General features: G+C 34.5%; 57 protein-coding genes (2 of these 57 running past the window's edge). 19 read left to right on the top strand and 38 right to left on the bottom strand.

Annotated features, from left to right (window positions below; translation table 11 throughout):
* Positions 1 to 272: the end of an FKBP-type peptidyl-prolyl cis-trans isomerase gene (locus ACKX2A_RS14465; RefSeq protein ID WP_415325456.1), read on the top strand. 412 nt of this gene lie to the left of the window's left edge; 272 of the gene's 684 nt are visible here — the last part of the coding sequence; the start codon falls outside the window, past its left edge; its stop codon occupies positions 270 to 272.
* A gap of 81 nt (positions 273 to 353) precedes the next feature.
* Here the strand turns inward: ACKX2A_RS14465 and ACKX2A_RS14460 are convergent, their stop codons facing one another.
* The 10 genes from ACKX2A_RS14460 to ACKX2A_RS14415 all read right to left on the bottom strand — a co-directional run bounded on the left by ACKX2A_RS14460 (position 354) and on the right by ACKX2A_RS14415 (position 7,833).
* Positions 354 to 866, bottom strand: coding sequence for a hypothetical protein (locus ACKX2A_RS14460; RefSeq protein ID WP_415325455.1), 513 nt, complete (start codon positions 864 to 866; stop codon positions 354 to 356).
* 52 nt (positions 867 to 918) lie between these two features.
* Positions 919 to 1,461, bottom strand: a complete 543-nt coding sequence (locus ACKX2A_RS14455) for a hypothetical protein (protein ID WP_415325454.1) — start codon at positions 1,459 to 1,461, stop codon at positions 919 to 921.
* Positions 1,462 to 1,589: 128 nt separating this feature from the next.
* On the bottom strand, positions 1,590 to 2,966 hold the full coding sequence (locus ACKX2A_RS14450; RefSeq protein WP_415325453.1) for a DUF4153 domain-containing protein: 1,377 nt from the start codon (positions 2,964 to 2,966) through the stop codon (positions 1,590 to 1,592).
* A gap of 320 nt (positions 2,967 to 3,286) precedes the next feature.
* Positions 3,287 to 3,772 carry a Coq4 family protein gene (locus ACKX2A_RS14445; RefSeq protein ID WP_415325452.1) on the bottom strand — a complete coding sequence of 162 codons (486 nt, stop codon included), beginning with the start codon at positions 3,770 to 3,772 and terminating at the stop codon, positions 3,287 to 3,289.
* 302 nt (positions 3,773 to 4,074) lie between these two features.
* Entirely contained in the window at positions 4,075 to 4,914 is an 840-nt protein-coding gene (locus ACKX2A_RS14440) for a metallophosphoesterase (RefSeq protein ID WP_415325451.1), read from the bottom strand.
* Positions 4,915 to 4,945: 31 nt separating this feature from the next.
* Positions 4,946 to 5,236: a hypothetical protein gene (locus tag ACKX2A_RS14435; protein WP_415325450.1), complete on the bottom strand. Its 291-nt coding sequence runs from the start codon at positions 5,234 to 5,236 to the stop codon at positions 4,946 to 4,948.
* A 66-nt stretch (positions 5,237 to 5,302) separates the two neighbouring features.
* Positions 5,303 to 5,593, bottom strand: a complete 291-nt coding sequence (locus ACKX2A_RS14430; protein WP_415325449.1) for a winged helix-turn-helix domain-containing protein — start codon at positions 5,591 to 5,593, stop codon at positions 5,303 to 5,305.
* A gap of 8 nt (positions 5,594 to 5,601) precedes the next feature.
* Positions 5,602 to 6,213: a hypothetical protein gene (locus ACKX2A_RS14425; protein ID WP_415325448.1), complete on the bottom strand. Its 612-nt coding sequence runs from the start codon at positions 6,211 to 6,213 to the stop codon at positions 5,602 to 5,604.
* A 1-nt stretch (position 6,214) separates the two neighbouring features.
* A complete protein-coding gene (locus tag ACKX2A_RS14420) occupies positions 6,215 to 6,832 on the bottom strand; it encodes a hypothetical protein (protein ID WP_415325447.1) in 618 nt (205 codons plus the stop codon).
* 236 nt (positions 6,833 to 7,068) lie between these two features.
* On the bottom strand, positions 7,069 to 7,833 hold the full coding sequence (locus ACKX2A_RS14415) for an enoyl-CoA hydratase/isomerase family protein (protein ID WP_415325446.1): 765 nt from the start codon (positions 7,831 to 7,833) through the stop codon (positions 7,069 to 7,071).
* A gap of 272 nt (positions 7,834 to 8,105) precedes the next feature.
* Between ACKX2A_RS14415 and ACKX2A_RS14410 the strand changes: the two genes are divergently transcribed.
* From ACKX2A_RS14410 to ACKX2A_RS14395, 4 genes are all read left to right on the top strand, one after another.
* The gene (locus tag ACKX2A_RS14410; RefSeq protein WP_415325445.1) at positions 8,106 to 8,654 is read left to right on the top strand and encodes a phage tail protein; all 549 of its coding nucleotides are present in this window, start codon (positions 8,106 to 8,108) and stop codon (positions 8,652 to 8,654) included.
* 45 nt (positions 8,655 to 8,699) lie between these two features.
* Positions 8,700 to 9,242, top strand: coding sequence for a phage tail protein (locus tag ACKX2A_RS14405; protein WP_415325444.1), 543 nt, complete (start codon positions 8,700 to 8,702; stop codon positions 9,240 to 9,242).
* A 32-nt stretch (positions 9,243 to 9,274) separates the two neighbouring features.
* A complete protein-coding gene (locus ACKX2A_RS14400; protein ID WP_415325443.1) occupies positions 9,275 to 10,102 on the top strand; it encodes a T9SS type A sorting domain-containing protein in 828 nt (275 codons plus the stop codon).
* Between the two features lie 180 nt (positions 10,103 to 10,282).
* Complete coding sequence (locus ACKX2A_RS14395) at positions 10,283 to 11,203, top strand: phosphatidylinositol-specific phospholipase C (protein ID WP_415325442.1); 921 nt, start codon at positions 10,283 to 10,285, stop codon at positions 11,201 to 11,203.
* A gap of 54 nt (positions 11,204 to 11,257) precedes the next feature.
* On the opposite strand, the gene ACKX2A_RS14390 is transcribed toward ACKX2A_RS14395, so the two are convergent.
* The 20 genes from ACKX2A_RS14390 to ACKX2A_RS14295 all read right to left on the bottom strand — a co-directional run bounded on the left by ACKX2A_RS14390 (position 11,258) and on the right by ACKX2A_RS14295 (position 28,743).
* Positions 11,258 to 11,944, bottom strand: a complete 687-nt coding sequence (locus ACKX2A_RS14390; protein ID WP_415325441.1) for an SMUG2 DNA glycosylase family protein — start codon at positions 11,942 to 11,944, stop codon at positions 11,258 to 11,260.
* A gap of 104 nt (positions 11,945 to 12,048) precedes the next feature.
* On the bottom strand, positions 12,049 to 12,540 hold the full coding sequence (locus ACKX2A_RS14385; RefSeq protein WP_415325440.1) for a hypothetical protein: 492 nt from the start codon (positions 12,538 to 12,540) through the stop codon (positions 12,049 to 12,051).
* 20 nt (positions 12,541 to 12,560) lie between these two features.
* Positions 12,561 to 12,926 carry a hypothetical protein gene (locus tag ACKX2A_RS14380; protein ID WP_415325439.1) on the bottom strand — a complete coding sequence of 122 codons (366 nt, stop codon included), beginning with the start codon at positions 12,924 to 12,926 and terminating at the stop codon, positions 12,561 to 12,563.
* Positions 12,927 to 13,038: 112 nt separating this feature from the next.
* Positions 13,039 to 15,534 (bottom strand): phenylacetic acid degradation bifunctional protein PaaZ, encoded by a 2,496-nt coding sequence (paaZ, locus tag ACKX2A_RS14375; protein ID WP_415325438.1) that lies wholly within the window; start codon positions 15,532 to 15,534, stop codon positions 13,039 to 13,041.
* 8 nt (positions 15,535 to 15,542) lie between these two features.
* Positions 15,543 to 15,818, bottom strand: coding sequence for a hypothetical protein (locus ACKX2A_RS14370; RefSeq protein ID WP_415325437.1), 276 nt, complete (start codon positions 15,816 to 15,818; stop codon positions 15,543 to 15,545).
* 11 nt (positions 15,819 to 15,829) lie between these two features.
* The gene (locus ACKX2A_RS14365) at positions 15,830 to 16,657 is read right to left on the bottom strand and encodes an alpha/beta hydrolase (protein WP_415325436.1); all 828 of its coding nucleotides are present in this window, start codon (positions 16,655 to 16,657) and stop codon (positions 15,830 to 15,832) included.
* Between the two features lie 20 nt (positions 16,658 to 16,677).
* A complete protein-coding gene (locus ACKX2A_RS14360) occupies positions 16,678 to 17,271 on the bottom strand; it encodes a transferase hexapeptide repeat family protein (RefSeq protein WP_240579839.1) in 594 nt (197 codons plus the stop codon).
* Positions 17,272 to 17,481: 210 nt separating this feature from the next.
* Positions 17,482 to 18,687 (bottom strand): 3-oxoadipyl-CoA thiolase, encoded by a 1,206-nt coding sequence (pcaF, locus tag ACKX2A_RS14355; RefSeq protein ID WP_415325435.1) that lies wholly within the window; start codon positions 18,685 to 18,687, stop codon positions 17,482 to 17,484.
* A 90-nt stretch (positions 18,688 to 18,777) separates the two neighbouring features.
* Positions 18,778 to 19,191 carry a PaaI family thioesterase gene (locus ACKX2A_RS14350; RefSeq protein ID WP_415325434.1) on the bottom strand — a complete coding sequence of 138 codons (414 nt, stop codon included), beginning with the start codon at positions 19,189 to 19,191 and terminating at the stop codon, positions 18,778 to 18,780.
* Positions 19,192 to 19,471: 280 nt separating this feature from the next.
* A complete protein-coding gene (locus ACKX2A_RS14345; protein ID WP_415325433.1) occupies positions 19,472 to 19,807 on the bottom strand; it encodes a hypothetical protein in 336 nt (111 codons plus the stop codon).
* A gap of 79 nt (positions 19,808 to 19,886) precedes the next feature.
* Entirely contained in the window at positions 19,887 to 21,020 is a 1,134-nt protein-coding gene (locus ACKX2A_RS14340; protein ID WP_415325432.1) for a 3-hydroxyacyl-CoA dehydrogenase NAD-binding domain-containing protein, read from the bottom strand.
* 81 nt (positions 21,021 to 21,101) lie between these two features.
* On the bottom strand, positions 21,102 to 21,902 hold the full coding sequence (locus ACKX2A_RS14335) for an enoyl-CoA hydratase-related protein (RefSeq protein ID WP_415325431.1): 801 nt from the start codon (positions 21,900 to 21,902) through the stop codon (positions 21,102 to 21,104).
* 135 nt (positions 21,903 to 22,037) lie between these two features.
* On the bottom strand, positions 22,038 to 22,535 hold the full coding sequence (gene paaD, locus ACKX2A_RS14330; RefSeq protein WP_415325430.1) for a 1,2-phenylacetyl-CoA epoxidase subunit PaaD: 498 nt from the start codon (positions 22,533 to 22,535) through the stop codon (positions 22,038 to 22,040).
* Between the two features lie 96 nt (positions 22,536 to 22,631).
* Positions 22,632 to 23,177: a hypothetical protein gene (locus ACKX2A_RS14325; protein ID WP_415325429.1), complete on the bottom strand. Its 546-nt coding sequence runs from the start codon at positions 23,175 to 23,177 to the stop codon at positions 22,632 to 22,634.
* 10 nt (positions 23,178 to 23,187) lie between these two features.
* Positions 23,188 to 23,937, bottom strand: a complete 750-nt coding sequence (paaC, locus tag ACKX2A_RS14320; protein ID WP_415325428.1) for a 1,2-phenylacetyl-CoA epoxidase subunit PaaC — start codon at positions 23,935 to 23,937, stop codon at positions 23,188 to 23,190.
* Between the two features lie 69 nt (positions 23,938 to 24,006).
* Entirely contained in the window at positions 24,007 to 24,288 is a 282-nt protein-coding gene (gene paaB / locus ACKX2A_RS14315) for a 1,2-phenylacetyl-CoA epoxidase subunit PaaB (RefSeq protein WP_039364405.1), read from the bottom strand.
* A 176-nt stretch (positions 24,289 to 24,464) separates the two neighbouring features.
* Positions 24,465 to 25,403 (bottom strand): 1,2-phenylacetyl-CoA epoxidase subunit PaaA, encoded by a 939-nt coding sequence (paaA, locus tag ACKX2A_RS14310; protein ID WP_415325427.1) that lies wholly within the window; start codon positions 25,401 to 25,403, stop codon positions 24,465 to 24,467.
* 98 nt (positions 25,404 to 25,501) lie between these two features.
* Positions 25,502 to 26,587 (bottom strand): 2Fe-2S iron-sulfur cluster-binding protein, encoded by a 1,086-nt coding sequence (locus ACKX2A_RS14305; RefSeq protein WP_415325426.1) that lies wholly within the window; start codon positions 26,585 to 26,587, stop codon positions 25,502 to 25,504.
* Positions 26,588 to 27,904 (bottom strand): phenylacetate--CoA ligase family protein, encoded by a 1,317-nt coding sequence (locus ACKX2A_RS14300; protein ID WP_415325425.1) that lies wholly within the window; start codon positions 27,902 to 27,904, stop codon positions 26,588 to 26,590. It lies immediately after the preceding gene.
* A 257-nt stretch (positions 27,905 to 28,161) separates the two neighbouring features.
* Positions 28,162 to 28,743, bottom strand: coding sequence for a TetR/AcrR family transcriptional regulator (locus tag ACKX2A_RS14295; protein ID WP_415325424.1), 582 nt, complete (start codon positions 28,741 to 28,743; stop codon positions 28,162 to 28,164).
* Between the two features lie 498 nt (positions 28,744 to 29,241).
* Between ACKX2A_RS14295 and clpB the strand changes: the two genes are divergently transcribed.
* Complete coding sequence (gene clpB / locus ACKX2A_RS14290; RefSeq protein WP_415325423.1) at positions 29,242 to 31,836, top strand: ATP-dependent chaperone ClpB; 2,595 nt, start codon at positions 29,242 to 29,244, stop codon at positions 31,834 to 31,836.
* Between the two features lie 132 nt (positions 31,837 to 31,968).
* Here clpB and ACKX2A_RS14285 read toward each other — a convergent pair whose 3' ends face one another.
* A complete protein-coding gene (locus ACKX2A_RS14285; protein WP_415325422.1) occupies positions 31,969 to 32,673 on the bottom strand; it encodes an FKBP-type peptidyl-prolyl cis-trans isomerase in 705 nt (234 codons plus the stop codon).
* A gap of 190 nt (positions 32,674 to 32,863) precedes the next feature.
* Here ACKX2A_RS14285 and ACKX2A_RS14280 point away from each other — a divergent pair, with 190 nt between their 5' ends.
* From ACKX2A_RS14280 to ACKX2A_RS14270, 3 genes are all read left to right on the top strand, one after another.
* Complete coding sequence (locus ACKX2A_RS14280; RefSeq protein WP_415325421.1) at positions 32,864 to 33,409, top strand: hypothetical protein; 546 nt, start codon at positions 32,864 to 32,866, stop codon at positions 33,407 to 33,409.
* Positions 33,410 to 34,065: 656 nt separating this feature from the next.
* Entirely contained in the window at positions 34,066 to 34,851 is a 786-nt protein-coding gene (locus ACKX2A_RS14275) for a sensor histidine kinase (protein ID WP_415325420.1), read from the top strand.
* Positions 34,848 to 35,489, top strand: a complete 642-nt coding sequence (locus ACKX2A_RS14270) for a response regulator (protein WP_415325419.1) — start codon at positions 34,848 to 34,850, stop codon at positions 35,487 to 35,489. The genes ACKX2A_RS14275 and ACKX2A_RS14270 overlap by 4 nt, the downstream gene beginning before the upstream one ends.
* Before the next feature lie 92 nt (positions 35,490 to 35,581).
* Here ACKX2A_RS14270 and ACKX2A_RS14265 read toward each other — a convergent pair whose 3' ends face one another.
* The 5 genes from ACKX2A_RS14265 to ACKX2A_RS14245 all read right to left on the bottom strand — a co-directional run bounded on the left by ACKX2A_RS14265 (position 35,582) and on the right by ACKX2A_RS14245 (position 42,602).
* Positions 35,582 to 37,444, bottom strand: coding sequence for a M1 family metallopeptidase (locus ACKX2A_RS14265; protein WP_415325418.1), 1,863 nt, complete (start codon positions 37,442 to 37,444; stop codon positions 35,582 to 35,584).
* 159 nt (positions 37,445 to 37,603) lie between these two features.
* Positions 37,604 to 38,437: an endonuclease/exonuclease/phosphatase family protein gene (locus tag ACKX2A_RS14260; protein WP_415325417.1), complete on the bottom strand. Its 834-nt coding sequence runs from the start codon at positions 38,435 to 38,437 to the stop codon at positions 37,604 to 37,606.
* 164 nt (positions 38,438 to 38,601) lie between these two features.
* The gene (locus ACKX2A_RS14255) at positions 38,602 to 40,800 is read right to left on the bottom strand and encodes a M1 family metallopeptidase (RefSeq protein WP_415325416.1); all 2,199 of its coding nucleotides are present in this window, start codon (positions 40,798 to 40,800) and stop codon (positions 38,602 to 38,604) included.
* A gap of 187 nt (positions 40,801 to 40,987) precedes the next feature.
* Complete coding sequence (locus ACKX2A_RS14250; protein WP_415325415.1) at positions 40,988 to 41,869, bottom strand: SDR family oxidoreductase; 882 nt, start codon at positions 41,867 to 41,869, stop codon at positions 40,988 to 40,990.
* A gap of 322 nt (positions 41,870 to 42,191) precedes the next feature.
* Complete coding sequence (locus ACKX2A_RS14245; protein ID WP_415325414.1) at positions 42,192 to 42,602, bottom strand: DUF1573 domain-containing protein; 411 nt, start codon at positions 42,600 to 42,602, stop codon at positions 42,192 to 42,194.
* A gap of 159 nt (positions 42,603 to 42,761) precedes the next feature.
* On the opposite strand from ACKX2A_RS14245, the gene ACKX2A_RS14240 reads away from it, so the two are divergent.
* The 5 genes from ACKX2A_RS14240 (at position 42,762) to ACKX2A_RS14220 (ending at position 49,681) form a co-directional block, all read left to right on the top strand.
* Positions 42,762 to 44,006, top strand: a complete 1,245-nt coding sequence (locus tag ACKX2A_RS14240; protein ID WP_415325413.1) for a sensor histidine kinase — start codon at positions 42,762 to 42,764, stop codon at positions 44,004 to 44,006.
* Between the two features lie 17 nt (positions 44,007 to 44,023).
* On the top strand, positions 44,024 to 44,704 hold the full coding sequence (locus tag ACKX2A_RS14235; RefSeq protein ID WP_415325412.1) for a response regulator transcription factor: 681 nt from the start codon (positions 44,024 to 44,026) through the stop codon (positions 44,702 to 44,704).
* 259 nt (positions 44,705 to 44,963) lie between these two features.
* A complete protein-coding gene (locus tag ACKX2A_RS14230) occupies positions 44,964 to 47,261 on the top strand; it encodes a GH92 family glycosyl hydrolase (RefSeq protein ID WP_415325411.1) in 2,298 nt (765 codons plus the stop codon).
* Positions 47,262 to 47,621: 360 nt separating this feature from the next.
* Positions 47,622 to 48,629 carry an aldo/keto reductase gene (locus ACKX2A_RS14225; protein WP_415325410.1) on the top strand — a complete coding sequence of 336 codons (1,008 nt, stop codon included), beginning with the start codon at positions 47,622 to 47,624 and terminating at the stop codon, positions 48,627 to 48,629.
* 155 nt (positions 48,630 to 48,784) lie between these two features.
* The gene (locus tag ACKX2A_RS14220; RefSeq protein ID WP_415325409.1) at positions 48,785 to 49,681 is read left to right on the top strand and encodes a helix-turn-helix domain-containing protein; all 897 of its coding nucleotides are present in this window, start codon (positions 48,785 to 48,787) and stop codon (positions 49,679 to 49,681) included.
* Positions 49,682 to 49,903: 222 nt separating this feature from the next.
* On the opposite strand, the gene ACKX2A_RS14215 is transcribed toward ACKX2A_RS14220, so the two are convergent.
* The gene (locus tag ACKX2A_RS14215; protein ID WP_415325408.1) at positions 49,904 to 50,278 is read right to left on the bottom strand and encodes a winged helix-turn-helix transcriptional regulator; all 375 of its coding nucleotides are present in this window, start codon (positions 50,276 to 50,278) and stop codon (positions 49,904 to 49,906) included.
* A gap of 111 nt (positions 50,279 to 50,389) precedes the next feature.
* Between ACKX2A_RS14215 and ACKX2A_RS14210 the strand changes: the two genes are divergently transcribed.
* Positions 50,390 to 50,992, top strand: coding sequence for an FMN-dependent NADH-azoreductase (locus tag ACKX2A_RS14210; protein ID WP_415325407.1), 603 nt, complete (start codon positions 50,390 to 50,392; stop codon positions 50,990 to 50,992).
* Positions 50,993 to 51,250: 258 nt separating this feature from the next.
* On the opposite strand, the gene ACKX2A_RS14205 is transcribed toward ACKX2A_RS14210, so the two are convergent.
* Entirely contained in the window at positions 51,251 to 52,588 is a 1,338-nt protein-coding gene (locus ACKX2A_RS14205) for a dihydroorotase (RefSeq protein ID WP_415325406.1), read from the bottom strand.
* 161 nt (positions 52,589 to 52,749) lie between these two features.
* Between ACKX2A_RS14205 and ACKX2A_RS14200 the strand changes: the two genes are divergently transcribed.
* From ACKX2A_RS14200 to ACKX2A_RS14185, 4 genes are all read left to right on the top strand, one after another.
* Positions 52,750 to 54,177: an oligosaccharide flippase family protein gene (locus tag ACKX2A_RS14200; protein ID WP_415325405.1), complete on the top strand. Its 1,428-nt coding sequence runs from the start codon at positions 52,750 to 52,752 to the stop codon at positions 54,175 to 54,177.
* Between the two features lie 144 nt (positions 54,178 to 54,321).
* Positions 54,322 to 55,338 (top strand): sugar phosphate nucleotidyltransferase, encoded by a 1,017-nt coding sequence (locus ACKX2A_RS14195; protein WP_415325404.1) that lies wholly within the window; start codon positions 54,322 to 54,324, stop codon positions 55,336 to 55,338.
* 116 nt (positions 55,339 to 55,454) lie between these two features.
* Positions 55,455 to 56,306 (top strand): DUF4292 domain-containing protein, encoded by an 852-nt coding sequence (locus ACKX2A_RS14190; protein WP_415325403.1) that lies wholly within the window; start codon positions 55,455 to 55,457, stop codon positions 56,304 to 56,306.
* Positions 56,303 to 57,671, top strand: partial view of a peptidoglycan DD-metalloendopeptidase family protein gene (locus ACKX2A_RS14185; RefSeq protein ID WP_415325402.1) — the 5' portion only. The gene runs 197 nt beyond the window's last position; 1,369 of the gene's 1,566 nt are visible here — the first part of the coding sequence; its start codon is at positions 56,303 to 56,305; the stop codon falls past the right edge of the window. The genes ACKX2A_RS14190 and ACKX2A_RS14185 overlap by 4 nt, the downstream gene beginning before the upstream one ends.

The following is a 57,671-nucleotide window of genomic DNA, read 5'->3' as shown; positions in this document are numbered from 1 at the left end:
CCGCATCGAGCACAGCCAATGTAACGTATACAGGAAAACTGATGGACGGAACTGTTTTCGATACCACAGACAATCGCGGCGGACAACCGATTGAGCTGAATCTTTCCGGCGTTATCAAAGGTTGGACAGAAGGTATCCAGTTGATGACAAAGGGTGCAAAATACAGATTCTACATTCCGTCTGATTTGGCATACGGAGACAACGGAGCAGGTGGTGTAATTCCTCCGGGAGCAACACTTATTTTCGATGTTGAATTGGTTGATTTTAAATAAATTTTGAAATTTCAATTAAAAATAAAAACGTCTTTCAAAATTTTTTGAAAGACGTTTTGTTATAATAAACTTTTATAAAAATTAATTTGCAGGTACACTATTGAAATTTAGAGCAATTCTAAGATTCATGTCAGAACTTGTTTGATTTTTTAGTTCGTAAACCGTTCTTACCGTAACTCCTGTACTTTTTACCACTTCATCCAAAAATCCTGAATTTTCTAAATCAAGATTTAGACTGGAAGCATCTGTGGAAATATTTGATCTTGAAGCCACCAGTTTTTCACTCGTTCCGCTTGATGAAATATAAACTTTGATGGATTTAAAAGCGCTCAAATTTCCGCCGGAAGGAGAAACTACCGAAACTTTCGCATCTGAAATTCTTACATCTTTAATTTTCGCATCATTGTTTCCTCCAAACCACGTCTGCACATTGGAAGCCGTAGCTGTAGATGAAACCTCTTTATCTGCAGGAACACCCGTGGAAACTAACACATTGGCTGTATAAGGAAATGTATTCTGAACCAACGACTGCACTGTTCCACAACTTACTAAAGCAACCGAAGCCACTGCCGCTGTCAAAAATATATTTTTCATAATGATAAATTTTAAAGATTAGTTTGCAGAAATTATACCAAATTGATTAAAATTATTCAATACTCACTGTAAAGCTTCCTTTTGTATTTCCGGAAGCCATATTACTCTTTCCGATAATAAGCCAAACTTCACCTTTATCCTTCACCTCGTAAGTAATTTCTCTTCCGAAAGGTCCGTCGTAATCACCATTTGGTAATTTTATCTGATTGAATCTAATGTTGAAATCTTTTTCTTTGGTAGAAATTTTTGCTTTCAGATTCGGTTTTTCAAAATCTGTTATTTTTAAAATTAATTCTTGTCCATCTTTTGTAAATTCCTCTCCCAAAGTCAATGGAAATTGCTCTGCATCTATTGTTCGGATAATTTGTCCGTCTTTCACATTTCTCATTACACCAGTTCGTAAAACTTCTTTGGTTACCGGAGCATTATTAACAATCGAATCCTTCTTTCTCAAAGCAGCAGAATCGATCTTCTCTGCAGAGGTGGACTGTTCTGAAACCACCATCGAATCTTTATCAGATGTTTCCGAAACACTAGGTTCTTTTTTACATGCAACAATGATAAGTGGGATTAATAACAATAAGGATTTTTTCATAACAGTTATTTTAAATTGATAAATATACTTTGAAGCTAAAATTGTTCCATTGCTTCTTTTTCAAACTTAAAATAATATTAGATTTTTGTTTTTACTTTAAAGTTATTTTTTTGCATAGTTTGAAATATTTACTTTATACTTTGATAGTAAAGAACTTTGGAAAGGAACTTCTCATCTTTCTGAAACTTCACTCTTTCTAAATTTAAAATTTCTGCTTTTAATTTTTGATCGTTCTTTTCTTCGGCATATTTTACTAATTGCTTTTCACTAAAATTGATTCCTGTTTTATGATAATTTATAGCAAAATCTTTGCGTTTCATGTTTTCGGAAGTGATAATTCCGCCCCAATTGATGTAGCTGCAAATCAGGATCGTTCCGTAAACATACCAAGCCATAGTGTTGAAAAGGAAAACATTTCTTTTTTTCAGCTGAATTTTAATGAAAGTCATAATCAGTCCGATGAATGCAAGAATCAGGAATGCATAAACACCCAATCTTTTGTACGTATAGCCATAATTGATAATGTATTCTGTATTTTTTATCATTGCAGAAATAACAAGTACAGCATTCATAAAAATCCAGATTTTAACTAAAATTTTCATTAAACCAGCTTTAGGATCAAAATTGAAATTAGATTTAAAATAAAACATGATCACCAAAATGGCCATTAAAATCGACACAATTACAGCATTTACCCGTTCGTGCGTTTCCTCAGAAAGCTGAGTCGGCGTTTTTGTGGCTTCATAAAATTGTTCATAATTATAGGTAATAATGAAAAATATCAACAAAATATTCAATGCAAAGAAAGAAATTACACCGCTCATTCTTTCCGCATGCAAATCCAAAAACGAATACGTCGATTTCTGGATTTTATCTTTCTCCTGAAACTCGTTATTTAAAAAATGATTTTTCTTGTAAATGAATCTATCAATCGCATAATTCCAATAATTGAAGGCAATAAAAAATCCGAGAACGATCATCGCTAAGAGTTGCCAAAAATTAATATCAAATTTGATATTGGTGAAAAGATTAGCAAAATGATCGCTCCCTGCCGAATAAATTCCAAAGAAAACCGAAATCAGGATTAAAGGAATCAAAACAAAAGCGAAAGTTTTCTGCCATAATCCGGAAATATTTCGTTTTGGAAGCCAATCATCAAAACTAAAAAATCTGAAAATGGCAGTAACGAAATTAATTGCAAAAACCGGAATTAGAAAAAGAATTTTCATCCTTCTGTTTCTGGATTTAAAAGACAGCAACAAAAGTGAGCTTGAAATCGCTAAAAATGATGGCATATCCCCGTACCAGGCAAAAGCAATACTAGAGAGAATACTCGTTCCAAAAAGGAAAAGAAAAGTTGTTGTCCTGTTTTTCTGAGGTGTTCTGAAAAACGTAAGGATAGCATAGACAACCCCGATAATTCCAAGATTCAAACCCACATTTTGGTCGTAAAAAAAGATAACAAATAGGATCGTTGTGAGAAATATATAATGATGTGTTTTCATGTTTTTTTATTTAAAATTAAAACCCAAGACGGTTAATAACAGCCAAAAAATAGACGAAACTTATGGGAAGATTCAACAAAATAAGAACAGCAGAATTTCCATTGGATTTGTTATCGGAAATATTTGATATGAAAAAAATTAATTCATGAAAAAATATAATTGTGTTGATTACTGCTGCAACTAAAACATAGTAAAATCCGATGATTAATAAAGTTTCACTTTTTGTAAGTAAAAAACTTAGAAGAAATAATGTTCCAGCAGCAAACGAAAAATAAAACGTGATTTTTCCTTGTAAGCTAAAGTTTATATTTTTCATAAAATCAATATAAAATCGGTGTATTATTCTGTTGAACAAAATCTTTTAAATGATCAAAATTCTGCCATAGCAATGCCTCGAAATCCCAATTATAAAAAGTTCTCATTTCCCTTCCTTTTCGAAAAGCTTTGATATACATTTTTAGATATTCAGGAAAAACGATGGTTCCTAAAAGCAATACACCTAAAAGATAAGCGCTTCTTTTTCCGTTTCCAAAAAGGAGATACTGCATTGCAATTTCGTCCTGCATTCCTGTTCCAAAATCTGTGATCAAATGATAAACATCGTGATTTTCCATTTTTGGAATCATCCTGAATTTATGTACTTTATAAAATTCGCCTAATTGTCTTCCCAAAGAATCTTCGTTAAATTTCAATAATTGTTTTTCATTGAATTGCCATTTTCTTTTCTTCTTTTTAAAATAAGTTCTGTAAAGTTTTTGTGATTTTCCATACATGAAAAGTAAAAATTGAACACGTATTTTTTTCATAGTTTATTATTTTAATCGTTAATTAGAGATCCATATGAAAATGAAACTGGAATATTTATAAGAAGTATTAAGGTGGATTTAAGACATATCAAAAATTTTGATTGATGAAAAAGTCCGTAAAAAATCAAAAAGAAAAATGCAATTAAATTTAATAATGCAAACAGACATAAAATCAATCCGTTAAAAATGATTAATTCTACAACATGTCCTAAGTATGAACCAAAAAACAGAATGCTTCCTCCTATAAATGAAAACCAAAATGTTGATTTTCCAATATTTAAAATGTTTTTATCGCTCATGATTTATCCTTGTGTTAAAGTAAAAACAGTAATTTCAGGACGAACCATAAAACGAACCTGAAAAGAATGTCCCAAAGCCCGATTGATATAAAGCATTCTTCCATCTTCAAGATCAATTTCACCGGAAATATATTTTCTATTTTTCACCGGAAGAAGTGGAGTAATTACGCCGGGAACTCTACATTGTCCACCATGAGTATGCCCGCTCAGAATCCAACCTTGATAATTGTTCCATACATCTTTGTCGCACGCATCGGGATTATGACACAAAACGAGATTGGCTTTTGAGGGATCGTAATTTTCCATTACTTTTTTCGGAGCAAAATTTGGTGACCAAAGATCTTCGAAGCCAATTAAATTCAATCCGTGACTTTCTTTCTGTTCATTTCTCAACATTGTGACCCCGAAATTTTCTAACGTTTCAGTGATATTTTCGGCTACATCAAGTTCCTTCCAATCGACTCCATAATCATGATTTCCAAGAATTCCAAAAGTGCCCAAATTTCCTAAAACTGCGTGTTTCATTACTTTTTTAAGATCTTCTCTTTCCTGCGCAATTCCGTGATTGACAAAATCGCCTGTGTAAACGACAAAATCAGGATTGTATTTTTTAGCTTTTTGAAAAGAATCAATAATAAAATTCCAATCGAAGCGAGTTCCTATATGTAAATCTGAAAGCTGCATTAAGACTTTTCCTTCCAAACCTTTCGGTAAATTTATAATAGGAAGCTTTCTTTCTACAAACTCGAGCCAGAATGGTTCTATCTGCCATGAATACAACATTGGGAACACTCCAATCGCTGAAATTTGAAGCAATTTTTTTAAAAATGTTTTTCGGTTCATTTATTTTTAATAGTTTTTGAAATTCAAAAAATTAACTTCCCGCAAACGGACTCCCGAAAATTCCAACTGCCAATTCAATCCAAACCAAAGCCAACGCCAATAAAATGACAAATGAAATCATTAGTTTAAATCGTGGGCTTTTTTTCGAATTGATGACCAGATTAATGAAAAATGCAGTTCCAAATAGTAACACCGCCGCAATGATAAAGTCAGAAGGTGACCAGTTCCACCCTTCTACGAATAGGTTTCCGAAAAACGCTACGGACATTAATAATGCCGGTAAAGCGAAAATGATTGTTGTTTTTTGTTTTGTTGAAATCATAATTTAATATTTAAAAATTTTAAAGTACTTTGTATTTCAAAGTAAAATGATAAAAAAATATAGCCGTTATCTTCCTAATAATTTTTCCAAAGCATTTAAATGCTCAGTGAACGCTTCCCTCCCGTTTTGGGTAACTCTGTAAGATGTTCTCGGTTTTTTGCCGACAAATTCTTTTTTTACTTCAATATATCCCACTTTTTCTAAGGCATTGCTGTGACTTGCGAGATTTCCATCTGTGATTTCCAGTAAACTTTTCATTTCAGAAAAATCAACCCAGTCGTTGACCATCAGAACGGACATAATGCCCAATCTTACACGGCTTTCGAATTCTTTGTTGAGTTGATTTATTTTTATCATTTTAATCTTTAATTATTTGGAAAACATTGCGAGCCAATCGCTCCTCCACCATATTCTAACGCCAACTTATTATTTACCAAGATATATTGACATCCGTCATTATATTTATTCCTGTTTGATTCTTTATTTTGAAAAACATTAAACGAATACATTCCTAATCCACTTCGTGTAAATCCAACCTTCACTGGCTCACCATCTTCAATGGAAATACAATTTGCTTTATCTAATTTTTCTTTCAAAGTTTTTAATTCATTCTCAGTCCAACCCAGTTCTTTTCCTATAGCTGTATTTTGCAATCCTTCAACATTAATATCCCATTGTTGATAGTATTTTAAAGAATCATTTTTTGGGTGTACTAATAATCTGCCTAAAACCTCATCGTCCTTAAATTCAATTTCAATAGTTTTATTTGGAGATTTGATGCTATGATAATATAAAATCAAATCATCTATTTCCTTTTCTTTTGCGACGTATTCCTCTTTCAAATCTTCAACAGAATAATCTTTATCAAATCCGCCAAAAGCATTAAAGAACATAAAACTGAAAACTATTGCAGAAGTAATTAAAAGTCCTCCAATAATTGCAACACAAATGAAAAAATACTTTATGACTTTTTCCACTTTACTTATACTTTTTATGCATAATCAGTCCATAAACGATATGCAAAACTCCAAATCCAAGTGTCCAAAAAAGTAATCCCCATCCTAAAAAGAATAAAGAAATTAGTCCTAAAACAATTTGACAATATCCTAAATATTTGATATCCGTTAATGTATATCGTTCTGCACTTATCAAAGCTAATCCATAGAAAAGCAATGTAGCAGGAGCAACAAATACAAAAAGATGATGATACAAAAGTCCCAAGCAAAAGAAACCTCCCGTCACCAAAGGGACTGCAAAGGTAAACAAAAGACGCTTAGTTGTCGCATCCCAGATCTTCAAACCTTTCTTTTTGCTCTTATTTGTGGTGAAAATATAACCGCTGAAAACAGCAACAAACAGAATACAGGTTGCTATCAATACAAGTTCTTTTACCAGTGAAGGACCAAAAATATTTCTGTCGCCATCAAAATAGCTAATTCCTTCCCTTTGAAACACAAAATAAACATACACTGCTCCAATAATTGCTGCTAAACCTGCAACAACTCCGGATAGTCCGCTCAGAGAAATAAACCTTGAAGATCGCTCCATCATGGAACGAATATGTGATAAGTCTTCGTGATAGTTTTTTGAATCCATAAAAAGAACTTTGAAATACAAAGTTATTATTTTTTTTGAACGGACAAAATTTTTTTTAAAAAAATTAAAAAAGTGAATAGTGAATTGTCAATTTGTTTCACTTATCAATTTTCTAAATTATAATGAAAAATTGACCATTCACTTGCGAAGTAAAATTCACCATTAACCTTTGACATCTATTAATAAAAAAACCGCTGATCTTCTATCAACGGTAAATATTTCCATAGATCGAAAAACTATTTCGCTCTCAATCTTTCTTTAATTGATTCTATATTCTTTTTGGCAGAATCTTCCAAGATCAAACTTGCGCTCATGTGAATTCTTGCAGGCATCAATTCATTAAAATGATCTGTTCCTTCCCAGGATACTTTTTTAATTAAAGCTAGTGCATCGCTGCTTCTTGAAGCCAATGTCTGAAGGAATTTCTCCAACTTAGCATCCATCTCTTCGATATTTTCAGAAACCGAATGATATACATTATGTTGCTCTGCCCATTCTGCCGATCTGAAATCTGCATCAATTGCCATTGCCGAGAATTGAGATTTTCCGATTTTTCTTTCAACATACGGTCCTATAACGAATGGTCCGATTCCTAAATTAATTTCCGTTAAAGCTAAAGCAGAATCTTTTGTTGCAAAACAATAATCTGCTCCACAAGCCAATCCTACTCCACCACCTGTAGTTTTTCCCTGAACTCTTACAACAACAATTTTACCGCAATTTCTCATCGCATTCAAAACTTTTGCAAAGCCTCCGAAAAATCTAGTTGATGCTTCCAACTCTTCAATTGCTAAAAGTTCATCAAAACTGGCTCCTGCGCAGAAAGCCTTTTCGCCTTCGCTTTTTACAAGAATCGCTTTTACCTCATCTTTTGCACCTTCATCAAGAATAGTCTGTGCTAATTTTTCAAGAATTGCTCCCGGAAGAGAGTTACTTTTTGGAGTTCCGAATGTGATTTCGGCAATATTGTTTCTAAGTTCTGAAACTACGAATTCGTTCATTTTTAATTTATATAGGATTTATACAAAAATACTAAATACGGTGGTTTTGAGGAAAATTTAAAGCATATAAATTAAGGCGTGTTTTTTGCTGCAATTCTCATTACGTAGAAATACGTAATCTTCAATTTGGTATTTTCTACTCTACTTCACATTTCATGATTGTCGTTACTTTGGATTGTCAATAAGACATAAGTTTTTTTTAAGATTCATAGGGCGGTATCCGAAAAGCCTGAACAGAGTAGGAAAATTTTTAAACTGAAAAAATATCAACCATGGAAGAAATGATCGGAGTAATTAAGTCTTTTGCAGGGAACTTTGCACCAAGAGGCTTTATGTTCTGCAACGGAGCTTTATTAAGTATTGCTCAAAACACTGCACTATTCTCAATTTTAGGAACAACTTACGGGGGTGACGGTATCACAACTTTCGCTTTACCAAACTTAAACGGACGTGCTCCAATCGGTACAGGAACCAACGGAAGTGTAACCTATGTTTTAGGAGAACAAGCAGGAACACCACAAACTACAATCCTTACATCGAACTTACCAAGCTTTGCAAGCCAGTTGAAAGTCTCAAAATCTAATGCAACATCTGCTTCACCTTCTGCAACTTCATCTATTGCTGTTTCAGGAACTACTACTGGTAGAGACTTTACTGCTGTACCAAGCTTTGTAGACAATGCAGATCCTACGACTATTACACCATTGAACCCTCAATCTGTAATGTTTATCGGACAAAACCTGCCTATTAACAATATGCCTCCTTACTTAGGAATGAATTACATCATCTGTGTAGAGGGAATTTATCCTTCAAGACAATAATAATTTTTGAGTATTAATAATTAACACTAAAAACAAAAGAAAATCATGGATGAATATTTAGGAACCATCAAGATGTTTGCAGGTGATTTTGCTCCAAAAGGGTATTTACTTTGCAACGGTGCTATATTAAGCATCGCACAAAATCAGGCTTTATTTTCACTTCTAGGAACTACATACGGAGGTAATGGTACTACAACTTTTGCTTTGCCAAACCTAAACGGACGTGCCCCTATCGGTGCAGGAACAGCCAATACAGGAAAATCGGTTACATTGGGAGAAATGAGCGGATCTACTACAACAACAATCCTTAGCCAGAATTTACCGGCTATCATGAGTCAGTTGAGAATATCCAGAGCTAATGCAACTTCAGCTTCACCATCAGTAACTTCATCAATTGCTGTTTCGGGAACTACTACGGGAAGAGACTTCACAGCCGTTCCAAGCTTTGTAGACACTCCTCCTGACACTGTTATCAGTAACGGATCTGTTACGTTTGTAGGCGCAAATATTCCTATTAATAACATGTCTCCTTACTTAGGAATTAATTATATTATTTGTATCTCAGGAATTTACCCATCGAGGTCATAAAAACAAAAAACCTAAAATTTAAAATTAAAATCATGAAAAGTACTATACTATTTACCATCTGCAGTCTTTTCATTTCAATCTTTTCATTTGGACAGACTAGCACAGAAATGTTTGAAACGGAGTCTCACGGAAGCACCAGCTTTACAGACAACGGTGTAATTTTCAATATTCTATCTCATGTCGGAGGCTTTGATATCCAGGGGAATTATCCCGGAACAGGATGGAGTGGAACAGCAAATGACAACAGATATATTGATAATTCCGGAACAGGAAATATTGCTTCAGGAGCTTCATTCAGTATAAAAACGACTTCAAATTTGTTTAAGGTAAACAGATTCTGGATATTTTTATCTGATACGAACTTAAATCAAACTGTTGTAGGAAATCTTACCATTACAGGAAAGCTAAGTGGTGTAACAAAGTTTACTCAAACCAAAACAACTGGGTTTGCAACATCACTTGGAAGTACCAATGGGTATACTCTTATCGATATGACAAACCTAAATGGTCAAAATTACAGCAATATTATTATTGATCAGATTCAGGTTACTTTAGGAGGAGCTTATACATATGCAGGTCTTGATGCCTTTACATGGGTAAAAGACAGCAACGTAGTTTTGGCAACCAACGATGTAAAGGTTTCTGAAAAAGGAATAAATATTTATCCTAATCCTACAACAGGACCTCTTACAATTCAAACTAATGAAAATTCAAAATTTGAAGTTTACAGCCAGTCAGGACAATTGGTAAAAACAATTGAAGCCAAAAAAGGCGATAACGAAACGGATATTTCTGAGCTTCCAAAAGGATCTTACATTGTAAAATCTTCCTCGGAATCTTATAAAGTCATTAAAAGGTAAAAAGCATATCATTAAAGTTAGAAAACTAATAACCGTGAAAACTTTTTGATATAGCGAATTGTACCGCGAAAGATTCTAATGCATAAGTGTGATGAAATCCCCTAAAGAAATTATTTCCAGGGGATTTTTTGTCTTTAAGTGATCCCATTTCATTTTAATATTAATATAAAAACAAACATCATGGAAACATCTACACAAAATTGGATGAATCGTCTAGACGGTAAAAAGAAACTTACGGAATTTACAATTCCAGGAACGCATGACAGTGCAACTTACGATACGATTTTTATGCCCGCGCAATGTCAGAAAATGAGTTTTACGGATCAATTAAATTCAGGAATCCGTTTTTTAGATTTTAGATTAAAAAGAGGATATGATGCAGATACAGATCATGTCTTATGGTTTTATCACGGAGCAGTTGGTTTGAATTTGCATTTCGGACAAGTCATCAACATGCTTGTAGATTTTCTGAAGCGTCATCCTAGCGAAACTATCATTATGAGCGTAAAAAATGAATCCGATCCAAAGAGCGAAAGCAAACAGGAAAAGTTTTATGATGATTTTAAAATTACGATTTCCAACAACTATCCGTCTTTTTTCTATAGAGAAAATAAAATTCCAACACTTGATCAGGTAAGAGGCAAGATTGTTTTTGTAAAAAGATTCGCTACAGGAAGTGTTGACAGCATTGAGGATGGTCTTAATCTTTTAAATCAATGGCCTGATGATTCTGCGGGTAATTTTGAAAATGATGGCATAAAATATTATGTTCAGGATGCATATTACAGCTGGGGGAAAGAAAGAGAGGATAAATTTATCCAACATGTAAAACCTACTTTAATAGAGGCAGCTAAAGGAGAAAAAGACAGATTATATTTTAATTTTTCTAGTGGAACAGGTTTTTCGGGAGGTATAATTCCTGATACAACAAGACCTATTGATTTAGCAAAAGTTGTGAATCCATTATTTTTAAACTATATCAAAGAAAATCCCAAAGGTAGATACGGAATCATTCCGATGGATTATCCGGAGCAGCCAAATGGCGGAGAATTAATTAATAAGCTAATTAATTCAAATGAATTTACAGCAGTTTTAGTTTAGTAAACTCGATTCTAAGACATAAGTGGAAATCCCTGAATTCTTTTTTGGGGATTTTTATTTTTTCAAAGCTAAAATATATTTATCAATATACAACTGCTTCTCTTTCGATTTATACTGCTGAATATATCTTGGATGCTCCAAAACTATCATTTTATCGAAAAGATAAGCTTCCTGATTCAATTTCGAAATAAAATCTGCATTCTTTTTTCCTAATACAAAAACTTCGGAAGTATCGAGACTTAAGCTAATATGTTTTTTTAAAGAATCGATCATAAAATCTTTTACATCATTGAAAAGCTCTTTATCATCATAATAATTAGCATTAATCCAGTTTCCTTTTGATTTCCTTACAATCGCTAATGGAAATGGTGAATTAATATAAATATCTTTATAAAATTCTTCTGCGCCGCCGTATTGTTCGATCATATCATATACAAAAACAGATGAAGTTTCGTGCGTATAAGCCGACTTCATTTTAATTCCGCAAACGCTTTCCAAACGTTTGGTATCTGTGAAAGGAACACCGGTAATTCCCGCACCGTGGCGACTGGGATTAATTCCAACAATAAATTTCCTTTTATTAAAATCATTATAATATTTCTGATAAAACTTCTGCATGACTTCCATCGTTTCGGGATTTTCGAGATAAGGATTTAAAACCTGAAAGTCGTCTGGAAGATTTCCATCATATTTTAAATTTTGATTAAATTCGACAACCTGTTCGGCGAAGGTTTTGTTCATAGTCTGAAAGCTTCTGAGATAAATTTATTGTAAGATAAGAAGAATTATATACAAAAAAGCTTCAAAAATTTTTTGAAGCTTTTTTTATGTAGTGATTTTTTTGATTAAATATCTTTTATCTGAACATATGCCACACCGGATATAAAGGTTAGCTCTCCATAAATATTTCCTGATGTAAAAGAAAAAACACCTCCGCCCATACAGCCATTTCCAAGAGTAAAACTTTGATTGTTCGGCAAAGTTATAATAACCTGATACCAAGTAACAAGATCTGTATCTGCATTATCCAAGGGACCTAGTGTTAAATCATATACTTTATCAAAATTTGGTCCTACCAAATGCCAAAACTGCACAGGCGGATCATCAGAAAGCGAATTATTTATTTGCTCATGAGAACTCGATTTTCCTGCAGGTAAGACAGTAGGATATTCATTATATATGAGGGGTACGCAATTCTGCAGCGAATTAGACAAATTCATACTTACCGAAACAAATGTAATATCCTGAGAAGATAGGTTATCTATTTTGAAGGCATTTATCTGTGAATAGTAGAATAAACTTGAGCAAAGCAAAAGTAGTAACGATAATTTTTTCATGTTAATTTGGATTTAAAGGATTAGTTTTTGTAATTATTAGTCTTTTTATAATCGAAATAGATATTTAAGGCCCAATTTATAATAGCTCCTTTATTTCCGTCAGTTTTTTCTTCTATTTCGGCATCACTTATCCCTTCAGATTTTATAAGTTCTTTTGCAGATGGTATCAATAAGTCTTTTCTCCTTTCACTCAGCTCAGGATAACTTTTCATACGTTTTTCTTCAGGAGTTGCCTGATTTCTCGGATTGGTCATTGTTTTCATTGCTTTTGCAAAGTCTTTCATTGCCTCTGTCTTTGAGCTCTCCTGAGAAGTAATCGCAAGATTCTCATTACTGCAAGATGCAATGACTAATGCACCTGCAACAATTAAAATTGTTTTTTTCATGGTTTAAAAATTTTTAGTTTAATAAAAATATGAAAATTTCAACAATTAGTGACAAAAAAAATCCCTTTCAGCCAAAACCAAAAGGGATAATAAATTTATATTTTATTTTGAATTAAATCAATCCAAACTGTTCAAAATGATGCGTAAAATGCTTCTTATGCATCAGTTCCCACATTTCTTTATTTAATTTTCCGAAGACAAAGTTCATGTGTTCTGCTTCCGGATTTTCTTTGTAATAAACAACAAATCTCTTTAAATTATCCATGAAAGACTGTTTTGCAGCTTCAAGATTTTTATGTCTTAAATCCAACAACTTTTCATCTTCTTCCAAGAATGGAGCAGGGAAATCTTTTGGCATTTTTCTATGATTATAAAGAGAATCTTGCCATTTTTCCAATTGCTCTTCCGGCGTGAAACATTTTTCTGCTTCGGGTTCACCAAGACTTACCAAAACGCCATGCTCCAAATGTTCGATCATTTGCTGAGGAGACATTTTGCCCCAACTTGGCTGGGTTGATTCAGTTAAACCGTTCAATGCTTTTTGAATATTTTTCAAGTTTAAATCAATAAAAGGAGATTGTTTTGCCACCAATGTTAAAATGGTAGCCACACAAACGATCTCATCTCTCTGATTCACAACCTCAACCAACCATTTTACAACTCCCGAAGGAATATTTCTACCTTTTACACCACGGTTGATCTTTTCTTTTGCTGTTAAATAAACGGTAATCGTATCTCCCGCATAAACAGGTTTAAAGAACGAACAGTTTTCCAATCCGTAATTCGCGATAACAGGTCCTTTTTTACCAGAAACGAATAATCCCGCTGCCGCAGAAAGAATGAAATATCCGTGAGCAACGGTTTTGTCGAAAATCGTACCCGTTAAACTTGTTGCATCAGTGTGCGCATAGAAATGATCCCAGGAAACGTTAGAGAAATTCACGATATCGGCATCAGTAACCGTTCTTCCTGCTGTTTCTAAAGAATCGCCAACCTCGACTTCTTCAAAATATTTTTGGAAAGGATGTTTATCTGAATATTTTTTCTCAGCACCCTGCTGATAAATTTTAGTAATAGCCGTCAAAGTATCCGGAGAACCCTGAATCGCTGTTTTTTGAAGGAAGAAATGAAGACCGCTCAAACCGCCCATTTCTTCACCGCCACCTGCTCTTCCAGGACCACCGTGCATCAAAGTCGGAAGCGGAGAGCCGTGACCTGTACTTTCTTTCGCATTATCTCTGTTTAAAACGAAAATCCTTCCGTGTTGAGAAGCCATTTTCCACGAAGTTTCTGCTACGAAATTGTCGTCATGAGAAATGATAGAACCTACCAAACTTCCTTTTCCTCTTTTTGCCAACGCTGCAGCCTCTTCTGCATCTTTGTAAGGCATTAATGTAGAAACCGGACCGAAAGCTTCGACATCGTGAGAAATATTTTTAGTAAACGGAGCATCGTTTAAGAACAATTTTGGACTCATAAATGCTCCATTTTCATAGTTTGCATCTACCAATTCGTGTTGTCCGTCATAAACCAGTTCTGTTTCAGCTTTTAGTAAATTTACTTTTCTTACAACCTCATCATATTGCTGTTTTCCGACCAAAGAACCCATTCTTGTTTCTCTGCTTAATGGGTTTCCGATTTTTGTCTGATCCAAAGCTTTAGACAAAGCATTCTGAACGTCTCCGATTAAGTTTTCAGGAACGATAATTCTTCTGATTGCTGTACATTTTTGTCCGGCTTTCGTCGTCATTTCGTTACGAACTTCTTTGATGAATAGATCAAATTCAGGAGTTCCCGGTTTTGCATCCAGTCCAAGAATTGAGCAGTTCAAAGAATCTGCTTCCATGTTGAAACGAACGGCATTTCCTGCGATTGACGGTAAAGATTTCAATTTTCTACCCGTCGTCGCAGAACCTGTGAATAACACAGAATCTCCATCCTGAACATAATCCAAAATATTTCCCGGTTCACCACAAACTAACTGAACAGCTCCTTCCGGAAGAATTCCGCTTTCAATCATATCTTGAAAGACTGCGTTAGTTAAATAAGAGCCAAACGGAGATGGCTTTACGATCGAAGGAACACCCGCCAATAAAGATGTGGATAACTTTTCCAACATTCCCCAAACCGGAAAATTGTATGCATTGATTTGAATAGAAACCCCTTCACTTGGTGTTAAAATGTGAGTTCCAAGGAACGTTCCGTTAGCAGAAATTTTCTGTGTATCTCCATCTACCCAAAACGGAGTATTTGGAAGCATTCTCTTCGCCAATCCTGAGTATGTAAAGAAAGTACCGAAACCTCCTTCGATATCTACCCAAGAATCTACGTGAGTTGCCCCTGTTTTATAAGATAAATCGTAATATTTTTTCTTTCTTTCTAAGAGGTAAAGCGCCACTTTTTTCAACATTTCTCCACGATCGTAGAACGTCATGGATGAAAGGTTTTTGTAGCCAACTGTCCTTCCGTAATCTAAAGCCTGCTCAAAATTCAGACCTTCCGTATCGGAAATGGCAACCTGCTCACCGTTTACAGCGTTGTACAAGGGAATCCCGTTTCCGTTTCCTTCTACCCATTCGCCGTAGATATAGTTTTTTAACTTTTCCATATAGTTTTTTACTTTTTACTTATATTTAATTTTTTCACAATGTTTTTGATTATTAGATAAGGTATAAAAAGGATTAACCAAAAATCAATTATTAAAACGAAATCAATAAATAATGTGTATAAGAAATCTTTGCGTTTAAGACTTTCAATTACTTCATCTGATTCAACATGTTCTAAAGCATCTGAAATTCCGATTGATTCTCCTAATAAATAAAATCCAAAAACATTAATTGTTATTAAAATGATCAACATTAATAACCAATATTTCTTTAAAATATTAATCATTTTAGCATTAATTATTTTGCTTCCTTATATGGAAACAATTTCACCAAACCTTCATACAAACTTCTGTGAAGAATGGTTGCATGATTGTCTGTTTCCATCATTTTGTATTCTACCGTCCAGTTTTTTTTGTTTGAATTTTTTAAAACATTAAATAAATCCTCAGCATCTTTTACCATCACCGGATGCTCACCTTTTCCGACAGAAACGTAAACAAATTTCTTAGTATCCGGAATTTTAGCCAATAATTGAGGAGCCTGTTTTAAAAGACTTTCATCATCCCACCACAAACTCGGACTGATGATAAAATAATTATTAAACATTTCAGGTTTTTTCAACAAAATTTCTGTGGCTAAAAGTCCGCCCAATGATTGTCCGAATAAATATTTATCCGTTGTTTTAAACTGACTTTCGATATAAGGTTTCAATTCTTTTTCCAAAAAACTGATAAATTTATCCGAATGCCCCGTCGTAGGATAATCTTTCTGTAAATCTTTAAGATCTGTATGAAAAGTGAAGTCTCTTTTTCTGTCAACATTCGCAATTCCCACCACAATCGTTTCCGGCATGGAATACATTTGATTAAAAAATTGAACTAAACCCGTCACATGAATAAAATCTTCATTCATGCTTCCATCCAACAAATAGATGATTGGGTAGGATTTTGTTTTGTCGAAATTTTGCGGAAGATAGATGTTTAAAATTCTGTCTTCATTTAAAATCTTAGATTTTATGGTCCTGATTTCTCCAATAGTCAATGGTTTTACATTTCCCATCTGAGCAAAAGCTACAGATTGAAATGCAAAGAGAATACTGCAGAAAATAATTAGTTTTTTAAGCATATTAAATTTCGTGTGGTAATTTATTTTACATCATCCCAAATGCTGTAATCAACAACTTTCGTTGGAATCTGCTGAACATATTCTGTAAAAGGTTCGCAAGGTAAAATCGCGTCTTTTCCTTCTCTTGCCAATTCCTGGTATAGTTTTGTTCCTTCCGTTTTCCATTTAATCATTTCATCAGAAACATCACGGATAATTTTTGCAGGACTTCCAACAATTAATTTTCTCGGTTCACATTTGAAATTTGCAGGAACAAAAGCTAATGCCCCGACAATACTCTCATCACCGATATATGCTTTATCCATTACTACTGCGTTCATTCCGATCAAACAATTTTTCCCGATATGTCCGGAATGAATAATTGCTCCGTGACCGATATGCGCAGATTCTTCTAAAATGGTTTCAATTCCCGGAAAAACATGGAGTGTACAGTTTTCCTGAACATTTGCACCGTCTTTCACAATAATTTTACCCCAGTCGCCACGAATAACTGCATTAGGGCCGATATAAACTTCTTCGCCGATTTCAACATTTCCGATAATCACCGCTTGTGGGTGAACGTAAGCGGAAGGTTTGATGATGGGACGAATTCCGTGATATGAGTAAATATTCATAATTTTATTTTGAAAATTTGAGAACGAGTTAATTTGAAAATTATTTTTAACGCAAAGTCCGCAAAGTTTTTTTGAAAATTTTTCTGCATACTTTTCGTTCGCAAAGGCGTTTCACTCAGCAAAGGCTAACGTTAAATTGATTAGCCAACTTGAAAATTGATAATGTTCTCAATGTCATTTTCAAATTCTCAAATTAGCACATTTTTCAAATTAAACCCTTTCAATCACCATTGCATACCCTTGTCCGACACCGATACAAAGGGTACATAATGCATATTTTTTATCTTGTTTTTGAAGTTCCATTGCAGCAGAACCAACGATCCTTGCTCCAGAAACTCCAAGTGGATGACCGATCGCGATTGCTCCTCCGTTTGGATTTACTCTTGAATCATCATCTTTTAATCCTAACGTTCTTGTTACTGCCAAAGCCTGAGCTGCGAATGCTTCATTCAATTCGATGATATCCATATCCTCTAATGAAAGATTCAGTCTTCTTAATAATTTTTGAGTGGCTTCAACAGGTCCGATTCCCATGATTCTTGGTTCAACACCCGCAACAGATGATCCTAAGATTTTAGCTTTTGGCTTTAAACCATATTTTTTTACAGCTTCTTCGCTTGCTAAAATTAAAGCGGCTGCTCCATCATTCATTCCGGAAGCATTTCCTGCAGTTACCGTTCCTTCTTTTCTGAAAGCAGGACGAAGCTTTCCTAGACCTTCCATTGATGAAGTTGGCTTAATGAATTCGTCTGTATCGAAGATTTTCGGTTCTCCTTTTCTTTGTGGAATTTCAACTTTTACAATTTCTTCCGCCAATCTTCCGCTTTCCTGAGCTTTTGTTGCTTTCTGTTGTGACCAAAGTGCAAATTTATCCTGATCTTCACGGCTGATGTTATGCATATCTGCTAAGTTTTCAGCTGTATCGCCCATTCCGTCAACGCCGTATAATTCTTTCATTTTCGGATTGATAAATCTCCATCCAAAAGTCGTATCAAACATCTGACTGTCTCTACCGAAAGCCGCGCTAGGTTTTGACATTACGTAAGGCGAACGAGTCATGTGTTCTACTCCACCAGCAATGTAAATTTCACCTTCTCCTGCAGCAATCGAACGGAAAGCATTTGCCACCGCCGACATTCCTGAAGCGCACAATCTGTTTACTGTTTCACCTCCGATTTTATACGGAAGTCCAGCCAATAAAAGTCCCATTCTTGCCACGTTTCTGTTATCTTCACCTGCTTGGTTTGCGCATCCGAAAATAACATCCTCTATTTCTTCAACAGGAACTTCAGGGTTTCTTGCTACAACCTCTTTGATAACAATTGCTGCCAAATCATCAGCTCTTACTTCCGATAATCCTCCCTGTAATTTTGAAATGGGAGTTCTGACATAGTCTATGATGTATACGTTATTCATATTTTTTGCTTTAGGCTAAAAGCTATATGCATTAGGCTTTACCAGCTTCAAAAAAAGCTTACTGCCCATTGCTTCAAGCTTACTGCTTATTTATAATTCTGTTACTTTTTTTCCGATTTTATAAACTGTTCCGACAAATTTTGCAACCAATTCTTCGTTTTGATTGGTAATTTTAATGTCGTAAACAGCGGTTTTTCTTGTATTGTTTACCAAAATACTTTCCGCTCTGAAAATATCACCTTCTTTTCCTGCTTTCGTAAAGTTGATGATGCAATTCAATGCAACAGCCGCATCTCCGGAATTGTTGGACGAAAATGCCAATGCAGAATCTGCAAAAGCAAATGTAACGCCTCCGTGAACAGTTTTTAACCCATTCAACATTTCTTTTTTGATGGGCATTTCGAGTAAACAATAATTTTCTTTGATTTCGATCATTTTAATATTCATCCATTGGGAAAAATAATCCTGATCGAACATATATTCTGCAACCTGTCTTGGGTTCATTTACTTTTATTTAAATTTTTAAATTTTACCACATCTTTCCAAGTATAATCTCTGCCATCTAAAATGAAGAAAGCTAGAAAGACAAAGAAGAAATAAAATATAAGACCGTATATATTCATGCTTTTTCCATCATCCCATTTAAAATAATAAAATAGAATTCTAATAAGAAAAAAAGCAACACTAAAAATGATTGCATTCATGAGAGATCTCAAAAAGTTTTTCTTTGTGAAAATTCTTTCAAGCATAGTTTTAATACTTTATTTGTTACTAAAAAGAGTATTTAAATCAGCGTTATTTCTTCATGTAATTCATCAACCAGTTTGTCATAAATACTCATGGTTTTACCAAGAATTATCTGCTCGTAAGTAAGGTTTTCTGAATTCGATGGATTGTCGGATGGATAAGGAGCATTTAAATCAATACCATATTCATTGGCTAATCTTCTTATAAGACCACGATATTTTTCATTAAATTCTCCCAATAGATCAAGTTTTTCCTGATAATCATTGATTATAGTAAGTTCCTGAACTATATATTCTTTTTCAATAATAAGCCTTGTTTCCAATTCGGCTCTGAATCCATCTATATCCATACTTTTAATGTAAAAATTTAACATTGTAACAGTTTATCAATTGAGATTCTTCGCTTTGCTCAGAATGACAAATAAATTGCTACATTATTAGATTAATATATTGTTACATTTTACGAAGTACCGGACTCTGTCTATATCTTTCTTCCTGATATTCCTCATAAAGACTTTGAAGCGTTTCGGAGATTTTTGCGTATCCGATTTCTTTTCCCCAAGCCAATAATCCTTTTGGATAATTAACGCCTTTCTGCATTGCTAATTCAAGATCTTCATCGTTGGCAACTCCTAATCTTTTGGCTTCAACTGCTTCATTAATCAACATTGAAATAATTCTTAAAAATATTTGTTGATAAAGAGCATCGTCCTTTTCGGCAACAGGTTTTTCAGCTCCTTCTGAATAATCGTAGAAACCTTTCCCTGTTTTTCTGCCGTGAAGTTTTGCTTCCGACATTCTTTGCTGAAGAAGAGATGGTTTGTATTTGGGATCGTAGAAATATTCGTTATAAACCGTTTTTGTTACGGAGAAATTAACATCAACACCGATTAAATCCATTAATTCAAAAGGTCCCATTTTGAAGTTTCCGATGGTTTTCATGGCATCATCAACCTGTTCTACCGTTGCAATGTTTTCCTCAACAATTCTCAACCCTTCACCATAGTAAGGACGGGCAATTCTATTAACAATAAATCCGGGAATATCCTTTGCAATCACCGGAGTTTTGCCCCAATCTTTCATCAGATTGTAGATTTTTTCCGCTAAAGATTTTTCTGTTAATAAAGAAGGAATAACCTCAACTAAAGGCATTAATGGAGCTGGATTGAAAAAGTGAATTCCTATAAAACGCTCCGGTTTTTGTAATTCCGCACCGAGAGAGGTAATGGAAATGGATGATGTATTGGAACCAATGACACAGCTTTCTGAAACGTGTTTCTCTAATTCTGTGAAAACCTTGGTTTTAATTTCTTTGTTTTCGATGATGGCTTCAATGATGAGTTCACAATCTTTGAAGTCCTTCAATTCTGTAGCAATGGAAATATTAGATAAAATTTCAGTCATTTTTTCTGCCGAAATTTTCTGTTTATCAACCAATTTGGTTAATGTTTTTTCCAAACCTACGGTTGCCGTTTCTACTTGTTTTGCGTTGGCGTCGTACACCCAAACTTTGCATCCGTTCGTCGCGGCTACTTGTGCAATGCCGATTCCCATTGTTCCGGCACCGATAATTCCTACATTCTTCATTTTTTATAGATGTTAGAAGCTAGAAGTTAGAAGCTAGACTTTTGCTAATTTCTAACCTCTAATTTCTAAATTCTATAATTTTTATCTTCCTTTATAATTAGGTTTTCTTTTTCCCAGAAAGGCACTTACCCCTTCTTTAAAATCTTCTGTTTCTGCGGCTTCCTGTTGTAAATCTCCTTCTAACTCTAATTGCTCTTTCAATGTATTGTTATAAGAAGCTGCGAATGCTTTTTTGGTTAATTTAAGACCAACAGTCGGCATATTTGATGTTTTTTCTAAAATTTCTAATGATTTAGAAGCGAATTCCTCTTCAGTAAAAATTTCAGCCACCAAACCGTAAGATTTTGACTCTTCTGCCGATAATTTCTTACCTGTAAATGCTAAATAATTTGCCAATTGTCTACCCAGTAGTTTCGGCAAGAAATAGGTTCCTCCCGTATCAGGAATTAGTCCGATATTTGAAAATGCCTGAGCAAAATATGCTTTTTCAGAAGCTAAAACGAAATCACAGATCAGTGCTAACATTGCTCCGGCTCCTACTGCAGGACCGTTTACCAATGCAACTACAGGTTTTTTGCAACGCGTAATTTCCGTCACCAAAGGGTTGTAGTAATCTACTACAATTTTTCTGATAATGTCGTTATCATGATGCTCGTTTCCTTGAACAAACGCATCATCCAAATTTTGACCGGAACAAAAAGCTCTTCCTCTTCCAGAAATCGCCACACATCTTACAGTTTCGTCTTCGCTACATTCTTTAACAAAATCTTTTAGATCTGATAAAGATGGCTTTGTAAGCGCGTTCATGGTTTCAGGCTGATTTAGGTAGGCAATTTTCAGTTTTCCTTCAAAATGCGTTTCAATATCAAGTTGTGTATACATAGTATTAATTTTTTTAATTTAACAATGTACTAATTTACTCATAATGTAACAATTTACCGGTCTAATAATGTAATAATTATATGTCATACTGAACATATTGATCAACTGTTACATCGATACATTGCTAAATTAATTTTAATGACATTTAAAATAATCAAAAGGCTCCAAACAGTCTAAACATTGGTACGAAGCCTTACACAAAGTAGACCCGAATCTGCTGATCTGTTTTGAATTCATAGAACCACAACGCGGACATTTTTTCGGTTTCCCAATGTGATGTTCGTCGGCTCCTTTTTCGGGAGGTGTAATTCCGTAAATACGAAGTTTTTCTCTCGCTTCATCTGTCAGCCAATCTGTCGTCCAAATCGGAAACATTTTGGTGACTACTTTCGCATCCCATCCGTTTTCTTTCATAATCTTTATGATGTCTTCCTCAATGGTAAACATAGCGGGACAAGCAGAATAAGTCGGCGTTATCGTTACTTCACAAGAATTCTCGCTCGTAATTTTCGCTTCTCTCACAATGCCCAATTCCACTATATTAATTACCGGAATTTCCGGATCGGGAACTAATTCTAATATTTCTAAAGGATTTTTCAATCTTCTTTTATCTGAAATTTTTTTTAAACGCAAAGTGCGCTAAGTTTTTTTTGACTACAAACTGTTTTTAAGTTCGCAAAGGCGTTTCATTTAACAAGGCCAACAAAATATAAATCTAACAGTTGTAAATCATCTATAAATAAGGTTATCATTCGCATCGACTAAATCGTGAAACTGATGTTCGCAATGCCTTACATAGTCTCCAATTATAGCTTTTTCATTTCTACCTACTTTTCTTCTAGGAATTACGCCTATATAATTGTTTTCATCTTCAAGAAGAAAATAATCATTGTAAATTTCTCTAATCCTGATTTTTTTTCTGAATGTTGTTGAATGAAAAACCAGATATTCACCAATTTTCGGTAGTTCCTTATGACCTATTGGAGAGATTTTATACAGTCTGATGTTTTTTTCTTCTCTATTTTTAAGTACTTCGGAACTTAATGGATTTTTAGAATTAATATGTGAACAAACTATCTCTTCATTGTCAAAACGTTTTTCTTCAAGATTTTCAATAATTCTTTGTTCAACTTCCCAAAATAAATTTGAATACAGAGATTTTAAAACCGCTTTTTTAACCGGAAAACCGTTTTCAACGTTATCTAATTCTACAATTATCCCATAATTTGTGAGAATGCTTGAATTGATAACTTGATATTTTACTTTGGAATCCATATAATTAATCTTACCAAGTACAACCCGGATACGCTCTCTGCATATATTGCAATTCACAAAGAATATATCCGAAATATTCTGTATGATAGCCTGTTCTTGATTTTGGCTGCATGAAAGGATTTGTAGGATATTCTAATTGGAAATCTGCAAAATCTTTCTGTGTAATCGTAAGAAATTCTTCGTAAAGAACATCTGAATTCGGAGCAATACTTAAAGCTACCAAATCATCTTCACCTTCTGTTTTTGCGAATAAACCTTTTGTATATTCCCAAATATTTTCGATTGCTTTTTCTAGACGAGATTTACTTTCTTCTGTTCCCTGAGCGAAAATTTTCATCCAGGAAGCAGCGTGAGTATAGTGATATCTTACTTCTTTCAAAGATTTCTGAGCAATAGCAGAAAGTTCTTCATTAGTAGAATTTGATAACGCTTCGTACATCAGTTTCTGATACACTGCGAAAACGTAAACTTTTAAAATCGTCTGAGCATAATCTTCGTTTGGAAGTTCTGTCCAGTGCGCATTTACATATTCGTGTTCGTATCTTAAAAATGCCAAGTCATCTTCACTTTTACCGTTTTCAATCACCCTTGAAGCATAAACATAAAAGTTATTTGCCTGTCCAAGTTCATCCAACGCGATATTCGTTAATGCAATATCTTCCTCTAAATAAGGACCTTCACCGCACCACGCAGACAAACGCTGTCCCATAATGAAACTGTCGTCTGCAAGTTTTAATAAATAATTATATAATGGGTTCATTATTTTAGCTTTTGGCTTTTGGCGCATAGCTTTTGGCAAATTGCAAGAAGCTAACAGCCAATCGCTGTTTTACATATTTTTTACATCGTTTGGAATGTCGTAGAACGTCGGGTGACGGTACAATTTATCATCAGCAGGATCAAAGAATGCTTCTTTATCCACCCCTTCCGAAGTCACGATATATTTGCTTGGAACTACCCAAACTGAAGTTCCTTCCTTTCTTCTTGTATAAACGTCTCTTGCGTTCTGCAAAGCCATTTCTGCTGTTGGCGCTTGTACAATTCCAACGTGTTTGTGAGATAATCCCGGTTTAGTCTGAATAAACACTTCCCACATATCTAAATTTGCCATAGTCAAATTTTAATTTTTATCTAAATTTTAGATTTTGAATTATTTAAAACTTTAATTTTTGAACCATTAAGGACAATTAAGTTGTTAAGAATATTAAGTTTAGCTTTAAAATCAGAATGATTTATCTTAATTAAACTAAACTTCTAAACAAAATCTTAATGGTTTAAATTAAATAATTAGTTAACCTTTTCGTTTTGCTTTTCCGCAAAAGCTGCCGCAGCTTCTTTTACCCAAGCATTTTCTCTTTGCGCTTTTCTCTTGGTTTCAATCCGCTTTTTGTTGACAGGACCGTTTCCTTTCAAGATTTCCATAAATTCATCCCAAGGAAGTTCCCCGAAATCGTAATGCTGTCTTTCTTCATTCCATTTCAGATCTTTATCCGGAATTGTTAATCCTAAAAATTCAGCCTGAGCAACGGTAACATCAATGAATCTCTGACGAAGACTGTCGTTGCTTTCTCTTTTCACTCTGTAATTCATTGAGATTTTAGAGTTTGGGGAGCTGTCGTCATTTGGACCAAACATCATCAAAGCTGGCCACCAGAAACGATTTAACGAAGCCTGAGCCATTTCTTTCTGCTGTTTTGTACCACGGCAAAGTGCCATCAAAATCTCGTAACCTTGTCTTTGGTGGAAAGATTCTTCTTTACAGATTTTCACCATCGCTCTTGAGTAAGGACCGTAAGAATTTCCCATTAACATTACCTGATTCATAATGGCTGCACCATCAACCAACCATCCGATGGCACCAATATCTGCCCAACTCAATGTCGGATAATTGAAGATACTTGAATATTTTGCTTTTCCTTCCAACATATCTTCATAAGTAGCATCTCTGTCTGCTCTAATGCTTCCGTCTCCTAAAGTTTCAGTTGCAGAATAAAGGTATAAACCGTGACCTGCTTCATCCTGAACTTTCGCCAAAAGAGCCATTTTTCTTCTCAATGAAGGTGCTCTGGAAATCCAGTTCGCTTCCGGCAACATTCCGACAATTTCAGAATGTGCGTGCTGTGAAATCTGACGAACCAATAGTTTTCTGTAATCATCGGGCATTACATCTTTTGGTTCTACTTTATTTTCGTCGTGTACGTATTGTACAAATTTTTCTAAATCCATAATTAAAATTTTTTTAAAATTTTAAAATATAACAATGAATCAATTTAACAGTCTAGCAATAATTGTTACATTGATAAACTATTACATTGTTACATTAATTATACATCATAATTAAGCATCACCACATTCGTTGTCGGGTGACATTGGCAGGTAAGAACGTAACCTCTGGCTACTTCTTCTTCGGTAAGCGCGTAGTTTTTTTCCATGAAGACTTCACCTTCCAAAACTTCGGCTTTACACGTACAACAAACTCCTCCTTTACAAGCGAAAGGCACAGGAAGATTGTCTTTCAATGCTTTATCTAAGATACTCTCTTTTTTTGAATTCAGGTGGAACGAATATTCATCATCATCAATGATTACGGTTACCATACTTTCAATGTTGGCAATGGCTTTGAATTCGTCGCTCATTTCCTCCGTATTTTCTTCGTCAGGAGCGGTGAAATATTCAAATAAAACCTGAATGGCAGGTACTTTTTTATCTTTCTTTAAATAATCTGCGATTCCTTTAATCATTTCTGAAGGTCCGCAGATAAAATAAGTTGCTTCTTTTATATCAATATCGGTATATCTTTCAAATAAAAGTTCCAGTTTTTCAGGAGAAATTCTTCCTTCAAAAATCGGGTCTTCATGCTGTTCACGACTTACTAAATAAACCACTTTCAACCTTCCATTGAACTGTTCAACCAACTTATCGATTTCAGCTTTTTTCATCACGTGATTCATGCTTCTGTTGCTGTAAAACAAATAAGCGTTTGAATTCGGTTCTTGGTAAAGACTTTCTTTGATATTCGACAAAACTGGAGAAATTCCGCTTCCTGCTGCCAAACCAACGTACGTTTTCACGTTTGTCGGGTGATAAGATGTGTTAAAACCACCCATCGGAGGCATTACTTCAAGAATTTCATCCATATGAAGATGTTCGTTGAAATAACCGGAAACTTTTCCGCCTTCCAACAATTTCACCAATACTTCCAGCGTGTTGCTTTTTTCGCTTGGTGCATTGCAGATAGAATAAGAACGTCTTTCTTCATTTCCGTCGATCATCATTCGGAAATTAAGATACTGTCCCTGCTTGAATCTGAATTTATCTTTCAGCTCCTCAGGAATTTCAACGGCAACATTTACTGCATCGTTGGTATCTTTCTGAACTTTTACAGTTTTAAGTTTATAAAATGAATTCATTTATTTTTTAAGTATTCTGTTAATTTTTCCGCCTTCGCATTTTGCAAGACTATCCTGAGCGTGGATTTTCACTTTTGTAGTAATTCCTACCCTCTTTTTAATCTCGTTTTCGATGCTTTTTCCAAAGTTTCCAACAAAAATAGCATAATCGTCGGTATTTTGATTTAATTTTTTCGAAGCTATCAATTCATCATCAATTTCAACATCTATATCCAAAGCAACACACATTTGTTCTTTCTCAATTGGTGTTAAATAATAGTTCGGAACCACTCCTTCTACATGAGAAAACGCTTCTTCAATCTGACTTGGATAAACATTTACCCCTCTTACAATCAGCATGTCATCGGCTCTTCCAAGAATTGGCTTCATTTTCACCATTGTTCTTTTTCCGCTTTCATCATAGTAAAGACTTGTGATGTCGTTTGTCCAATACCGTAAAAGCGGCATTGCTTTTTTGGTTAAAGTTGTAATTACCAAAACTCCTTCTTCACCAAATGGAACAGGTTCTTTTGTAACCGGATCTAAAATTTCAGGATAAAAATGATCTTCCCAAATGTAAGCTCCTCCTTTTTCCTCGAAATCTTCCATTGAAACTCCGGGACCGATAATTTCACTTAAACCATAAATATTGGTTGCATGGACGCCCAATCTTTCTTCGATATGATGTCTGATCAATTCCGTCCAAGGTTCTGAGCCTAAAACGGCATATTTTAAACTGATTTCGTCCGCGGAAATCCCTCGTTTTGCAAATTCATCAGCTAATGTTAAAGCATAAGATGGCGAACAGCAAAGAACTTCAGGTTTAAAATCTATAATTAAATCTACCTGTCTTGCCGTCATTCCTCCTGAGATTGGAAGAACGCTCATTCCTAATTTTTCTGCTCCGTAATGAAGTCCAAGTCCGCCTGTGAAAATTCCATAACCATAAGCATTATGTAACTGCATTCCAGGTTTTGCTCCCGCCGCGTTCAAAGATCTCGCCACTACTTCGCTGAATAAATCAACGTCTTCTTTTGTATATCCTACTACCGTCGGTTTTCCTGTTGTTCCGCTTGAACAATGAATTCTCTGTAGTTCATTTTTTGGAACCGTGAATAATCCGAACGGGTAATTGTCTCTCAAATCCTGTTTGTAAGTAATCGGAAGTTTCGTAATATCTTCGATCGACCTTATATCTTGTGGAGATATTCCGAGTTCATTAAATTTTCCTTTATAAAATTCCGACTTCTCCCCAAGATAGTCTACCAATTTCGCCAATCGCTCAGATTGAAGCTGTCTCAATTGATCGAGCTTTAGATATTCAACATCAAAATCCATAACTAACTAACATTTGTTAGGTGTAAATTTAAAAAGATTTTGGAACATGGCAAAATTTTTATGACTTTCATCATATTTTGAATAATTCTAAATAGTTGAGGTTAAAATTTAGATTGAGTTTAAGGAAGCTTTTATGTTGAATTTATCATTCAGAACGAAACCAATTGGAGCATGAAATCTAAGCAAGGTTTTCGTGGTAGCTATAGATTCCTGCGGAATGACAAACACTTCGGATAACTTTGGTTAAACAAAATGAGTTAACTATTTTTCTGATTTCCCAACAATCCAAAAAGAACTTTATCCCTTATTTCATCGGTAACTTCAGAACCTGATTCGATATTTCTCTTAAACCAAAAATAGGAATTGTTTAAAGTATGCAAAATAAATCTTGTAGTAAAAGCAGGCGATTTTAATTCCCATTTTTCTGCTTTGTAAATTTCAGAAATTAAATTTTCCACTTCCTGTTGATAATTTTTCCTTAATTCTACAAATTCGGCTAATCTTTCTTCCAAATGTTTCCATTCGTTGGAATAAATATGAGTAACATCACGGTTTTTAAGAACAACCGATAAATGTTTATCAATAAAAAGATTCAGTTTTTCCTTTGGTGGAATATGGGTGTTTTTTACTTCTTGAAGTTCATCGAAAAATTCCTGAGCGATGCCAAAACAAATCCATTCCAGAATTTCTTCCTTTGAACGGATGTGCGCATATAAGGAAGCTGCCTTAATATTGAGTTTCGTTGCCAAATCTCTCACAGAGCTGCCCATATACCCTTTCTCTTTGAAAAGTTCTACGGCAACGTCTAATATTTTTCTTTGTTTTTCTTTTAACTCCATTTGTAAAACGCAAAAGTAATTATTTTGATTTTAATATTTGATTTTCACGTAATGATTTTTAAACGTTAAACTTCTAATGCTTAAGAACATTCTTTATTGTTATTTTAATGAAGGAAGAATCTCAACTTTATTATTAGAAATTCTTCACCATTCAGAATGACAGTACCCTTAAGATAATTCTGTGTTTTTGAAATAATCTCAATCGGACTGTTCTTCCGATAAATTTATTCGAATTTACATGAATCGGAAATTTTGTCTTTCAAAAACTATCTAAAAATTAATAATTCGGAAAATATGTCCATTATTTTTAAAAATTCAATAATTGAACAGTTTTTGTGATATATCGATCAGAATTAAATGATAAATAAGATTGAGGACATCAGAAATTAGAAATCTGATTTTAAAAATTAACATTTATTAGACTCTTATGGTCTGAAATCTGATGTCTAAAATCTAAAACCAAAAGCTAAATAATAAAGAATCAAAAATATCAACAATATGAATTTAAACCAATATACAGTAAAATCACAGGAAGCCATCCAGGCTGCTCAACAAGTGGCGATGGAATTTGGTAACCAGCAAATAGAACCTCAACATCTCTTGGAAGGAATTTTTCAGGTAGATGAAAATATATCGCCTTTCTTATTAAAAAAATCTGAAGCAGATGCTGCTTTGGTAAGAGAGCGCAACCGTGAAAATTTACAAAAGCTTCCTAAAGTACAGGGAGGAAATATTTATCTTTCACAATCGGCAAATAAAGTTTTGCTTGATGCACCCAACATCGCTAAAAAAATGGGTGACGAATACGTAACGATCGAACATCTATGGCTTTCTCTTTTGGAAACAAATTCAGAAGTTTCGAAAATGCTGAAAGATATGGGCGTTACAAAAAGCCTTTTGGAAGGCGGAATTAAAGAATTAAGAAAAGGCTCGAAAGCAACTTCTGCAAGTTCAGAAGAAACTTATCAGTCTTTAAATAAATATGCTAAAAACTTCAACGAATTAGCTGCAGAAGGAAAACTCGATCCTGTAATCGGACGTGATGAAGAAATCCGAAGAGTTTTGCAAATTCTTTCAAGAAGAACAAAGAACAATCCGATTCTGATTGGTGAGCCTGGAGTTGGTAAAACTGCGATCGCTGAAGGAATTGCCCACAGAATTATCAGCGGAGACGTTCCTGAAAATTTGATGGATAAAACGCTGTATTCATTGGATATGGGAGCTTTAATTGCCGGAGCAAAATACAAAGGTGAGTTTGAAGAGCGTTTAAAATCTGTTGTGAATGAGGTAATCAAATCAGACGGACAAATCATTCTTTTCATTGACGAGATTCATACTTTGGTGGGAGCCGGAGGCGGTGAAGGCGCGATGGATGCAGCGAATATTTTGAAACCAGCTTTAGCAAGAGGTGAATTAAGAGCCATCGGTGCAACGACTTTAAATGAATATCAAAAATATTTTGAAAAAGATAAAGCGTTGGAAAGACGTTTCCAGAAAGTGATGGTGGAAGAACCGGATACGGAATCGGCAATTTCTATCCTTCGTGGAATTAAAGATAAATATGAAGCGCACCACAAAGTAAGAATCAAAGATGAGGCGATTATTGCGGCGGTGGAAATGTCTCAACGATATATTTCGGACAGATTTTTACCGGACAAAGCGATCGATTTGATTGATGAAGCTTCTGCGAAATTGAGAATGGAAATCAATTCAAAACCTGAAGAGCTGGATGTTTTAGATAGAAAACTAATGCAGATGGAGATTGAATTGGCTGCGATTTCAAGAGAGGGAAATCAGACGAAAATAGATCATTTAAAAGAAGACATTGCAAAAATTTCTGAGCAGAGAAATGAAATCAATGCTAAATGGTTGAAAGAAAAACAAAAATCCGAGGATTTAACTCAGATTAAAAAAGATATAGAGTCTCTGAAACTTGAGGCAGAAAGAGCTTCAAGAGCAGGAGATTATGCAAAAGTAGCGGAAATCCAATATGGAAAACTTCGTGAAAAAGAAGAAGAGCTTTCCAAACTGGAAATAGAGATGCAAAATCATCAGAATGAATTGATTAAAGAAGAAGTAACTTCTGAAAATATCTCTGAAGTGATTGCAAAATGGACAGGAATTCCTGTAACCAAACTCCTTCAATCTGAAAGAGAAAAATTATTAAGTCTTGAAACCGAACTTCATCACAGAGTTGTTGGTCAAGATGAAGCGATCACAGCTGTTGCAGATGCCATCCGAAGAAACAGAGCGGGGTTAAGTGACGATAAAAAACCAATCGGTTCGTTCCTGTTTTTAGGAACTACCGGAGTTGGAAAAACAGAGCTGGCAAAAGCATTAGCCGAGTTTTTATTCGATGATGAAAATAATATGACGAGAATAGATATGAGTGAATATCAGGAACGTCATAGTGTTTCGAGATTGGTGGGTGCGCCTCCGGGATATGTGGGTTATGATGAAGGTGGTCAGTTGACCGAAGCGGTAAGAAGAAGACCTTATTCTGTGGTGCTTTTGGATGAAATTGAAAAAGCGCATCCTGATGTTTTCAACACCTTGTTGCAGGTTTTGGACGACGGTCGTTTGACAGATAATAAAGGTAGAGTCGTGAATTTCAAAAACTCAATTATCATTATGACTTCGAATTTAGGTTCGCACCTGATTCAGGAGAATTTTGAAAATATTACTGATGAGAATCAGGATGAAATTGTTGATAAAACAAAAGATGAGGTTTTTGATTTATTGAAACAAACCTTGCGTCCGGAATTCTTAAACAGAATCGATGAGGTGGTATTGTTCCAGCCTTTGAGAAAAAAAGAAATTGGAAAAATTGTTACCTATCAGTTGAGAGGCTTCAATGATATGTTGGCAAAACGAAATATCATCATGACTGCCACTCAGGATGCTGTAGATTACCTGATGAATAAAGGGTACGATCCTGTTTTCGGAGCCAGACCATTGAAAAGAGTGATCCAGCAGGAAGTTCTGAATAAATTATCCAGAGAGATCCTTGCAGGAACTGTGAATGACGGTGACAGAATCACTTTGGATTATTTCGAGGAAACAGGTTTGGTTTTCAGACCTACTGAACAATAAGTAGTTTTTTTCATATATATTATTTTTGAAGAATTTCCGCAGACCAAAAAATCTGCGGAAATTCTATTTTATAACATATCAGTTGTAAAATAAGCGATTTCCATTGTTGCCGGCCCTACAATCAACAATATTCTATTTTACATTCACTAATTCTACATCAAAAATGATGGTAGCGCCTGCAGGTATTGCTGGTCCGGCACCATTATCTCCATAAGCCAGATCCGAAGGAATGTAAAATCTGTATTTAGATCCTTTGCTCATGAGTTGAATACCTTCCGTCCATCCTTTGATTACCGCGCCCAGATTAATATCCATTGGTGCGCCTCCATTTTTGTCGGTAGAGTCGAAAACAGTTCCATCCAGAAGCTTTCCGGTATATTTTACCTGTACAACGTCTGTAGCTTTAGGCTTTGTTTTACCATCACCTTCCTGCAACACTTCATACTGTAAACCCGAAGCTGTGCTTTTTACTTTAGGATTACTTTTATTTTTTGTAAGAAATTCCAGACCTTTTTTCTTATTTTCACCTGCTTGTAACCCTGCTGCAGCTTGCTTTTTTTCATGTTGCTTCTGCATAAATTCCTGCATAAAGGCATCCATTTCTTCAGCCGGCATCAACTTTTTTCCTCCATCCATTTCTTCTTTAATGGCCTGAGCTAAAAGATCTGCATCTACTTTGAAGCCTTCTTGTTTCATGTTTTGAGCAATACTTAAACCTATATAATAAGAAGCTTTTTGGTCATCCGTGTATTTGCTATCCCCTTTAGTCTCATCCTTTTTAGCACATGAAATACTAAATATTGCTATGCAAAATAATGCGATAGTCTGTCTTTTCATTTGATAATTTATTGTTTATAATTAGTGATTAAATAATCGTTGCAAATCTATCCAAAATCTTTATAATTTTAATTAAAATTTACAATCCGTAAAAACCCCATAAATAAACAGGAAAAATCCGTGTCGTATTAACATAATTTTTTTCGAAATTTGCATTACCAACTAACATTTTACTATAAAAACTAGCTTTATGGAAACAAAACCTAACTTAGAAGTTGAAACACTTGAGTTCGCCTCAGTGCCAAACACCATGACCTGCGAGTTTATTCAAACTCTGGTAGACAACTACAGAAAAAATCAATTAGCTTCTTTCAAAAATCATTCAGGAATTGATGATGCACATTCTATCCATTTTGATTTGGCTACGTTGAAAAAATTTATTTCTGATATTGAAGCTGAAACTCAAAAAAATGCACCTCATGTTACAGATCAGGATTTAGGAATCAGATTTTATTACGCTGCCTATCCAAAAGCAGATGAATGGGATATTATGAACGGAACACCGATCGGGACAGAATGCGCAGAAAGACATACATTGGTTTTGGTTCCTACAATGAAAGCTGATGATGGTGAAGGAAATATGCTGCCGTATGATTTCAACCCTCTCAGTACAAGTGGAGAAGGAGAAATGCTGGCAATGGCTTCTGCAAGAAATGCAGCGTTGCAGGGAGATATTATTTGCCAGAATCACGGTTCCCTAAATCCACCTAATGACCCTAAAGTTGAAACATTTTAATAAAAATTTGTCACAATAATATAAAACACGACGATGACTGAGCTAGAAACAATCTTACAAGAATCTTTAATATGGGTAGAAGGTCTTGCTGCCTTCATTTCAGTATTATATTATTCTAAAATAAAAAATCAATATTGGAAATATTTCTCATATTATTTAATATTAATGTTTCTTTGTGAAGTCATTGGAAAGTGGGGCGAGAATTTTTTTGAATATAATAAACCTAATTTTTTCAATTATTTTGTAATTCCAATTGAATTTATCTTTTTTTATTGGATTTATGCAGCGAAATCTTTTGCAAAGCCCAAATTGTTCTACATCATATCAGCGTTATATATATTATCCCTGATATTTGGTGAAATTTTTTCTACAAAGAAGATTATCATGTCATTCAGCTATACATTTGGTTGCCTAATCCTTATGGGATTAGTAATAATGGAATATTATAAACAGGTTAATTCATCTAACATTTTGAATTTCAACAAAAATCCGATGTTTTATATTAATTTAGGAGTTACGTTATTTTATATAGGAACGTTACCTTTTTGGACATTTTTTGCTTACATAAAAGTTTATAGAGAGATATACCATATTTATTTTTCTTACTTTTTGATCTCTGGAATTATCATGTATTTACTATTCTCAATTTCATTCATATGGGGAAGACAGAGCTCTTAGTTACATTAATTCTTTTCAACATATTCTTTGTATTGTTTGTCGCTGCTATTATGGTTTACATCCGAAAATACAAGCAGCGTAAAAAGGAATATTTAAATGAAATTGAAATAAAAAACGAAATTCATCAAAAGGAACTTCTCGCCACCCAATTGGAAATCCAGCAGGCCACCATGCAGCAGATCGGGCGCGAACTTCATGATAATATCGGGCAAAAATTGACCCTAGTAAGCCTTTACACCCAACAGCTTTTATATGAAAATAAAGTTCCTGAGGTAAGCGAAAGAATCGAGCAGGTATCACAAATCATCAATCAGTCGCTGCAGGATTTGAGGAGCCTCTCAAAAACTTTAACGGACGATAATATAAATCAAAAGGAAATCGTAACTTTAATACAGGAAGAAGTAGACAATACCAACAGCTTTAAAAAGTGTAAGGTGAACTTTGAACACAATTTTAAACAGCTCGATTTGGGATTTGTACACAAAAATGTTTTACTCAGAATTACTCAGGAATTTATTCAGAACAGCATAAAACATGCAAAATGTAAGAATATTTTCATTAAACTGAACACTTCTGAAGAATCTCTTTGGGAGCTGAATATTAAAGACGATGGTGTAGGTTTTGATCAGTCGAACATCAAATCAAACGGAATCGGTCTCACCAACATGAAAAACAGAGCCGAAATCATCGGGGCAAACTTTAGCCTTGAAAGTCAGGAAAATTTGGGAACTACGCTCAATATTATTTTAAAAAGACAGCCATGAAAAAAACGATAGTGATCGTAGATGATCACGTACTTATCGCAAAAGCACTTGAAGGAATTATTGATAATTTCAAAGAATTTGAAGTCATCTACGTTGCAGAAAACGGTAAAGATCTCATTCAGAAATTCGAAAATAACAGCAAAATTCCGGACATCATTCTTCTGGACATCAGTATGCCGATCATGGATGGTTTTGAAACTGTACTTTGGCTGAAGGAAAACCACCCGAACATCAAAGTAATGGCTCTCAGCATGCAGGGCGACGACAAAAGCGTCATCAAGATGATCAAGAATGGAGCAAAAGGCTATTTATTAAAAAATACGCATCCGAAAGAGCTTGAAAATGCTTTAACAAAACTTAACAACGACGGATTTTTCTACCCTGAATGGGCCTCAAAAATCATTTTTTCGAATATGAATAATGAAGAAGCCACCAACAGCATAAGAATTTCCGACCGCGAAAAAGAGTTTTTGAAATACACTGTAACCGAACTCAGCTACAAAGAAATCGCAGACAAGATGTGCTGCAGCCCAAGAACTGTGGAAAGCTACAGGGACCAGCTTTGTGATAAATTAGATTTAAAAACACGCGTTGGTCTTGCAGTTTTTGCTATTAAAAACGGTTTTGCTGAGTCTTAATTTAAAAACACATTCACTCATATTTACTTAAAATTAAACAGTCCTCTCAAATTTGAAAGGACTGTTTTCTATTTTTATTAAATTGATGTGAATTATAAATTTCTTGAATTATCTTTCGGTGTGTAATCCATAAAAATGCCACCATCAAGATTCACCGATTTTACTTTTTTCTTGATCGGAACAGTTATCAGTGTTTGTTTCTGATCTTTTTCCCAGACTGAAGGTGAAAAATGAAGCTTCTCAACCGTTCCGTCTTCGTAATTAATTTCCGTATCGAAAGGAATTGCAAAACCTCCGACGTTGTCTACATTTACACTCAAAAGATCGTTCATTTGAGTTGCGTTGGTTACTTTTAGATCAATATAATTGTTGGTGTAGAACCAATTATTAAAGAACCAGTTTAGGTTTTTCCCCGAACCGGTGTTCATCGAATAAAAATAATCCCACGGAATAGGATGTTTTCCGTTCCAGTTATCCATATAATGATGAAGCGCTTTTTTGAACAAATCATCACCTAAATAATCTTTCAAAGCCAAATAAGACAAAGAAGCTTTCACGTAAGAATTGTTGCCGTATCCTGCTCCACTTACTTGTGTACTCATCGTGATAATCGGCTGATCTTGCTCAGATGACGGATCATTGATCCATCTTTTTACCCTGAAATTTTTGTAAAATTCTTTGGCTTTTGCTTCACCGTTTTCATCAATTCCGATTAAATATTCCAAAGTCGTCGCCCAACCTTCATCCATGAAAGCATAACGCGTTTCGTTGATTCCCATGTAAAAAGGGAAATAGGTGTGTGCAATCTCATGATCTGCTGTTAATCTCGCATCCTGAAAGTCATCCGGAATACTTGTATCGTTGATCATCATTGGATATTCCATATCTGCAAACCCCTGAATCGCAGTCATTGCATTGTAAGGATATTCTACTCCCGGCCAGTTTTTCGAAAACCAATCCAGGTTGTACTGCATCCATTCAACATAATGTTCGAAATCTTTTGCATCAGGCTTATATCCGGCTTGCACACTTGCTCTTTTCGTTTTCAGCTGAACACTAGCTGCATCCCAGGCATAATGATTGCTCATGGCAAAACAGAAATCTGTTATATTATTGACCTTAAATTTCCAGATGTTCCATTTATTTGGTTTTGTAACTTTTCCGGACTTCATCTCATGCTCTGTCGCAACGTGAATTACTTTGTCACTTTTTAAAGAAGATCTGTATCTTTTTAAATATTCTGATTGAAGAACATTTTCAGGATTCAAGAAATCTCCCGTTGCCCAAACTACATAGTTTTTCGGAGCTGAAATCGCAAAGTTATAATCATTAAAATCATTATAAAACTCCTGTCTGTCGGAATGCGGAAGCATATCCCAACCATTGTAATCGTCGTAAACAGAAACTCTCGGGAAAGAATATGCTACGTAGAACGTTTCAGGATCAATCTGCCCTTCTCTTCCACTTTGTACAGATAATGGATATTCCCATTCTATTTTTATTTCTGCCTTCGCTTTAGATTTTAAAGCAGAATTTAATTTTACTTTTTCAACCGTTCCCCAACCTTCGCTGTCAACGTTATATTTTTCACCATTTACAATAAATGATTTAATATGTAAACCTGAAGAAAGAAAATCTTTGGAAACTACTCCCGATCTTGGAGCCTGAGGTTTGTGTAAATTATTGACGAATCTTATCGCCAGTTCGTTCAGATCATTTGGGCTGTTGTTGGTGTAAACAATCGTTTCTTTTCCGGAAACAATCTTCGAACTCGCATCTACCTTCACCTCAACATTATAAACCCCTTTGTTCTGCCAATAATTTTTTCCCGGAGCGCCCGACAAATCACGCGTTCCGTTTTCGTATGCTTTTTTAATATTTCTCGGCATATACAGTTCCTGTGCGGAAAATTGCCATGAAACTAAAAGCAATAAACCCAAAACCAATCTTTTCATTAAAATCTTTTTATAATAAGTATTTTATTTAACATAAAAGTAACAAAAAACGGCAATAAAATTATTACCGTCTTTATATTTTTTTGTTCCACAAAAATATGAAGAACGCAATCACAAACCTTGTGGATAACTTTTATTTTCTAAAAATCTTTGATCAAATTATTTTAAAAATGTTAAATCTACCAAAACAGGAAAATGATCCGACGGATACAACAGATTTTCTCTTCTGTCGTTGATGTGTCTGTGCGATTTAATCTTAAATCCTTTTACGAAAATATAATCAATTCTATCTTTTGGAACTTCATTGACGTTGAAACCTGTGAACGTTCCTTTTGGTCCATAATGTTTCGTTTCTGAATGATAGAAAGAATCCTGTAAGTTTTGTGACATAATTTTAATCGGTTCAGAATCTTCGGTTAAATTAAAATCACCACTTACCGTTACAGGTAGATTTTTAGGATTTATTTCTTTAATTTTCTTTAAAATTAATTCGGAAGATTTTACTCTCGCCACATTTCCGATGTGATCAAAGTGAAGATTCAGCGCCATAAATTCTTTCTTTGATTTTTTATCCTTGAAAACTGCGTATGTACAAATTCTGTTCAAAGCGGCGTCCCAACCTTTTGATGGCTTTTCAGGAGTTTCAGAAAGCCAAAATGTTCCAGAATTTAGAACCTGAAGTCTGTTTGTATCATAAAATATGGCTGAAAATTCGCCTTTTTCTTTTACATCATCTCTTCCTACACCAACATAATCGTAATTCTTTAAACCTGTTTTAATATCTTTCATCTGCTCCGGAAGCGCTTCGTGAACACCGAAATAATCGGGATGATAATACGTTAACAAATCTGCTACATCCTGTTTTCTGTTCGTCCATGAATTCTCTTTGTCAGAATCCACATTCAATCTGATGTTGAAACTCATTACTTTAAGATCTTGCGAAAAAGCAAACGCAAAAGCCAACAGAAATACGATTGAAAATCTGAAACTCATAATCATATATTTTAATTAACAAAGCAACAAAAGTAAGGTTTCTCGCTAATACAGCGTTCATAATTGAAAGTTTTAATATTAAATTAAATTTAAAAACAAAAAACTTCGGAGCATTTTCCGAAGTTTTGATTGTATTGTGAGATTCGAACCATCAAGATTTAAATTTATTCTTTATTAAATTTAAATTCTCTTCCTCCTTGATTGAAAGTAATGGTTTTTTTATCCTGACTGAAAGTCATTGAAATCTGCGCCTGTTCAAAGGTAAACGTATTATTCCCTGTATATTCCAAAGGAAATTCTGGCTGCCCGGTTGCCTGTCCGTACAATTGATTGTCTTTTGCAGAAAATGTAATTTTTATAGGAACATTTTTGCTTCCATAAGTTCCTGCGAAATCTTTAGCATTGATCTTTTCCACAGGTTTTGCGTCAGCAGAAGACCACGTATTGTTTTGAAGATTAGCATCCGGAATCTGAGAATTCGGATCCAGTTTTACCTGTTCGATTTCTTTCGTGGAATCTAATTTGAATGTCCATTCTGTGTTTCTTTTCCAAACTTCGATCGGTAACTTTACAACCTTTTCTGTTCCATCTTTAAATTTCACCTGAACTGTTGTAGGCATCGGCAATTGACCAATATTTTCAACTGTAATCTGCGCTCCGTTTTTGAAGTCTCCGTTTACATATCTTACATTTTTCACAGATTGATCGATTTTCCATTTGTTGATAAACCAGCCTCTCCAGAACCAGTTCAGCTCTTCACCCGAAACATTTTCCATGGTGTGGAAAAAATCCCACGGAGTCGGATGCTTAAAAGCCCAACGGTTGATATACGTTCTAAATGCTTTATCAAATTTTTCAGGACCAAGGATAGATTCTCTTAAAACCTGCAATCCCATTCCCGGTTTGAAATAAGCCAAAACTCCAATACTGCTTTCTTTCATATTATCGGGTCCAACCATGATCGGTTCGAAATTATCGCTCATCAAATAACCTCCCATTTGGGCAGGATATTTCTTTTCAAAATATTCTCCTTTGTTGAAAGCCTCCGTTGAAAGCTCGTTGATAAATGTATTGAAACCTTCATCCATCCAGGCAAATAATCTTTCATTGGAGCCCACAATCATCGGAAACCAGTTGTGTCCGAATTCATGATCGGTAACGCCCCAAAGTTCGCTTCCTTTGGAATCCATATGACAGAAAACGATTCCCGGATATTCCATTCCGCCTTCATTTCCGGCAACGTTGGTTGCTGCAGGATAGGTGTATTCATACCACTTTCCTGAATAATGTTCGATCGCTGCTTTTGTATATTCTGTAGATCTTCCCCATGCTTTCTCACCTGCACTTTCCGCTGGATAAGCCGAAATTGCCAAAGATTTTTTACCACTCGGAAGATTAATTCTTGCTGCATCTAAAATAAACGCCGGAGAAGAAGCCCATGCAAAATCTCTCGCCTGATTAATTTTAAATTTCCATGTTTTTGTTCCTGATTGTGAATTTTTCCCGATCTCAGATTCGGAGTGAATCATGACTGTTTTATCACTATTTTTTGCCTGTTCCCAACGGTTGTTTTCTTCTTTAGAATAAACTTCTTTAGCATTTAATAATTCACCGGAAGCCACAACATAATGATTCGCCGGAACGGTAATATTTGCGGTGATATCTCCATATTCTAAATAAAATTCGGAAGCACCAACGTAAGGCAATGTGTTCCATCCCATTACATCATCATAAACGCACATTCTCGGATACCATTGAGCCATCGTAAAGATTTTCCCATTTTTCGTATCCTGAATTCCCATTCTGTCGGAACCGTATTTTGGAGAAAGGAATGAATATTCAATTTTAATTTTTGCCACACCTCCCTGAGCTTTTAATTCTGAAGGAAGATCGATCTGCATTCTGGTGTCAGAGATTGTATACTTTACATCTTTACCATCATATTTTACTGATTTTATTTTGTAACCTCCTTCAAATTCTTCTCCGTGTGCTCCGTTTCTACTTCCGGACATTGGAACCACAGCATTTCCTCTTGAATCTTTTGCAAATAAATTCTGATCCAACTGCAACCATAAAAATCCTAATTTATCCGTACTGTTATTCGTATAGGTGATTTCTGCTGTTCCTGTCAGCTCATTTTTGGCTTCATTCAGACTTACATCTAAATTATAACTCGCAGAGTTTTGCCAGTAGGCATGTCCCGGCTGTCCGCTTGCAGATCTTGTCGGCGTACCTGTCTGTGTATAGAAAAATGGTTTAAAAGCCTCTACATAATCGTATTTTGGAGTTTCCTGAGCCAATGCAGATGGTGAAAAAAACACCACTGCCAAAGCAGAAACCAGAGTTGGAAGTTTGAAATTCATATTACTATTTTTTAATTTAACAAAGTAAACAAAAATAAGACTTCCCCTGAACAGAAAAGTCTTATGTATTAATTTTATATTTTTAAAATATGTTTATATTTTTCTACTTAAAGGAAATATTTTTGAAATTTTTTACATTTAATAAATTCTAAATCTTTTAAATTATTTTTAATAATTAAATATAGAATCAATTCGATTTCTTAGCTTTAATCATTGCCTCCAAAGCATCCCACATTTCCTGAGGAATATCTTCCAGCATATTGAATTCACCTGCACCCTGAAGCCATTCGCCACCGTCGATTGTTACGACTTCACCGTTCATATAAGCAGAATAATCGGAAACCAAATAGGCAGCAAGATTTGCCAATTCCTGATGCTCTCCCACCCTTCTCAAAGGAACTTTTTTTCTCATATCAAACTTTTCCTGCAAATCTCCCGGGAGTAATCTGTCCCAAGCTCCTTTTGTTGGGAAAGGTCCCGGAGCAATTGCATTGAAACGGATTCCATATTTTGCCCACTCTACCGCAAGAGATCTTGTCATGGCCAAAACTCCTGCTTTTGCACAAGCAGATGGAACGACGTAAGCTGAACCTGTCCAAGCGTAAGTTGTTACAATATTTAAAACTGTTCCTGATGTTTTTGAATCGATCCAATGTTTTCCAATAGAAAGGGTACAGTTTTTTGTTCCTTTTAGCACAATATCTAAAATAGAATCGAACGCAGAATGTGTTAGTCTTTCTGTGGGAGAAATGAAATTTCCGGCTGCATTATTTAGTAGAATATCTATTTTTCCAAATTCTTTTAAAGTTGCTTCTTTCATGGCTTCCACCTCATCCCAATTTCTTACATCACATGCAACACAAAGAACTTTTCCGCCTGTTTGTTCTTCCAATTCTTTGGCAGTTCCTTGTAATTTTTCCAAATTTCTTGAAGTAATTACCACTTTTGCGCCCAATTGAAGGAAATATTTAGTCATGGCTTTTCCGAGACCGCTTCCACCACCTGTAACGATGGCTACTTTATCTTTCAGTGCATCTTCACGCAACATGGGTTGTGTATATAGATTCATACGTTTTATTTTTTCTTAAAAATAATAAATATTGAGACGTAATGCTGCAAAATGAATTAAGAAATGATGCTGTAAATAGTTGTTTTGTTTTTGCGGATTCAAATTTTCAAGGTTTTTGAAACCTTGAAGCTTATTTTTGTACGGTCGCAAGTTCCTAGCCCAGATAGAAGCGGCATCCTTTTTTGTTGCGGCGGAGCGAAGCGAAGCCGTAACAAAAAAGATATAGCGGATAGCTGGAAATAGCTTCAAATAAAAACAAAAACAACCCGATAAAAAAATTATCGGGCTGTTTTTATATTGAACAAGATTAAATTAATCCAAATTAAGAAGCAACAACAGTTCCTTTGAAAGAAAGAGTTTTTGGAGTTTTGCTGTCACTAGTTGTAACGTTTACTGTTTTCATAAATGCTCCTGCCGCTGCTGCGTTGTAGCTAGCTTCTACGAAACCTTTTTTCCCAGGAAGGATTGGAGTTTTTGTGTAATCTGCCGTTGTACAACCACAAGATGGAGCTACGTTCTCGATGATGATTGGTTTTTTCGATGTGTTTGTAAATTCGAATCTTATTACTTTTGGTTTTCCTTGAGGAATGTTTCCAACGTCGATAGATTCTGATTTCCAAGTAACGTCTCCAAAGATTCTTACAATCGGAGAGTTATCCGTTGGAAGTACGTTTGCGTAAAATGGAGAGAATGCCAAAACAGCTAAAAGAGCAGTAATTTTTAAATTTTTCATGATATAAAATTTTATTAGTGGTTACACCGATTATTATTTTTGATATGACAAATGTAGGATGAAAATGAATACGACATGTTAATCGATCTCAAACATTTGTTAACAAGTTGTTAATGATCAAAGATAAATAGATATTTTTGGATAATATTGCTTGTATAAATGGAAATAAAGAAACTCAATATTATTATAACTCTAGGGTTTGTGGCTATTATCGGTATTTTGATAGCCCAGCTTTTGTGGACTCGCCAGGCGTATAATCTTGAGGACGAAAAATTTGACCAGAAAGTGAATATTGCCTTAATGGAGGTTGTTGAAAAGCTTTCCGGAGGTGAAACTTCTTTCACGGAAAGCCCTGTACAGAACGTTTCCAATGATTATTATGTTGTTAATATTAATAATGAATTTCATCCCGCCGTTCTTGAACATTATCTGAAAACAGAATTTACACGTTTGCAAATAAATACCGATTATGTCTACGCATTATACAATTGCCACAGCGACAAAATGATGTACGGAAAATATATTTCGAAACATCAGGAAAGTCCAAATACGGCTATTAAATTTCCGAAGCATAAAAATCTGGTTTATTATTTTTCTATTCGTTTTCCTGATAAAACGACTTACTTGATTAGTTCTTTGCGTTTTTGGTATTTGCTGACTTTTGCTTTAATTATCATTCTTTTGGTGTATGTTTATTCGATTTATACGATTATTCAGCAGAAAAAATTCTCGGAATTGCAAAGGGATTTTATTAATAATATGACCCATGAGTTTAAAACTCCGCTTTCGTCAATACTTCTGGCTTCCGAAGCATTAAAAAAGCAGGATGTCGTAAAAGAAAATCCGAAGTTGCAAACGTACACATCCATCATCACCGACCAAAGTTATAAACTCAATAATCATATTGAAAAAATATTGAATATTGCTAAAAACGATGCTTCCGGATTATCTTTAAAACCCCAACGAATCGTTTTATTGCCTTTTATTCAGGAAATTATTGATTCCATCAAGCATAAAAACGAAAAACTTTCTATTGAAATAAATATTGATAGCCAAATTTCAATCATCGCGGATGAATTTCACTTCACCAATATTATTTACAATATTTTAGATAACTCTATTAAATACTGTGAGACAAATCCAACAATTATAATTTCTGCCAATAAAGATTCAAAAGGTTTATATTTAAAGTTTAAAGACAACGGAATCGGAATTCCTTCTAAAAATATTCCTCAAATTTTTGACAAATTTTACAGAGTAAATACTACTAAAAGCGATGAAGTGAACGGCTTTGGACTTGGTTTATTTTACGTAAAAAAGATCGTCCAGCAGCACAACTGGAAGATTTCTGTTGAAAATAATAGCGACAAAGGAATTACGATCACGCTGTTTTTACCATTTTAAAATCGCTACATTTAATCATGGAAAAATCTAAAATATTATATGCTGAAGATGATAACACGATAGCTTTTCTGGTTCAGGACAGCTTGGAAAGTTATTATGACATTTCCTGTTATCCCGATGGGAAATCTGCGTTGGAAGCATTTAATAATGAGACTTTTGACATTTGCCTTTTGGATATCATGATGCCTGAAATCAATGGTTTTGAACTGGCGCAATACATTCGCGATAAAAATTCTGAGATTCCTATTATTTTTATTTCTGCAAAAGCTTTGAAGGAAGACAGGATCAAAGGCTTAAAAATCGGAGCAGATGATTATTTAGTAAAACCTTTCAGCATTGAGGAACTGATTTTAAAAATTGAAGTTTTTCTTAAACGCTCCAAGAAAACAAATATTTCGCCATCAAAATACAAAGTCGGAAAATATGATTTTGATCCCAAAAACTACACTTTACAAGATTCTGAAAATACAGTTACATTGACTCAAAGAGAATCTGAGTTGCTTTTTTATTTTATCCGAAATAAAAATACGGTTTTAAAAAGACAGGATATTTTGAAAGCAATCTGGGGCGATGATGATTATTTTATGGGACGAAGTCTGGATGTTTTTATTTCAAGATTGCGAAAAGTATTGGCGGATGAAGAAGGTATTTTCATTGAAAATGTTCATGGAGTTGGTTTTCGCTTTTCTGAAAAATAAATATTAAAAATCTATTTGTTTTACTTATATAAACGAAGCGCCTTTGTTTATCTTTAATTATCGTGTAATAAAAAAACTTTGTCTATCCTTGCGATAAAATTAAACGCAAAGCAAAAACAAAGAAAATTTATTTCAACTCAAAATTTAGATAAACAAAGGCGTTTCACTTATTTTCGATAAACAAGGATTTTAAAATAAAAACGATAAACAATTATTCTCTGATTTTATATAAATTTACTCTCCGAAAAAATATTCATACATGAAAAGGTCAGGAACTCCTATTTTTCTATTTCTTTTATTTTTTAGTTTAAATTTTAAAGCTCAAAAATTCGAAAAGTTATATCAATACGTCAATCCGTTGATCGGAACAGAAAAAATGGGACACACCTATCCCGGAGCGACTGCACCTTTTGGAGCTGTTCAATTAAGTCCCGAAACTGACACCATTTCTTATGAAATGAACGGAAAATACAACGGTGATGTTTATAAATATTGTGCGGGTTATCGTTACGAAGACAAGACGATTGTCGGTTTCAGTTCGACACATTTTAGCGGAACGGGACATTCTGATTTGGGAGATTTCTTAGTGATGCCGACTGTCGGAAAATTACAATTGAATCCCGGAACGTCAACAAATCCGGAAAGCGGTTACAGAAGTAGGTTTTCGCATCAAAATGAAAAAGCGGAAGCTGGATATTACAAGGTAAAATTGGATGATCACAATATTTTGGCGGAACTGACTTCCACAACAAGAGTTGGACTTCATCGTTATACTTTTCCAAAGTCTGATCAGGCTCATATTATCTTAGATTTGATGGCTGGAATTTACAACTATGACGGAAAAAATGTCTGGACTTACGTTCGTGTAGAAAACGGAAATACGATTACCGGTTACCGACAGACAAACGGTTGGGCAAGAACAAGAACAGTTTATTTTGCCATGAAATTTTCAAAACCATTTAAATCTTACGGTCAGAAAAATTATGACGGAAAGCAAGTTTATGGTGGATTTTGGAGAAAATTCGATCAGACAAAAAACTTTCCGGAAATCGCAGGTAAAAATCTGAAAATGTATTTTGATTTTGACACCAATGAAAACGAAGCGATTGAAATCAAACTGGCAATTTCTCCCGTGAGCCAAGCCAATGCTCTTCAAAACTTAGAAAAAGAAGCAGGAAATTTATCTTTCGATCAGGTAAAGGTGCAAACTCAGGAAAACTGGAATAAGGAATTAAACAAAATCGTCATTAAAGGTTCTGAAACAGAAAAAATGAATTTTTATACAGCGATGTATCATACTTTTATCAATCCGACAACTTATAATGATGTGAATGGTGAATATAAAGGTTTAGATCAAAATATTCATAAAGCAGAGGATTTCACAAATTATACTACTTTTTCGCTTTGGGATACGTATCGCGCTCTTCACCCTTTCTTTAATATTATTCAACCGAAAAGAAATGGTGACATGGTGAAATCGATGATGGCTCATTACGATCAGTTTTCAATGAAAATGTTGCCGATTTGGTCGCATTATGCGAATGATAATTGGTGTATGAGCGGTTATCATAGTGTGAGTGTGGTTGCAGATGCAATCATTAAAGGAAATTATCAAGGTGATGCAAAAGAAGCATTGAAAGCTTGTGTTGCAACGGCAAACAAAAGAGATTACGAAGGAATTGGGCAATATATTGATTTGGGATATATTCCTGCTGAGAAAAATGGAACTTCAGTTTCGAACACTTTAGAATATGCATACGACGATTGGGCAATTGCTCAGTTGGCGAAACATTTGGATGAAACGGAAATTTACAATCAATTCATCAAACGTTCCGAAAACTGGAAAAATAATTTTGATAAAACCGTCGGATTTATGCGTCCTCGTTTGGCAGATGGTAGTTTTAAGAAAGATTTTAATGCTTTGAGTACTCACGGACAAGGCTTTATTGAGGGAAATTCGTGGAATTACAGTTTCTTCGTTCCACAAAATCCGGATGAATTAATTCAATTAATGGGTGGAAAGAAAAAATTCGCTTCAAAACTGGATGAATTGTTCACCATGCATTTGCCCGATGAGTTTTTTGCAGATACAGAAGACATTACTAGAGAAGGAATTATCGGAGGTTATGTTCACGGAAACGAACCGGCGCATCACGTTGCTTATTTCTACAATTGGGCGGGACAACCTTGGAAAACACAGGCCCAAATCAGACGAATTTTAGAGATGCAATATAAAGCAACTCCCGATGGATTGGGCGGAAATGATGATGCAGGACAAATGAGCGCTTGGTATATTTTGAGTTCGCTTGGTTTTTATCCGGTTGCTCCGGGTTCGGAAGATTATGCAATTGGAAGTCCCGCAATTGATCATGCTATTTTGAATTTGGAAAACGGAAAAACGTTTGAAATCGAAGCCATCAATCAAAGTCCTAAAAATATTTATGTTCAGAAAATTCTTTTGAATGGAAGGGAAATTAAAAACTTTACATTGAAACATTCTGATATTATGAATGGTGGAAAATTGAGTTTTTATATGGATTCTAAGGCGAAGAAATAGTTTTACTTAAACGCAAATTGCACTAATATTTTGCACTAATTTTCACAATTAGTTATCTATAAATTTGTCATTCTGAAAAGAATCTAAAGTTGGGTTGTTTTTAGAATGACATTTTTTATTTACCACAGATCTCACAAATTTTCACAGATGTTTGTTTTGTAAATTTTTCATTCTCCGAACGACAACATTACTTTATTTTCTCTCGCAGATTTTGCTGATTACTCAGAGATTGCGTGTTCATTTTTTCATCGATAATTAAAGTTGAAAACCAGAATCCGTAATTTGCATACTAGAACCATGGTTTTGCATACATCTGAATTTTAATTTCTGCTGAAATTTGTATCAATAAAAATCAACAATATGAAATTGAATCAGATAAAATTAGGAAGTCAGGGGTTAATTGTTCCCAATATTGGTTTGGGATGTATGGGAATGACAGGCTTCGGAGATGCAGATATGTACGGAAAAACCGATGAACAAGAAGCAATTGCAACGATTCACCGTTCTTTGGAACTGGGTGGAAATTTTCTGGATACTGCCGACTTGTACGGTCCTTTTAAAAATGAACAATTGATTGCTAAAGCCATTGAAGGTAATCGTAATCAATACATTATTGCATCAAAATTTGGTTGGGAAATTGATGATAATGAACAGGTAACCTGGAAAATCAACGGAACAAAAGATTATGTAAAAAAGTCTATTGAACGTTCATTGAAAAATTTAAAAACAGATTACATCGACCTTTATTACATGCACCGTCTTGATAAGAATACGCCCATCGAAGAAACCGTCGGAGCAATGAGCGATTTGGTAAAAGAAGGCAAAATTAGCTACATCGGTTTATCGGAAGTTTCTTCTGAAACGGTGAAAAGGGCGCATGCGGTTCATCCGATTTCGGCAGTGCAAAGTGAGTATTCTTTATTTGAAAGAACGGTTGAAGAAAAAGGCGTTATCCAAACATTGCAAAATTTAGGAATTGGTTTCGTAGCCTATTCGCCTTTGGGAAGAGGATTTTTATCGGGAAATATCAAAACGATTGATGACTTGCCCGAAAATGATTTCAGGAGGGGAATTCCGCGTTTTCAAGGGGAACAGTTCCAAAAAAACATTGAGTTGGTGGAAGCGATTGAAAATATGGCGAAAGAGAAAAATATTACTTCTTCTCAACTGGCTCTGGCGTGGATCATCAGCAAAGAAATTCTTCCTATTCCAGGAACAAAACGCAGAAAATATCTTGAACAAAATATCGAAGCCTCAAAAATTGAATTATCTGAAAACGAAGTTCAAAAATTAGAAAGTATCGTACCTTTGGGAACTGATACAGGTGCTCCTTATGATGAATTCAGCATGGGGTTATTGGATTATTAATTTTTCGCCACGAATACACGAATTTTATTTATTAAATACATAATTATACATTTTTAAAACCATAAAAACGAAATTTTATTTTAGTATATAATTCGTGTATTCGTCGCTTAACCAAGTCCTAAAATCATCATTAATAATTTCTAAAATTTCAAATTATGAACACGATAAAATCTATTTCAGCATTTCACAGATTGCTTTCTCTTCCGGAACCGAAGCATCCGATGGTGAGTGTCATCAACCTTCATGAAAGTGTTTTTATTGAAGATGATGTTTGGAAGGGCTTTGTAAGCAGATATTATTGTGTCGCGCTGAAACGAAATGCTACAGGAAAAATAAAGTACGGACAGCAACATTATGACTATGACAAAGGCGTTCTTAGTTTTACAGCTCCAAATCAGGTTCAGTATCTGGATTTGAAGACGATGGATTGTAATAATACGGGTTATTTGTTGATTTTCCATGAAGATTTTTTATTGAAACACCCTTTGGCAAAGACTATTTCTTCTTATGGATTTTTTTCATACGCTGTAAATGAAGCCTTGCATTTGTCAGAAGATGAAGAAAATGACTTGCTTGAAATCATGTATAAAATTGATAAGGAATGTCTGCATATCGACCATCATACCCAAGAAATTATCTTGTCGCAAATTGAATTGCTGCTGAATTATTCGAAGCGTTTTTATGAGCGACAATTCATTACCCGAAAAAGCGGAAGCCACCAACTTTTAACGAAATTTGAAACTTTTTTGAATGATTATTTTAATCAACAATATTCTGATAAAGGACTTTTAACCGTTCATAAAATTGCAGAAGCAATGAATCTTTCCCCGAATTACCTGAGTGATCTTCTTAAAATTCATACCGGACAAAATACGCAGCAACATATTCACGAAAGGCTGATCAGTAAGGCTAAAGAAAAGCTTTCTACGACAGAGCTTTCGGTGAGTGAAATTGCTTATGAGTTGGGATTTGAGCATTCGCAGTCTTTTTCCACATTGTTTAAAAAGAAAACGAATATGTCTCCGTTGGAATTTAGGCAGTCTTTTAATTAAATTCCCCACAGATTTCACGTATTTTCACAGATGATTGTGTTTTTAAAACGTGAAAAAATATCTCGTAGATTTGGCTGATTAGGCAGATCTTTTTTTGTTGAATTTGTTTGATCTATAAGAGAAAAATTATGTTTTGGCTAAAGCCAATTTGAATTATTGTTAAAGATAAAGCGGACTAAAGTCCGCTCCTATTGATGATTATCTTATGTTTTTTAATTGAATTTAAAAATTCTCTTTAATTTTTCGTTTATGTGTTTTTCCCCATTCGGAAAGCGCGATGATTACAGGCTTTAGCGTTCGACTATAATCCGTTGAGATATATTCCACCACAACTGGTGTTTGCTCGGCGTGAACGACTCTTTTTACAAAACCATTCAATTCCAGGTCTTTCAATTCATTAGAAAGGACTCTTGCAGAAATTCCCTGAATATTTCTCTGAAGTTCGTTAAATCTGATATTCCCACTTTCCTGCAGTACAATGATAATTTTAAGTTTCCATTTTCCACCGATCACATAGATTGCGTCTTCGACAGAGGAAAGATTTTCGGAACATTTTTGAGCCGTAATTGGTTCTTCTAAAACTGCAGTATTTTCCATAAGTTCTAATTTTCAACTAACCTAAAGGTTACTACTAACCTTTTGTTTACTACTAACTTTTGATAAGCAAATGTACATAATTTTGTCAAAGAAATTTTAAAATTTAAAAAAATGAAAAACATACTTCACATTATTACAAGTCCTAGAAAGGAAATTTCGGCAAGCAGAAAATTAGGAAAAGCGATTATTGGAAAAATTCAGGAAAAATATCCAGATGCTATCATAAAAGATCGCGATCTTACAACAAGCCCTACTCCGCTTTTGGATGAAGCGCACATCAATACATTTTTCACTCCTGCGGAAAGCCACTCTTCCGAACAGCAATCGATTAACAAATATTCTGAAGATTTAATTTCTGAATTGAAAGAAGCTGATATTATCGTTATCGATTCGCCAATGTATAATTTTTCGGTTCCGGCAACGCTTAGAGCATACTTGGATTTCACTTCCAGAGCGGGATATACCTTTAAATATGATGAAAATGGACCAAAAGGTTTGTTGAATGATAAGAAATTATATATCGCTTTCACATCTGGAAATATCTATTCTGAAGGTCCTTATCAGATCTATGATTCGAATGTTCCTTATATCAAAAATGTTTTTGGATTTTATGGAGTTTCGGATGTTAGTGTTTTCCGTGCAGAAGGTCTGGCAATTCCGGGAATTATGGAAACGTCTTTGGATAAAGCGATTGAAGGAATTGCTATTGATTAATTTTTAAATATAAGTGTTAGAAAACGAAGCCTTTTCAAATTGCGAAGGCTTCGTTTTTTTATCGTTTAAAATAAATTTGATTTTTATTAAAAGCTCTCGCAGATTTTGCAGATAACACAGATTTTTTACGCAACATCCGCTAAATCTACGTTATCTGCGAGAGAAATAAATAAGTTTTGGCTAAAGCCAATTGTCCGTTTTAAACTAAAAAAAGCGGACTAAAGTCCGCTCCTATTGATATAATTATACTGTTATAATTTACTCCTGAACTTCAAAAAGCAAACGCTCTCCGAATTTCTGCTCGTTTATTTTTCCGTTTTCATAAACCAAATTTCCATTGACAAAAGTATGAGTAACTTTAGAATGGAAATTCATTCCTTCCAGCGGGCTCCATCCACATTTGTAAAGAATATTTTCTTTTTCCACCGTCCAGTTTTCATTTAGATCAACCAAAACTAAGTCTGCTTTGTAACCTTCTCTCACGAAACCTCTTTTCTCAATTCTGAAAAGAATCGCAGGATTGTGAGACATTTTTTCAACGATTTTTTCTAAAGAAATTTTTCCGTTTTTATAATTTTCAAGCATTACAACCAAAGAATGTTGTACCAAAGGCGCTCCGGAAGGACATTTTGTATACACATTTTGCTTTTCCTCCCATGTGTGAGGCGCGTGATCCGTTGCAATCACATCAATTCTGTCGTCCAACAATGCTTCCCAAAGTCCATCTTTGTCTTTTTGCGTTTTTACAGCAGGATTCCATTTAATTAATCCACCTCTTGTTTCATAATCTTCATTCGTGAAAGTCAAGTGATGAACACAAACTTCTGCCGTAATTTTTTTATCTTTTAAAGGAATATCATTTCTGAAAAGTTCTGTTTCCTTTGCTGTTGATAAATGGAAAACATGAAGTCTTGCCCCTGTTTTTTTTGCCAACTCAATGGCTTTTGAAGAAGATTTATAACACGCTTCTTCACTTCGGATCAAATGGTGGAATTTCACAGGAATATCTTCACCATATTCATCCATATATTTTTGAGTATTGGCTTTAATGGTCGCTTCATCTTCGCAGTGAACGGCGATCAACATTTTTGTATTGCTGAAAATATTTTCTAAAGTTTCAGGATTATCAACCAACATATTTCCTGTGGAAGAACCTAGAAATAATTTAATTCCGGGAACATTTCTTGGATTTGTTTTTAAGACTTCTTCCAGATTATCATTCGTGCCGCCCATCATGAAACCATAATTTGCGTAGGCTTTCTGAGAAGCAATTTCATATTTATCCGCCAATAATTCCTGAGTTACAGCATTCGGAACAGTATTTGGCTGATCGATGAAACTTGTTGTTCCCCCTGCAATGGCAGCACGGGATTCGGTTTCGATTTCACCTTTATGAGTCAAACCAGGTTCACGGAAATGCACCTGATCGTCAATCACTCCCGGTAAAAGATATTTTCCTTCACCATCGATAACTTGGTCTGCTTCTACAGAAATTCGAGAATCTATTTTGGAAATTAAATCATTTTCAATTAAAATATCGCCTTCAACGATCTTTCCTTCGTTGACGATTTTTACATTTTTGATTAAAGTCTTCATTTTTTAGTTAGAATTAGATGTTAGATATAAGAAGTTATATTTAAAAAACCATTTCTTATATTTTCAGTATAAAAGCAAAATTAAGGTTTATGAATGAATTTTAATGTCGTTGATAAAAAATCAATTTCTAAATATTTACATTTGCAGAAAAAATTTCGATTTTGTATAAGAAACTATTAGGACAAACAATCATTTACGGAGTTGGAGCAATTGCCCCAAGAATTATTTTATTCATTCTTAATCCGCTCTTGATTTATAAAATTCCAAATGAAGGTTTTGCCACTTTCACACAACTATACGCATGGATTTCTTTTGTAAATATCATCCTATCTTTTGGTTTTGAAACTGCTTACTTTAGATTTTCTGCAGAAGAAGGAAATGAAAAAAAGACTTTCAATACTTCCTTTTGGTTTTTATTTTCAACTTCTACGATTTTCCTAGCATTATGTTATTTTTTCAATCAACAATTAGCAGATTATGCAGGTTACCATGATAATCCTGAATATATTAGATGGTTTGCTTTAATTGCATTTTTCGATAATTTATTGGTCATTCCATTTGCTTGGCTTCGTTTTCATAATAAGCCAATCAGATATTCTGCAGTACGAATTGTGCAAGCAGTTTTTCAGGCAGTTTTTACAGCAGCATTATTCTTTTGGATCCCACAAAGTATTTCAAAGAGCTTCGGACTAGATCAAAATGTAGATTATCCTTTTTTTAGTAATCTTGCAGGAAGTGCATTAGGATTTTTATTATTATTTCCGATTATATTAAAAGTAAGATTTCAATTTATTACTTCTTTATTTAAAAGAATGATTAAATATTCATTTCCATTGATGTTGGCTGGTTTGGCATTTATGGTTAATGAAAATTTCGATAAATCAATTCAAAAAGGTCTTATTTCAGATGAAGAAGCAGGAGCTTATGGTGGTTGTTATAAACTTGCTGTTTTAATGACATTATTCGTAACCGCCTATAGAATGGGAATTGAACCTTTCTTCTTTAAGCAAATGGATAAAGGAGATTCTAAAAAAACCTACGCGAAAGTTGCAGAATATTTTGCATTTTTTGCGTGTGCTGTTGCATTAGGAATTATTGCAAATATCTCATGGTTGAAAAGTGTTTTTATTCCTAATAAATCTTATTGGATTGCAATAGATATTATTCCAATTATTGTTGTGGCAAATCTTTGTTTCGGAATTTATTATAATTTTTCCACATGGTATAAAGTAACGGACAGAACAAGTGTTGGAACGATAATCTCCTGGCTTGGAGCAGGTATCAATATTGTATTGAATCTTTTAGCATTAAAATATTTCCACAGTATGGTTGGTTCTGCATGGGCTACTTTTGGAGCTTATGTCATCATGATGATTGTATCCTATTTATTGGGACAGAAATATTATCCGATACCTTATAGAATGAAGAAAATGTCATTCTTCTTACTTTTATTAGGTGTATTCAGTTTGATTATTGTGAAATATCTTAATTATAATATTCTTACAAGTAATCTATTATTTTTAATCTTTGTTGGTATTTTGTTTTACTCCGAAAAAAACATGATCCTCTCAAAAATCAAAAGAAATTAAAGTTGGTATTGGTTTTGCTAATGATCAACTCTATTTTAATGCAGCAATGCTTTAAAGATATAAATCATATGCAACAACTATGATTTTAATTATTATCTTTAACCATAATATTAAAACTAACAAAAAAACATACCTATATAGTTTATGAAAATTATTGTTCCTATGGCTGGACGTGGTTCCAGATTACGTCCACATACACTGACAGTTCCAAAACCTCTTATTCCTATCGCAGGAAAGCCCATCGTACAGAGATTGGTGGAAGATATTGCTAAAGTTGCAGGTGAAGAAATTGAAGAAGTAGCATTTATCATCGGAGATTTTGGTCCGGAGATTGAAAAATCTCTTGTTCAGATTGCTGAAAAATTAGGAGCAAAAGGAAGCATCTATTATCAGAACGATCCTCTTGGAACAGCTCACGCAATCAAATGTGCAGAACAGTCGATGACGGGCGACGTGGTAATTGCTTTCGCGGATACATTATTTAGAGCCGATTTTCAATTGGATAAAAATTCAGACGGTGTTATTTGGGTGAAAAGTGTTGAAGATCCTTCTGCTTTCGGAGTGGTAAAATTGGATAACTACGGTTTTATAACGGATTTTGTTGAAAAACCGACAACTTTCGTTTCAGATTTGGCGATTATCGGAATTTATTATTTTAACAGCGCCGAAAAATTGATGGACGAAATCAATTATATCATGGATAATGATATCAAAAACGGTGGTGAATATCAATTGACAACTGCTTTAGAAAATCTCAGAGCAAAAGGAGCAAAATTTACACTTGGAAAGGTAAATGACTGGATGGACTGCGGAAACAAAAATGCAACCGTGGAAACCAACAGCAAAATTTTGGAGTATGAAAGAGAAGAAATGTCTCAATATCCTGCTTCTGCACAAATTGAAAATTCATTGATTATTCAGCCTTGTTTTATCGGGGAAAATGTGAAGATTTCAAATTCAAAAGTTGGTCCTGGAGTTTCTCTGGGGAATAATACCATAATTGTAAATTCAAATATCGAAAACTCTCTTATTCAAGAGAATACAAGAATTAATCACGGAAATTTATCCAACTCAATGATTGGAAATTCCGCACAGTATTTCGGAGTTGCAAGAGAAATTTCTTTGGGAGATTATTCGGTTTTGGATTTTTTGTCTAAATAAATTCAGAACAGAAAATATTTAACTTAAAATAAAGTATATTCAAGCCACACAAAATGTTTTGTGTGGTTTGGCGTTAATATTGCACCATATTTTTTTAAAATTGAAAAGGTAAATACATGAGAAACTGCATTATAGTACTAGTATTACTTTTTGTGGTCACTTCTTGTAAGACGAGAAATGCACACAGAAAGAAAGACAAAGACAACACGATAAAAGTAGACAGCACTTACGTTTTGGGGGACGACAATCCAAAGGATGTTAATTCTCCGATACGAAACAAATTGCCGTTTTTTGAACATGTATTGATACCTCCAAAATTCGAACAAATCAAGATCAACAGTAAAGTGAATGTAGAAACGGGTAGCTTTATTCCTACACTTGATGCTACCATTTATATTGAAAAAGACAAAAAAGTTTGGATGAATCTTACTGCACTTTTATTTAATGTAGCACGTGGGATTGCGACTCCGGAAGGGATCAAAGGCTTAGATAAAACCAGCAAATCATACATAGACTCAGATTTTGATTATTTAAATAATTTATTGAATGTCAATTTTATAGATTATGCCGCTCTAGAAAAAATTCTTATTGGAAGAACCTTCATTAAAATGAATGATTCTCAATTTACATTAACGAAGAACGCTCAAGGTTACAAAATGGCGTCGAATGTTAATCAGAAATTCGAAAACGAAGAAAAAAAGAGAGAATACAAAACGGTTTTACAGTATGATAATAATTACGACTTATTAAGTGTAAATTTAAGAGATGTCCTATCTTCCGACGAGCTTGAAATATCTTACAGCAATTGGGAAGAAATCAATGGTATTCGCCTTCCTAGAAATGTTAAAATAATTATAAAAGGCTCAAAAAACAGTCAAATCTTCCTAGAAAATACGAAATTTGACTTTTCGAAGATGGAAACACCCTATTCTGTACCATCTAGTTACAAGAAAATTGAGATTAAATGATTAAAAAATTTAGCTTTTTAATAGGAATTTTGGTGTTCGGACTGCATCTGGCACAGACTGGTGGCAAAAAAGAACAGCTTCAAAAACAAAATGCCGACCTTAAAAAACAAATTGCACAGATAAATACAGATCTAGCGAAAACTAGAAGCGAATCTAAACTTTCCGTTGCTTACCTTGATAATGTTAATAAAAAATTGGCATTAAGAGAAAAGGTTTATAACAATACGCAAAAGGAAAAGAGATTTATTGAAGACGAAATCTACCTTCGTCAGCTTGAAATCAACCGTCAAAACAGAGAATTAAAAGTTCTTAGAGACAATTATGCTAAAGTTTTGGTAAACGCCTATAAAAATAAAGGTGTACAAAATAAAGTAACCTTCATTCTTTCTGCTAAAAATATGGGAGAAGCACTAAGAAGGATGCAATATTTAAAACAATACGCAGATTATCAGGATAAAAAAGCAGCTGAAATTACAGATGCTGCTGCGCAAATAAAAAGATCAATTGCTTTAAAACAAAATTCGGCGAAAGAAAAAGCGAATTTATTAATAAATCAACAAAAAGATTTAACCACAATAAATGCTGAAAGAGCTCAAAAAGAGCAATTGGTTGCAGATTTCAAGAAAAATGAAGTAAAACTGACAGGCGAACTTAGACAGAAACAAACTCAGTCTAAAGCTTTAGAAGGGCAAATCCGATCAATTATTGCGGAAGAAATCAGAATTGCAAAAGCTGAAGAAGAAGCTAGAAAAAAAGCAGAAGCTGAGAAAATCCGTTTAGCAAAAATCGCTGCAGAAAGAGAAAAGGCAAGGATCGAAGCTGAAAATAAAGCGCGCGCAGAAGCATTAGAAAGAGAAAGATTAGCAGCAGAAGCCGAAGCAAGAAAAGCGGCAGAATTAGCAGCAAAAAGAGCAGAGGAAGAAAGGAAGCGTAATGAAGAAGCCTCAAGAGCAGAAGCCACCGCAAGAGATGAAGCTAGAAAAGTAGCAGCAAAAAAAGCATCTGATGAAGCAGCAGCAAGAGCAAAAGAAGCTTCTGATAAGTTGATCGCGGCGAGAGCAGCAGAAGCAGCATTGGCAAAGAGAAAAGAAGACGAGAAAAAAGCTGCGGAAACAAAGGCAATGACGAACTTTGGAGTTTCTACTGTTGCAGGAAGTAACTTTGCAGACAATAAAGGACGAATGGGATTCCCTGTAGAAAAAGGACAGATCACTCACCGTTTTGGAGTACAACAGCACCCTGTTTATAAAAATATCAAGGAAGAAAATAATGGAATTAAAATCGCAGTTCCTTCCGGAACTCGTGCCAAATCTGTATTCCCAGGAACTGTCTCTTCAGTCTTAGCAAACAGCGATGGAACGAAAA

Source organism: Chryseobacterium sp. MMS23-Vi53 (genome assembly GCF_047651245.1).
Lineage (GTDB): Bacteria > Bacteroidota > Bacteroidia > Flavobacteriales > Weeksellaceae > Chryseobacterium.
This window is presented reverse-complemented; position numbering and strand designations above follow the sequence as displayed.

Bases quoted from the DNA above. Each gene is read 5' to 3' on its own strand.
- clpB (WP_415325423.1), top strand. From the start codon at position 29,242: ATGAATTTAAACCAATATACAGTAAAATCACAGGAAGCCATCCAGGCT.
- ACKX2A_RS14400 (WP_415325443.1), top strand. From the start codon at position 9,275: ATGAAAAGTACTATACTATTTACCATCTGCAGTCTTTTCATTTCAATC.
- ACKX2A_RS14405 (WP_415325444.1), top strand. From the start codon at position 8,700: ATGGATGAATATTTAGGAACCATCAAGATGTTTGCAGGTGATTTTGCT.
- pcaF (WP_415325435.1), bottom strand. From the start codon at position 18,687: ATGAATAACGTATACATCATAGACTATGTCAGAACTCCCATTTCAAAA.
- ACKX2A_RS14225 (WP_415325410.1), top strand. From the start codon at position 47,622: ATGAAATTGAATCAGATAAAATTAGGAAGTCAGGGGTTAATTGTTCCC.
- ACKX2A_RS14430 (WP_415325449.1), bottom strand. From the start codon at position 5,593: ATGATAAAAATAAATCAACTCAACAAAGAATTCGAAAGCCGTGTAAGA.
- ACKX2A_RS14325 (WP_415325429.1), bottom strand. From the start codon at position 23,177: ATGGATTCCAAAGTAAAATATCAAGTTATCAATTCAAGCATTCTCACA.
- paaB (WP_039364405.1), bottom strand. From the start codon at position 24,288: ATGGCAAATTTAGATATGTGGGAAGTGTTTATTCAGACTAAACCGGGA.
- ACKX2A_RS14275 (WP_415325420.1), top strand. From the start codon at position 34,066: ATGGGGAAGACAGAGCTCTTAGTTACATTAATTCTTTTCAACATATTC.
- ACKX2A_RS14350 (WP_415325434.1), bottom strand. From the start codon at position 19,191: ATGAACCCAAGACAGGTTGCAGAATATATGTTCGATCAGGATTATTTT.
- paaC (WP_415325428.1), bottom strand. From the start codon at position 23,937: ATGAACCCATTATATAATTATTTATTAAAACTTGCAGACGACAGTTTC.
- ACKX2A_RS14210 (WP_415325407.1), top strand. From the start codon at position 50,390: ATGAAAAACATACTTCACATTATTACAAGTCCTAGAAAGGAAATTTCG.
- ACKX2A_RS14395 (WP_415325442.1), top strand. From the start codon at position 10,283: ATGGAAACATCTACACAAAATTGGATGAATCGTCTAGACGGTAAAAAG.
- paaA (WP_415325427.1), bottom strand. From the start codon at position 25,403: ATGGATTTAGAAAAATTTGTACAATACGTACACGACGAAAATAAAGTA.
- ACKX2A_RS14260 (WP_415325417.1), bottom strand. From the start codon at position 38,437: ATGAGTTTCAGATTTTCAATCGTATTTCTGTTGGCTTTTGCGTTTGCT.
- ACKX2A_RS14420 (WP_415325447.1), bottom strand. From the start codon at position 6,832: ATGGATTCAAAAAACTATCACGAAGACTTATCACATATTCGTTCCATG.
- ACKX2A_RS14445 (WP_415325452.1), bottom strand. From the start codon at position 3,772: ATGAAAAAAATACGTGTTCAATTTTTACTTTTCATGTATGGAAAATCA.
- ACKX2A_RS14230 (WP_415325411.1), top strand. From the start codon at position 44,964: ATGAAAAGGTCAGGAACTCCTATTTTTCTATTTCTTTTATTTTTTAGT.
- ACKX2A_RS14410 (WP_415325445.1), top strand. From the start codon at position 8,106: ATGGAAGAAATGATCGGAGTAATTAAGTCTTTTGCAGGGAACTTTGCA.
- ACKX2A_RS14280 (WP_415325421.1), top strand. From the start codon at position 32,864: ATGGAAACAAAACCTAACTTAGAAGTTGAAACACTTGAGTTCGCCTCA.
- ACKX2A_RS14220 (WP_415325409.1), top strand. From the start codon at position 48,785: ATGAACACGATAAAATCTATTTCAGCATTTCACAGATTGCTTTCTCTT.
- ACKX2A_RS14305 (WP_415325426.1), bottom strand. From the start codon at position 26,587: ATGAATTCATTTTATAAACTTAAAACTGTAAAAGTTCAGAAAGATACC.
- ACKX2A_RS14440 (WP_415325451.1), bottom strand. From the start codon at position 4,914: ATGAACCGAAAAACATTTTTAAAAAAATTGCTTCAAATTTCAGCGATT.
- ACKX2A_RS14340 (WP_415325432.1), bottom strand. From the start codon at position 21,020: ATGAAGAATGTAGGAATTATCGGTGCCGGAACAATGGGAATCGGCATT.
- ACKX2A_RS14435 (WP_415325450.1), bottom strand. From the start codon at position 5,236: ATGATTTCAACAAAACAAAAAACAACAATCATTTTCGCTTTACCGGCA.
- ACKX2A_RS14285 (WP_415325422.1), bottom strand. From the start codon at position 32,673: ATGAAAAGACAGACTATCGCATTATTTTGCATAGCAATATTTAGTATT.
- ACKX2A_RS14385 (WP_415325440.1), bottom strand. From the start codon at position 12,540: ATGAAAAAATTATCGTTACTACTTTTGCTTTGCTCAAGTTTATTCTAC.
- ACKX2A_RS14415 (WP_415325446.1), bottom strand. From the start codon at position 7,833: ATGAACGAATTCGTAGTTTCAGAACTTAGAAACAATATTGCCGAAATC.
- ACKX2A_RS14270 (WP_415325419.1), top strand. From the start codon at position 34,848: ATGAAAAAAACGATAGTGATCGTAGATGATCACGTACTTATCGCAAAA.
- ACKX2A_RS14390 (WP_415325441.1), bottom strand. From the start codon at position 11,944: ATGAACAAAACCTTCGCCGAACAGGTTGTCGAATTTAATCAAAATTTA.
- ACKX2A_RS14235 (WP_415325412.1), top strand. From the start codon at position 44,024: ATGGAAAAATCTAAAATATTATATGCTGAAGATGATAACACGATAGCT.
- ACKX2A_RS14255 (WP_415325416.1), bottom strand. From the start codon at position 40,800: ATGAATTTCAAACTTCCAACTCTGGTTTCTGCTTTGGCAGTGGTGTTT.
- ACKX2A_RS14205 (WP_415325406.1), bottom strand. From the start codon at position 52,588: ATGAAGACTTTAATCAAAAATGTAAAAATCGTCAACGAAGGAAAGATC.
- ACKX2A_RS14215 (WP_415325408.1), bottom strand. From the start codon at position 50,278: ATGGAAAATACTGCAGTTTTAGAAGAACCAATTACGGCTCAAAAATGT.
- ACKX2A_RS14195 (WP_415325404.1), top strand. From the start codon at position 54,322: ATGAAAATTATTGTTCCTATGGCTGGACGTGGTTCCAGATTACGTCCA.
- ACKX2A_RS14250 (WP_415325415.1), bottom strand. From the start codon at position 41,869: ATGAATCTATATACACAACCCATGTTGCGTGAAGATGCACTGAAAGAT.
- ACKX2A_RS14450 (WP_415325453.1), bottom strand. From the start codon at position 2,966: ATGAAAACACATCATTATATATTTCTCACAACGATCCTATTTGTTATC.
- ACKX2A_RS14345 (WP_415325433.1), bottom strand. From the start codon at position 19,807: ATGTTAAATTTTTACATTAAAAGTATGGATATAGATGGATTCAGAGCC.
- ACKX2A_RS14295 (WP_415325424.1), bottom strand. From the start codon at position 28,743: ATGGAGTTAAAAGAAAAACAAAGAAAAATATTAGACGTTGCCGTAGAA.
- ACKX2A_RS14190 (WP_415325403.1), top strand. From the start codon at position 55,455: ATGAGAAACTGCATTATAGTACTAGTATTACTTTTTGTGGTCACTTCT.
- paaZ (WP_415325438.1), bottom strand. From the start codon at position 15,534: ATGGAAAAGTTAAAAAACTATATCTACGGCGAATGGGTAGAAGGAAAC.
- ACKX2A_RS14365 (WP_415325436.1), bottom strand. From the start codon at position 16,657: ATGCTTAAAAAACTAATTATTTTCTGCAGTATTCTCTTTGCATTTCAA.
- ACKX2A_RS14380 (WP_415325439.1), bottom strand. From the start codon at position 12,926: ATGAAAAAAACAATTTTAATTGTTGCAGGTGCATTAGTCATTGCATCT.
- ACKX2A_RS14335 (WP_415325431.1), bottom strand. From the start codon at position 21,902: ATGTATACACAACTTGATATTGAAACGCATTTTGAAGGAAAACTGAAA.
- ACKX2A_RS14455 (WP_415325454.1), bottom strand. From the start codon at position 1,461: ATGAAAAAATCCTTATTGTTATTAATCCCACTTATCATTGTTGCATGT.
- ACKX2A_RS14265 (WP_415325418.1), bottom strand. From the start codon at position 37,444: ATGAAAAGATTGGTTTTGGGTTTATTGCTTTTAGTTTCATGGCAATTT.
- ACKX2A_RS14300 (WP_415325425.1), bottom strand. From the start codon at position 27,904: ATGGATTTTGATGTTGAATATCTAAAGCTCGATCAATTGAGACAGCTT.
- ACKX2A_RS14245 (WP_415325414.1), bottom strand. From the start codon at position 42,602: ATGAAAAATTTAAAAATTACTGCTCTTTTAGCTGTTTTGGCATTCTCT.
- ACKX2A_RS14240 (WP_415325413.1), top strand. From the start codon at position 42,762: ATGGAAATAAAGAAACTCAATATTATTATAACTCTAGGGTTTGTGGCT.
- ACKX2A_RS14460 (WP_415325455.1), bottom strand. From the start codon at position 866: ATGAAAAATATATTTTTGACAGCGGCAGTGGCTTCGGTTGCTTTAGTA.
- ACKX2A_RS14370 (WP_415325437.1), bottom strand. From the start codon at position 15,818: ATGATTAATATTTTAAAGAAATATTGGTTATTAATGTTGATCATTTTA.
- ACKX2A_RS14360 (WP_240579839.1), bottom strand. From the start codon at position 17,271: ATGAATATTTACTCATATCACGGAATTCGTCCCATCATCAAACCTTCC.